This is a genomic window from Dyella lutea (assembly GCF_024158035.1).
Lineage (GTDB): Bacteria > Pseudomonadota > Gammaproteobacteria > Xanthomonadales > Rhodanobacteraceae > Dyella_A > Dyella_A lutea.
Genome location: NZ_JAMZEK010000002.1, coordinates 671,155 through 725,028, shown reverse-complemented (window position 1 = coordinate 725,028; position 53,874 = coordinate 671,155). Strand labels below are relative to the sequence as shown.

Annotated in this window: 61 protein-coding genes and 1 pseudogene (2 of these 62 cut by a window edge); 22 read left to right on the top strand and 40 right to left on the bottom strand. The window is 68.3% G+C overall.

Annotated elements, in window-relative coordinates; genetic code table 11:
* From NC595_RS10800 to NC595_RS10780, 5 genes are all read right to left on the bottom strand, one after another.
* Positions 1-924, bottom strand: the 5' portion of a protein-coding gene (locus NC595_RS10800; protein WP_253566311.1) for an argininosuccinate synthase. The gene continues 267 nt to the left of window position 1, outside the view; 924 of the gene's 1,191 nt are visible here — the first part of the coding sequence; it begins with the start codon at positions 922-924; its stop codon lies beyond the left edge, outside the window.
* A 27-nt stretch (positions 925-951) separates the two neighbouring features.
* The gene (locus tag NC595_RS10795) at positions 952-1,425 is read right to left on the bottom strand and encodes an OsmC family protein (protein ID WP_253566310.1); all 474 of its coding nucleotides are present in this window, start codon (positions 1,423-1,425) and stop codon (positions 952-954) included.
* Positions 1,422-2,048 carry an FMN-binding negative transcriptional regulator gene (locus NC595_RS10790; protein ID WP_253566309.1) on the bottom strand — a complete coding sequence of 209 codons (627 nt, stop codon included), beginning with the start codon at positions 2,046-2,048 and terminating at the stop codon, positions 1,422-1,424. Before NC595_RS10790 ends, NC595_RS10795 begins: the two co-directional genes overlap by 4 nt.
* Before the next feature lie 11 nt (positions 2,049-2,059).
* Positions 2,060-3,067: an N-acetylornithine carbamoyltransferase gene (locus tag NC595_RS10785; RefSeq protein WP_253566308.1), complete on the bottom strand. Its 1,008-nt coding sequence runs from the start codon at positions 3,065-3,067 to the stop codon at positions 2,060-2,062.
* Between the two features lie 398 nt (positions 3,068-3,465).
* On the bottom strand, positions 3,466-4,002 hold the full coding sequence (locus tag NC595_RS10780; RefSeq protein ID WP_253566307.1) for a glycine zipper 2TM domain-containing protein: 537 nt from the start codon (positions 4,000-4,002) through the stop codon (positions 3,466-3,468).
* A gap of 182 nt (positions 4,003-4,184) precedes the next feature.
* Between NC595_RS10780 and cysS the strand changes: the two genes are divergently transcribed.
* Positions 4,185-5,552, top strand: coding sequence for a cysteine--tRNA ligase (gene cysS, locus NC595_RS10775; protein WP_253566306.1), 1,368 nt, complete (start codon positions 4,185-4,187; stop codon positions 5,550-5,552).
* Between the two features lie 124 nt (positions 5,553-5,676).
* Complete coding sequence (locus NC595_RS10770; protein WP_253566305.1) at positions 5,677-6,117, top strand: SufE family protein; 441 nt, start codon at positions 5,677-5,679, stop codon at positions 6,115-6,117.
* A 73-nt stretch (positions 6,118-6,190) separates the two neighbouring features.
* Here the strand turns inward: NC595_RS10770 and arsH are convergent, their stop codons facing one another.
* From arsH to dksA, 6 genes and pseudogenes are all read right to left on the bottom strand, one after another.
* Entirely contained in the window at positions 6,191-6,886 is a 696-nt protein-coding gene (gene arsH, locus NC595_RS10765; protein WP_425493116.1) for an arsenical resistance protein ArsH, read from the bottom strand.
* 29 nt (positions 6,887-6,915) lie between these two features.
* Positions 6,916-7,980 (bottom strand): ACR3 family arsenite efflux transporter, encoded by a 1,065-nt coding sequence (arsB, locus tag NC595_RS10760; protein ID WP_253566304.1) that lies wholly within the window; start codon positions 7,978-7,980, stop codon positions 6,916-6,918.
* A 28-nt stretch (positions 7,981-8,008) separates the two neighbouring features.
* Positions 8,009-8,431, bottom strand: coding sequence for an arsenate reductase (glutaredoxin) (gene arsC, locus NC595_RS10755; protein ID WP_253566819.1), 423 nt, complete (start codon positions 8,429-8,431; stop codon positions 8,009-8,011).
* 108 nt (positions 8,432-8,539) lie between these two features.
* A pseudogene (locus tag NC595_RS10750) lies at positions 8,540-8,950 on the bottom strand (arsenate reductase ArsC); the annotation flags it as partial.
* The gene (locus NC595_RS10745) at positions 8,947-9,297 is read right to left on the bottom strand and encodes an ArsR/SmtB family transcription factor (RefSeq protein WP_253566303.1); all 351 of its coding nucleotides are present in this window, start codon (positions 9,295-9,297) and stop codon (positions 8,947-8,949) included. The pseudogene NC595_RS10750 and the gene NC595_RS10745, both read right to left, overlap by 4 nt.
* A gap of 97 nt (positions 9,298-9,394) precedes the next feature.
* On the bottom strand, positions 9,395-10,540 hold the full coding sequence (gene dksA, locus NC595_RS10740) for an RNA polymerase-binding protein DksA (RefSeq protein ID WP_253566302.1): 1,146 nt from the start codon (positions 10,538-10,540) through the stop codon (positions 9,395-9,397).
* A 124-nt stretch (positions 10,541-10,664) separates the two neighbouring features.
* Here dksA and yidD point away from each other — a divergent pair, with 124 nt between their 5' ends.
* Together yidD and NC595_RS10730 are read left to right on the top strand one after the other, a co-directional pair.
* Positions 10,665-10,943, top strand: a complete 279-nt coding sequence (yidD, locus tag NC595_RS10735) for a membrane protein insertion efficiency factor YidD (RefSeq protein WP_253566301.1) — start codon at positions 10,665-10,667, stop codon at positions 10,941-10,943.
* An 86-nt stretch (positions 10,944-11,029) separates the two neighbouring features.
* On the top strand, positions 11,030-11,551 hold the full coding sequence (locus NC595_RS10730) for a DUF4339 domain-containing protein (protein ID WP_253566300.1): 522 nt from the start codon (positions 11,030-11,032) through the stop codon (positions 11,549-11,551).
* A 20-nt stretch (positions 11,552-11,571) separates the two neighbouring features.
* Here the strand turns inward: NC595_RS10730 and folE2 are convergent, their stop codons facing one another.
* From folE2 to efp, 7 genes are all read right to left on the bottom strand, one after another.
* Complete coding sequence (gene folE2, locus NC595_RS10725) at positions 11,572-12,525, bottom strand: GTP cyclohydrolase FolE2 (protein ID WP_253566299.1); 954 nt, start codon at positions 12,523-12,525, stop codon at positions 11,572-11,574.
* A gap of 119 nt (positions 12,526-12,644) precedes the next feature.
* Entirely contained in the window at positions 12,645-13,493 is an 849-nt protein-coding gene (locus NC595_RS10720; protein ID WP_253566298.1) for a squalene/phytoene synthase family protein, read from the bottom strand.
* Positions 13,490-14,167 (bottom strand): phosphoglycolate phosphatase, encoded by a 678-nt coding sequence (gene gph / locus NC595_RS10715; RefSeq protein WP_253566297.1) that lies wholly within the window; start codon positions 14,165-14,167, stop codon positions 13,490-13,492. Before gph ends, NC595_RS10720 begins: the two co-directional genes overlap by 4 nt.
* Positions 14,164-14,874: a bifunctional 2-polyprenyl-6-hydroxyphenol methylase/3-demethylubiquinol 3-O-methyltransferase UbiG gene (ubiG, locus tag NC595_RS10710; RefSeq protein ID WP_253566296.1), complete on the bottom strand. Its 711-nt coding sequence runs from the start codon at positions 14,872-14,874 to the stop codon at positions 14,164-14,166. The genes gph and ubiG overlap by 4 nt, the downstream gene beginning before the upstream one ends.
* Before the next feature lie 22 nt (positions 14,875-14,896).
* Positions 14,897-15,160 carry a YciI family protein gene (locus NC595_RS10705; RefSeq protein WP_253566295.1) on the bottom strand — a complete coding sequence of 88 codons (264 nt, stop codon included), beginning with the start codon at positions 15,158-15,160 and terminating at the stop codon, positions 14,897-14,899.
* Complete coding sequence (locus NC595_RS10700; protein WP_253566294.1) at positions 15,157-16,488, bottom strand: TRZ/ATZ family hydrolase; 1,332 nt, start codon at positions 16,486-16,488, stop codon at positions 15,157-15,159. Before NC595_RS10700 ends, NC595_RS10705 begins: the two co-directional genes overlap by 4 nt.
* A 137-nt stretch (positions 16,489-16,625) precedes the next feature.
* Positions 16,626-17,195, bottom strand: a complete 570-nt coding sequence (gene efp / locus NC595_RS10695; protein ID WP_253566293.1) for an elongation factor P — start codon at positions 17,193-17,195, stop codon at positions 16,626-16,628.
* 85 nt (positions 17,196-17,280) lie between these two features.
* Here efp and epmB point away from each other — a divergent pair, with 85 nt between their 5' ends.
* Entirely contained in the window at positions 17,281-18,288 is a 1,008-nt protein-coding gene (gene epmB, locus NC595_RS10690) for an EF-P beta-lysylation protein EpmB (RefSeq protein WP_253566292.1), read from the top strand.
* Positions 18,289-18,424: 136 nt separating this feature from the next.
* Complete coding sequence (locus NC595_RS10685; protein ID WP_253566291.1) at positions 18,425-20,470, top strand: GGDEF/EAL domain-containing response regulator; 2,046 nt, start codon at positions 18,425-18,427, stop codon at positions 20,468-20,470.
* A 90-nt stretch (positions 20,471-20,560) separates the two neighbouring features.
* Here NC595_RS10685 and rplS read toward each other — a convergent pair whose 3' ends face one another.
* From rplS to ffh, 5 genes are all read right to left on the bottom strand, one after another.
* On the bottom strand, positions 20,561-20,944 hold the full coding sequence (gene rplS, locus NC595_RS10680) for a 50S ribosomal protein L19 (protein ID WP_063671932.1): 384 nt from the start codon (positions 20,942-20,944) through the stop codon (positions 20,561-20,563).
* Positions 20,945-20,962: 18 nt separating this feature from the next.
* On the bottom strand, positions 20,963-21,736 hold the full coding sequence (trmD, locus tag NC595_RS10675; RefSeq protein WP_253566290.1) for a tRNA (guanosine(37)-N1)-methyltransferase TrmD: 774 nt from the start codon (positions 21,734-21,736) through the stop codon (positions 20,963-20,965).
* Positions 21,737-21,773: 37 nt separating this feature from the next.
* Positions 21,774-22,289 carry a ribosome maturation factor RimM gene (gene rimM / locus NC595_RS10670; protein ID WP_253566289.1) on the bottom strand — a complete coding sequence of 172 codons (516 nt, stop codon included), beginning with the start codon at positions 22,287-22,289 and terminating at the stop codon, positions 21,774-21,776.
* A gap of 2 nt (positions 22,290-22,291) precedes the next feature.
* Positions 22,292-22,546 carry a 30S ribosomal protein S16 gene (rpsP, locus tag NC595_RS10665; protein ID WP_017462793.1) on the bottom strand — a complete coding sequence of 85 codons (255 nt, stop codon included), beginning with the start codon at positions 22,544-22,546 and terminating at the stop codon, positions 22,292-22,294.
* A gap of 287 nt (positions 22,547-22,833) precedes the next feature.
* Positions 22,834-24,216, bottom strand: a complete 1,383-nt coding sequence (ffh, locus tag NC595_RS10660) for a signal recognition particle protein (protein ID WP_253566288.1) — start codon at positions 24,214-24,216, stop codon at positions 22,834-22,836.
* Positions 24,217-24,330: 114 nt separating this feature from the next.
* Between ffh and NC595_RS10655 the strand changes: the two genes are divergently transcribed.
* Entirely contained in the window at positions 24,331-25,131 is an 801-nt protein-coding gene (locus NC595_RS10655; protein WP_253566287.1) for a cytochrome C assembly family protein, read from the top strand.
* A gap of 15 nt (positions 25,132-25,146) precedes the next feature.
* Complete coding sequence (purU, locus tag NC595_RS10650; protein WP_253566286.1) at positions 25,147-26,010, top strand: formyltetrahydrofolate deformylase; 864 nt, start codon at positions 25,147-25,149, stop codon at positions 26,008-26,010.
* A gap of 87 nt (positions 26,011-26,097) precedes the next feature.
* Here the strand turns inward: purU and radA are convergent, their stop codons facing one another.
* The 7 genes from radA to NC595_RS10615 form a co-directional block, all read right to left on the bottom strand.
* Positions 26,098-27,477, bottom strand: a complete 1,380-nt coding sequence (radA, locus tag NC595_RS10645) for a DNA repair protein RadA (protein ID WP_253566285.1) — start codon at positions 27,475-27,477, stop codon at positions 26,098-26,100.
* A gap of 101 nt (positions 27,478-27,578) precedes the next feature.
* A complete protein-coding gene (gene alr, locus NC595_RS10640; RefSeq protein ID WP_253566284.1) occupies positions 27,579-28,667 on the bottom strand; it encodes an alanine racemase in 1,089 nt (362 codons plus the stop codon).
* A gap of 159 nt (positions 28,668-28,826) precedes the next feature.
* On the bottom strand, positions 28,827-30,224 hold the full coding sequence (locus NC595_RS10635) for a replicative DNA helicase (protein ID WP_253566283.1): 1,398 nt from the start codon (positions 30,222-30,224) through the stop codon (positions 28,827-28,829).
* A gap of 234 nt (positions 30,225-30,458) precedes the next feature.
* Entirely contained in the window at positions 30,459-30,908 is a 450-nt protein-coding gene (gene rplI / locus NC595_RS10630; protein ID WP_253566282.1) for a 50S ribosomal protein L9, read from the bottom strand.
* A 106-nt stretch (positions 30,909-31,014) separates the two neighbouring features.
* Entirely contained in the window at positions 31,015-31,245 is a 231-nt protein-coding gene (gene rpsR, locus NC595_RS10625) for a 30S ribosomal protein S18 (RefSeq protein ID WP_017462785.1), read from the bottom strand.
* A gap of 17 nt (positions 31,246-31,262) precedes the next feature.
* Positions 31,263-31,685: a 30S ribosomal protein S6 gene (gene rpsF / locus NC595_RS10620; RefSeq protein WP_063671958.1), complete on the bottom strand. Its 423-nt coding sequence runs from the start codon at positions 31,683-31,685 to the stop codon at positions 31,263-31,265.
* 181 nt (positions 31,686-31,866) lie between these two features.
* Positions 31,867-32,193, bottom strand: a complete 327-nt coding sequence (locus NC595_RS10615) for a HesB/IscA family protein (RefSeq protein WP_253566281.1) — start codon at positions 32,191-32,193, stop codon at positions 31,867-31,869.
* Positions 32,194-32,357: 164 nt separating this feature from the next.
* Here NC595_RS10615 and asnS point away from each other — a divergent pair, with 164 nt between their 5' ends.
* From asnS to can, 6 genes are all read left to right on the top strand, one after another.
* Positions 32,358-33,773 (top strand): asparagine--tRNA ligase, encoded by a 1,416-nt coding sequence (gene asnS / locus NC595_RS10610; RefSeq protein ID WP_253566280.1) that lies wholly within the window; start codon positions 32,358-32,360, stop codon positions 33,771-33,773.
* A 20-nt stretch (positions 33,774-33,793) separates the two neighbouring features.
* Positions 33,794-34,588: a MalM family protein gene (locus NC595_RS10605; RefSeq protein ID WP_253566279.1), complete on the top strand. Its 795-nt coding sequence runs from the start codon at positions 33,794-33,796 to the stop codon at positions 34,586-34,588.
* Positions 34,588-34,911, top strand: coding sequence for a hypothetical protein (locus NC595_RS10600; protein WP_253566278.1), 324 nt, complete (start codon positions 34,588-34,590; stop codon positions 34,909-34,911). The genes NC595_RS10605 and NC595_RS10600 overlap by 1 nt, the downstream gene beginning before the upstream one ends.
* Before the next feature lie 19 nt (positions 34,912-34,930).
* The gene (locus NC595_RS10595; RefSeq protein ID WP_253566277.1) at positions 34,931-35,719 is read left to right on the top strand and encodes an SDR family oxidoreductase; all 789 of its coding nucleotides are present in this window, start codon (positions 34,931-34,933) and stop codon (positions 35,717-35,719) included.
* A gap of 4 nt (positions 35,720-35,723) precedes the next feature.
* On the top strand, positions 35,724-36,515 hold the full coding sequence (gene nei, locus NC595_RS10590; protein WP_253566276.1) for an endonuclease VIII: 792 nt from the start codon (positions 35,724-35,726) through the stop codon (positions 36,513-36,515).
* Between the two features lie 79 nt (positions 36,516-36,594).
* Complete coding sequence (gene can / locus NC595_RS10585) at positions 36,595-37,266, top strand: carbonate dehydratase (RefSeq protein ID WP_253566275.1); 672 nt, start codon at positions 36,595-36,597, stop codon at positions 37,264-37,266.
* 10 nt (positions 37,267-37,276) lie between these two features.
* On the opposite strand, the gene hutG is transcribed toward can, so the two are convergent.
* Positions 37,277-38,065: an N-formylglutamate deformylase gene (hutG, locus tag NC595_RS10580; protein ID WP_253566274.1), complete on the bottom strand. Its 789-nt coding sequence runs from the start codon at positions 38,063-38,065 to the stop codon at positions 37,277-37,279.
* Positions 38,066-38,247: 182 nt separating this feature from the next.
* Here hutG and NC595_RS10575 point away from each other — a divergent pair, with 182 nt between their 5' ends.
* From NC595_RS10575 to NC595_RS10565, 3 genes are read left to right on the top strand one after another with little or no spacing between them, the layout of a single operon-like run.
* Positions 38,248-38,631, top strand: a complete 384-nt coding sequence (locus NC595_RS10575; RefSeq protein ID WP_253566273.1) for a BlaI/MecI/CopY family transcriptional regulator — start codon at positions 38,248-38,250, stop codon at positions 38,629-38,631.
* A gap of 1 nt (position 38,632) precedes the next feature.
* Positions 38,633-39,877 (top strand): M56 family metallopeptidase, encoded by a 1,245-nt coding sequence (locus NC595_RS10570; protein ID WP_253566272.1) that lies wholly within the window; start codon positions 38,633-38,635, stop codon positions 39,875-39,877.
* Between the two features lie 58 nt (positions 39,878-39,935).
* On the top strand, positions 39,936-40,505 hold the full coding sequence (locus tag NC595_RS10565) for a C40 family peptidase (protein ID WP_253566271.1): 570 nt from the start codon (positions 39,936-39,938) through the stop codon (positions 40,503-40,505).
* Between the two features lie 74 nt (positions 40,506-40,579).
* Here the strand turns inward: NC595_RS10565 and NC595_RS10560 are convergent, their stop codons facing one another.
* On the bottom strand, positions 40,580-41,065 hold the full coding sequence (locus NC595_RS10560; RefSeq protein WP_253566270.1) for an FKBP-type peptidyl-prolyl cis-trans isomerase: 486 nt from the start codon (positions 41,063-41,065) through the stop codon (positions 40,580-40,582).
* A 38-nt stretch (positions 41,066-41,103) separates the two neighbouring features.
* Positions 41,104-42,336: an MFS transporter gene (locus tag NC595_RS10555; protein ID WP_253566269.1), complete on the bottom strand. Its 1,233-nt coding sequence runs from the start codon at positions 42,334-42,336 to the stop codon at positions 41,104-41,106.
* A 194-nt stretch (positions 42,337-42,530) separates the two neighbouring features.
* On the opposite strand from NC595_RS10555, the gene NC595_RS10550 reads away from it, so the two are divergent.
* A complete protein-coding gene (locus NC595_RS10550; RefSeq protein ID WP_253566268.1) occupies positions 42,531-43,529 on the top strand; it encodes a M4 family metallopeptidase in 999 nt (332 codons plus the stop codon).
* An 87-nt stretch (positions 43,530-43,616) separates the two neighbouring features.
* Here NC595_RS10550 and NC595_RS10545 read toward each other — a convergent pair whose 3' ends face one another.
* A complete protein-coding gene (locus NC595_RS10545; protein WP_253566267.1) occupies positions 43,617-43,919 on the bottom strand; it encodes an EF-hand domain-containing protein in 303 nt (100 codons plus the stop codon).
* A 377-nt stretch (positions 43,920-44,296) separates the two neighbouring features.
* On the opposite strand from NC595_RS10545, the gene NC595_RS10540 reads away from it, so the two are divergent.
* Positions 44,297-45,631, top strand: a complete 1,335-nt coding sequence (locus NC595_RS10540; protein WP_253566266.1) for a DEAD/DEAH box helicase — start codon at positions 44,297-44,299, stop codon at positions 45,629-45,631.
* Between the two features lie 45 nt (positions 45,632-45,676).
* On the opposite strand, the gene NC595_RS10535 is transcribed toward NC595_RS10540, so the two are convergent.
* The 3 genes from NC595_RS10535 to NC595_RS10525 all read right to left on the bottom strand — a co-directional run bounded on the left by NC595_RS10535 (position 45,677) and on the right by NC595_RS10525 (position 47,891).
* On the bottom strand, positions 45,677-46,228 hold the full coding sequence (locus NC595_RS10535) for a GNAT family N-acetyltransferase (RefSeq protein ID WP_253566265.1): 552 nt from the start codon (positions 46,226-46,228) through the stop codon (positions 45,677-45,679).
* Positions 46,225-47,073, bottom strand: a complete 849-nt coding sequence (fghA, locus tag NC595_RS10530; RefSeq protein ID WP_253566264.1) for an S-formylglutathione hydrolase — start codon at positions 47,071-47,073, stop codon at positions 46,225-46,227. Before fghA ends, NC595_RS10535 begins: the two co-directional genes overlap by 4 nt.
* Before the next feature lie 68 nt (positions 47,074-47,141).
* A complete protein-coding gene (locus NC595_RS10525; RefSeq protein ID WP_253566263.1) occupies positions 47,142-47,891 on the bottom strand; it encodes an SDR family NAD(P)-dependent oxidoreductase in 750 nt (249 codons plus the stop codon).
* 113 nt (positions 47,892-48,004) lie between these two features.
* Here NC595_RS10525 and NC595_RS10520 point away from each other — a divergent pair, with 113 nt between their 5' ends.
* From NC595_RS10520 to NC595_RS10510, 3 genes are all read left to right on the top strand, one after another.
* Positions 48,005-49,834 carry a DEAD/DEAH box helicase gene (locus tag NC595_RS10520; RefSeq protein ID WP_253566262.1) on the top strand — a complete coding sequence of 610 codons (1,830 nt, stop codon included), beginning with the start codon at positions 48,005-48,007 and terminating at the stop codon, positions 49,832-49,834.
* A 130-nt stretch (positions 49,835-49,964) separates the two neighbouring features.
* Positions 49,965-51,530: a tetratricopeptide repeat-containing sulfotransferase family protein gene (locus NC595_RS10515; protein WP_253566261.1), complete on the top strand. Its 1,566-nt coding sequence runs from the start codon at positions 49,965-49,967 to the stop codon at positions 51,528-51,530.
* Positions 51,531-51,610: 80 nt separating this feature from the next.
* Entirely contained in the window at positions 51,611-52,402 is a 792-nt protein-coding gene (locus tag NC595_RS10510) for a dioxygenase family protein (RefSeq protein WP_253566818.1), read from the top strand.
* On the opposite strand, the gene NC595_RS10505 is transcribed toward NC595_RS10510, so the two are convergent.
* The 3 genes from NC595_RS10505 to ypfJ all read right to left on the bottom strand — a co-directional run.
* Positions 52,403-52,936 (bottom strand): hypothetical protein, encoded by a 534-nt coding sequence (locus NC595_RS10505; RefSeq protein ID WP_253566260.1) that lies wholly within the window; start codon positions 52,934-52,936, stop codon positions 52,403-52,405.
* A gap of 111 nt (positions 52,937-53,047) precedes the next feature.
* Positions 53,048-53,434, bottom strand: a complete 387-nt coding sequence (locus NC595_RS10500) for a YkgJ family cysteine cluster protein (RefSeq protein ID WP_253566259.1) — start codon at positions 53,432-53,434, stop codon at positions 53,048-53,050.
* 138 nt (positions 53,435-53,572) lie between these two features.
* Positions 53,573-53,874: the 3' portion of a KPN_02809 family neutral zinc metallopeptidase gene (ypfJ, locus tag NC595_RS10495; RefSeq protein WP_253566258.1), read on the bottom strand. 580 nt of this gene lie beyond the right edge of the window; only the last 302 of its 882 coding nucleotides appear in the window; its start codon lies beyond the right edge, outside the window — the gene reads right to left on this strand; it ends in the stop codon at positions 53,573-53,575.

The window sequence follows — 53,874 nt, the reverse complement described above, 5'->3', positions numbered from 1 at the left end:
GACCCACTTGCGCGCCACCTCGGGCTTGAAGCGGTTCTGCTGCTTGGTCAGCACGGCCTCTTCCAGCGCGCGGTGCGCGGCGAGCAGCGAGACCAGGCCCGGCGCTTCGTACACGATGCGGCCCTTCAGGCCGATGGTGGTGTCGCCGGTGTACATGCCGCGGCCCACGCCGTACGGCGCGAACAGCGCATTGAGCTTCGCCAGGATCTGCGCACCCGGCAGCTTCTCGCCGTTGAGCGACACCGCCTCGCCCTTTTCGAAGCCGAGCGTGACCTGCAGTTTTTCGGACGGCCATTCGGCGCGCGGCTTGCACCAGCCGCGGGCACCCTCGCCCGGCGCCTTCCAGTGGTCGATCTCGCCGCCGGACAAGGTCACGCCCAGCAGGTTCTCATTGATGGTGTAGCTCTTCTGCTTGGCGCGCACCTCGAAGCCGCGCTCTTCCAGGTAGGCCTGCTCGTAGGCGCGGGTCTGGGTGTGCTCCTTCTGGATCTCGCGGATCGGCGCGACGATCTGGTAGTCGCCCAGCGCCTTCACCGCCAGGTCGAAGCGCACCTGGTCGTTGCCCATGCCGGTGCAGCCATGGGCGATCGCCCTGGTGCCCAGTTCCTTGGCGCGCGCGATGGCCGCATCGACGATCAGATAGCGGTCGGAGACCAGCAGCGGGTACTGGCCCTGGTAGCCCTCGCCGGCCCACACGAAGGGCTTTACGAAGCCGTTCCAGATCACCGGGCCGCCGTCCACGGTGACGTGGCTGGCGACGCCGAGCTCTTTCGCGCGCGCCTCGATGTAGGCACGCTCCTCGGCATCCACGCCGCCGGTGTCGGCGAACACCGTATGCACGGCCCAGCCGCGCTCGATCAGGTACGGGACGCAGAAGCTGGTGTCGAGGCCGCCGGAGAAGGCGAGGACGATGTCTTTGCTCATGGCTTGCAGATCCTGGAAGGAAAAGGTTTAGACGGAAGCGACGACGATGCGCGGCTCGCAGCGCACCGGAAAATTCACGGAGTTGGCGATGAAGCAGGCGTGGTGGGCCGCCTCGTGCGCGGCCTCGGCTCTGGCTGGGTCGCTGGTGGCAGTGATGGTGACGACGGGACGCAGCACCACTTCGGTGAAGTGTCCGCCGTTGCCCTCGGTGACCATCGTGCCCTCGGCGGCGTCGCGGTAGTCGGTGACGACCACGCCGGCGACGGTCGCCATGTGCAGGTAGGACAACATATGGCAGGTGGACAGCGCGGCCACCAGCATGTCCTCCGGGTTGTGCCGGGTGGCGTCGCCGCGAAAAGTGGGATCCGACGAGCCGGCGAGCTCCGGCTTGCCGGGCACGCGGATCACGTGGTTGCGGCTGTAGTTGCGGTAGCCGTCGGTGCCGGTGCCGCGGTTGCCGGTCCAGACCACGTCGACGCGATAGCGGTGCGGGCGGTTCATGCGCGGCCTTCCTCCTGTTTTTGCATCAGTGCGGCGAGTGCCAGGTCGTCGCCCTGCCCGCGTCGGGTCAGGCCGCCGATCACGCCGGCGCGGTTGGCGTCCGGATGGTTCTGGCTGAGCTTGAACTTGCCCTCGATGCGCTCGATGGCGATCTCGATGCCGACGATGGCGCCGAGCAGCTTCTGCACGTGATCGGCCGGGGCATCGGCGACCTTCCACGGCGAAGGTTCGCTGACCTCATGACGATCGGTCAGCGCATCGAGCAGGTCGCGCAGCCAGTCGGTGTCGTGGACGATGCGCAGGCGCCCGTGCACGTGCGCCACGGCGTAGTTCCACGTAGGCACCTCGCGGCCGCCGTTGGCGTGCTTGCTCGGGTACCAGTTCGGGCTCACGTAGCCCTGCGGACCGTGGAAGATCGCCAGCACCGCGGCGCCATCCATCGCGGCCAGTTCGTTGCCGCCGGCGACGTGACCGCGCAGCACATCGCCCTGCCGCACGAACGGAAGGTGGTTCACCGCCATGCCAGCGGCTGCGTTCGCCACCAGCGTGGCGAACGGATGCGCATCGATCAGCCCGTAAAGGGCGTGCTCGCGCGTCTCGACGAAATGCCTGGGCTGATACATGCCGGCGCGACTCAGCCTTGCCCGATCAGCGAGGCCATCACCGCCTTCTGCACGTGCAGGCGGTTCTCGGCCTCGTCGATGGCGATGCAGTACGGCGCATCCATCACCGCGTCGGTGGCCTTGACGTTGCGGCGCAGCGGCAGGCAGTGGCTGAACAGGCCATGGTCGGTCAGCGCCATCTTCGCCTCGTCGACGATGAAGTGCTTGTTGGCCTCGCGGATCGGCTTCTCCTGCTCCCAGCGGCCGAAGTACGGCAGCGCGCCCCAGCTCTTGGCATAGACCACGTGGGCGCCCGAGTAGGCCTCCTCGATGTCGTGGCTGACCTTCAGCGAGCCGCCGTTGGCCTGCGCGTTCTCGAAGCCGGCCTGCATGTAGCGCTCGTCCAGCACATAGTCGGGCGTGGGGCACAGCAGGGTCACGTCCATGCCCATCTTGGTGGCGATCAGCAGCGCCGAGTTGGCCACCGCCGTGTTCAGCGGCTTGGGGTGATAGGTCCAGGTCAGCACGTACTTCTTGTTCTGCAAGCTGCCCAGGTGCTCCTTCATCGCCAGCGCGTGGGCCAGCTCCTGGCAGGGATGAGTGATCGTCTCCATGTTGATCACCGGCACCGTGGCGTACTGGGCGAAGGCCTTGATGACCGTGTCCTGGCGGTCCACCTGCCAGTCCTGGAACTTCGGAAAGGCGCGCACCGCGATCAGGTCCACGTAACGGCTCAGCACGCGCGCCACCTCGGCGATGTGCTCCTCGGTGTCGCCGTCCATCACGCTGCCGACCTCGAACTCGATCGGCCACGCGTCCTTGCCCGGCGCCAGCACGATGGCGTGGCCACCGAGGTGAAACGCACCCAGCTCGAAGCTGGTGCGGGTGCGCATCGAGGGATTGAAGAACAGCAGCGCCACCGACTTGCCGGCCAGCTGCTGGCTGCGCGGCGAACGCTTGAACGCGGCGGCGTGTTCCAGCAGCGCGTCGATCTCGGCGCGGCTGTAGTCCTGGGTGGTGAGGAAATGCCGAAGGGTCATGGTGGAATCGCTCTTGATGAATAGTCCGACCAAGGATGGCCGGTCTCGCCGTTCGCGGACGGATCCGCGTGAAGTAAACCGAAAACGAAAAAACCCGGCACGAGGGCCGGGTTTTTCAGTCGTTGCACTTGGAACAGCAGCGCGCGACAGCCTACCCGGCCGAATGTCGGACCAGCGGTCGGCGCGCACGCGACGTCATGCCAGCAGCCATGCGAGCGCTGGTAAGAACGTTGGCGGTATAGACGGCTGTAGACATGGACGGCTCGGGCGGGTGAAGCATCATCATGGCGGCAATTTCGCTGCCGTGCAACAAAAAGATGGAGCCCGGGAGACGCCGGCGTCGGAAACGCGACCGCCGCCCTCGGGCGGCGGCCGGGGGGAGACGCTTCGGACCGGGCTCAGTCGGCCGGCTCGACGCTGACGCGCACCCGCAGGCGCTCGCCGGGGTCGTAGCTCAGGCGCGATACGTAGACCTCGCCGCGATAGCGGTATTCCACGTCATAGCTGGTGATGCGGCGCTGTTCGCTGACCTGGCTGACCTCGCGACAACGGGTCTCCGTGGTCTGGTATTCCGAACCGCTGCCTGCCGCCCGGTGGCCGATGGCGCCGCCAGCCACGGCGCCGGCCACGGTCGCCGCCTTGCGGCCATCGCCCTTGCCGATGGTGTTGCCGAGCACGCCACCCACGATGGCACCGAGCACGGTGCCTGCGGTGGTGTTGCCGCCCTCGCGGCGGACCACCGGCTGGTCGTAGCACTGCTGCTGCGGCGCCTCGGTGCGCACGACCGAGTAGTTGGGGTCCACGCGCAGCACGTCCGCCCAGCCGTAATGCGTGTTGTCGTCGCCCCCCTGCGGCGGCGGCCCGTAGCGATCCTGGGCATGCGCGGCACCGAACATCAGGGTCAGTGCCAGGGCGGGGAGCAACATCTTGTTCATACGAACTCCGGAGGGAGAGGTTCTCTGGGCCCAGTGACAGGCCGTTGCATTCGAACAAATTCACACTGAATCGACGCTTAGAACCCCGGCCCGCGCCCGGCCCGGCTTAGCGCTTGTTAAGATGCCCGGCCGATCACCGTCCGGCGACCCTGCCGGACGCCCGCCCCGTGGATGCACCGCCGATGCCGATTTCGCTCTACAACAGCCTGAGCCGCCAGGTCGAACCGTTCGCGCCGCTCGATCCCGAGCGGGTGACGATGTACCTTTGCGGCCCGACCGTGTACAGCTACGTGCACATCGGCAACGCCCGCGGCCCGGTGGTGTTCGACGTGCTGGTACGGCTGCTGCGCCGGCATTACCCGAACGTGGTGTACGCCCGCAACATCACCGACGTGGACGACAAGATCAACGCCGCCGCGCTTGAGCAGGGCGTGCCGATCAGCGCGATCACCGACCGCTTCGCCGCCGCCTACCGTGAGGACATGGCCACCCTCGGCATCGCCCCGCCGGACATCGAGCCGTACGCCACCGCACATATCGGCGAGATCGTCGCGATGATCCAGACGCTGATCGCCAGCGGCCACGCCTACGAGGCCGAGGGCCACGTGCTGTTCGATGTCGCCTCCTATGCCGCCTATGGCGCGCTGTCCGGCCGCGATACCGAGGAGATGATCGCCGGCGCCCGCGTCGAAGTGGCTCCGTACAAGAAGAACCCGGTCGACTTCGTGCTGTGGAAGCCGTCAACGCCGGAGCTGCCGGGCTGGGACAGCCCCTGGGGCCGCGGCCGCCCGGGCTGGCACATCGAGTGCTCGGCGATGAGCGCGGCCCACCTGGGCGAGACCATCGACATCCACGCCGGCGGCGTCGACCTGCAGTTCCCGCACCACGAGAACGAGATCGCCCAGTCCACCTGCGCCCACGGCGGCAAGGTCTTCGCCCGCTGGTGGCTGCACAACGGCATGCTCACCTTCGGCGGCCGCAAGATGTCCAAGTCGCTGGGCAACGTGCTGCACGTTCACCAGCTGCTGCAGCAGCACCCGCCGGAAGCGCTGCGCCTGCTGCTGATGCGCGGCCACTACCGCCAGCCGCTGGACTGGTCCGACCAGGCAATCGCCCAGGCGGTCAGCACGCTGGACGGCTGGTATCGCGTGCTGCGCGATCTCGGCGATGTGGCCGTGGAAGGCGACCTGCCCGTGCCCTCTACCGTCGAGGCTGCGCTATGCGACGACCTCAACACGCCGCAGGCGCTGGCCGAGCTCGCCACGCTGGCCGACGCCGCCCGCCAGACGGGCACGCCGGAGGCCAAGGCCGCCCTGCTCGGCGGTGGCGCCCTGCTCGGCCTGTTGCAGCAGGATCCTGAAGCCTGGTTCCGCCATGGCACCGATACGGTCGATGCCGGCCGGGTCGAGGCCTTGCTGGAAGAACGCCGTGCCGCCCGCGCCGCCAGGGACTTCGCCCGTGCCGATGCGATCCGCGCCGAACTGACCGCGATGGGCGTGGTGATCGAGGACGGCGCCCAGGGCACGCGTTGGAGCGTCGCCAAGACGTGATTCATGTAGGAGCGCACCCTGTGCGCGATGGCTTTTCTTCACGCCGCGAAAGAGCATTCGTGCACAGGGTGCGCTCCTACGGCGGTGGGTCGCTTCGCGCCGGCGTGGGGGCGATAATGGCGGGATGACAGAAACGACCGCCACCGCTCACGACGCCCAGCAGCAGATCGCCGAGGAATTCGGCTTCTTCAGCGACTGGACCGAGCGTTACCAGTACCTGATCGACCTCGGCAAACAGCTGCCGGCGTTCCCCGAGGCATCCAAGACCGACGACTGGCGCGTGCATGGCTGCCAGTCGATGGTCTGGCTGGTGCCGAGCGGCGATGCGGCGAAAATGCACTTCGACGCAGCTAGCGATTCGGCGATCGTCTCCGGCCTGCTCGCATTGCTGCTGCGGGTGTATTCGGACCGCTCCGCGGCGGACATCGTGGCCACCGAACCGGAGTTCATCCAGGCAATCGGCCTGGCCAAGCACCTGTCGCCCACGCGCTCCAACGGCCTGGCCGCCACGCTCGCCAAGATCAAGAGCTACGCCGCAGCCGCACTGGGCTGCCCCACCCTGTAGGAGCCCGCTCGCGGGCGATGCCTTTTGCTCTGGATCGCCACCAAAGCCAGAAGCATCGCCCGCGAGCGGGCTCCTACAGCCTGGCGAGGACGGTTTCGGACACGGGCCGGTCAGTCTCCCGGCGTTCCGAGTAACGGTCGACCAATTGAGCCGCATGGGGCCGAAGCAGCACGGTGAAGCGCACCAGCTCCTCCATCACGTCGACGATGCGGTCGTAGTAGGCCGACGGCTTCATCCGCCCGGCCTCGTCGAACTCCTGCCAGGCCTTGGCCACGCTGGACTGGTTGGGGATGGTGAACATGCGCATCCAGCGCCCGAGCAGGCGCAGCGTGTTGACCGCGTTGAACGACTGCGAGCCACCGGACACCTGCATCACCGCCAGCGTGCGGCCCTGGGTCGGACGTATCGCGCCGATCGACAACGGCAGGTGGTCGATCTGCGCCTTCATCACGCCGGTGATCTGGCCATGCCGCTCGGGACTGCACCACACCTGCCCTTCGGACCACAGCGAGAGCTCGCGCAGTTCGCACACGGCCGGGTGGTCGTCGGCGCCGGGCTGGTCGGGCCACGGCAGGTCGGAGGGATCGAAGATGCGCGTTTCGGCACCGAAGAACCGCAGCAGCCGCGCCGCCTCTTCCACCGCCAGGCGCGAATACGATCGCTCGCGCAGCGAGCCGTACAGCAGCAGGATGCGCGGCGGCGGCTGGTCCGCGCCCAGCCCCAGCGCGGGGCGACGATGCGCGAATTCCGGATGCAGCGCGGGCAGCAGATCGGGATCGGTCAAGCTGCGCAGCCGGCTCACGCTTGCGTCTCCGCCGTCACCGGAAAACGTGACTGCATCGCCCGCGCCGCGTGGACCAGCGCCAGCAGCACCGGCACCTCCACCAGCGGACCGATCACCGCGGCAAACGCCACCTTCGACGCCAGCCCGAACGCGGCGATCGCTACTGCGATAGCCAGCTCGAAGTTGTTGCCGGCGGCGGTGAACGCTACCGCCGTGGTGCGCGGGTAGTTGGCACCGACGAAGCGGGCCATCGCAAAGCTCACCGCGAACATCACCACGAAGTACACCACCAGCGGCAGCGCCACGCGCAGCACGTCCAGCGGCAGGGCGAGCAGCTCGCCGCCCTTGAGGCTGAACATCGCCACGATGGTGAACAGCAGCGCCACCAGCGTGATCGGCCCGATCCGCGGCAGGAAGCGCCCGGCGTACCATGCCTCCCCCTTGGCGCGGATCAGCACGCGCCGGCCCAGCCAGCCCGCGGCGAACGGGATGCCGAGATACACCAGCACCGCGCCGGCGATGGTGGAAAACGCCACCGGCACGACCTGCCCCGCGAGCCCGAACACCGGCGGCAGCACGCTCAGGAAGAACCACGCATACGCGCCGAAGGTGAGCAACTGGAAGATCGCGTTGAACGCCACCAGCCCGGCCACGTACTGGTTGTCGCCGCCGGCCAGCTGGTTCCACACCAGCACCATCGCGATGCAGCGCGCCAGGCCGATCAGGATCAGCCCGGTCATGTATTCGGGCTGGTCGCGCAGGAAGATCACCGCCAGCGCGAACATCAGCAGCGGCCCGATCACCCAGTTCTGCAGCAGCGACAGCCACAGCAGGCGGCGGTCGGCGAACACCCGGTGCAGCTCCTCGTAGCGCACCTTGGCCAGCGGCGGATACATCATCAGCACCAGGCCGATGGCGATCGGGATGTTGGTGCTACCCACGCTCATGCGGTCAAGCGCCGCCGGCAGCTGCGGGAACACCGAGCCGAGCAGCACGCCCAGTGCCATCGCGGCGAAGATCCACACGGTGAGGTAGCGGTCGAGAAACGAGAGGCGAAGGCGCGGGGCGGCGGCGGTCATCGGTGAATCCGGAAAGAGTGAAAAGCCATCAGCCGACGCGACGGCCCTGCGCATCGAGCACCGCCTCGCCGTCCTCCTTGACGAAGGCGCCGCGCGGACGCATCGGCAGCAGGTCGAGCACGCGCTCGGACGGCCTGCACAGCGCCACGCCCAGCGGCGAGACCACCAGCGGGCGGTTGAGCAGGATGGGATGGGCCTCCATCGCGTCGAGCAGTGCGTCGTCCAACAGCGTGGTGTCGTCCAGCCCCAGCTCGGCGTACGGCGTGCCCTTCTCGCGGATCAGCGCGCGCAGCGGCTCGCCGGTGCGTGCGGCCAGTTGGGCCAGCAAGGCGCGGCTGGGCGGGGTCTTCAGGTACTCGATGACGTGCGGCTCGAACCCGCAGTGGCGGATCAGCGCCAGCGTGTTGCGCGAGGTGCCGCAGGCGGGGTTGTGGTAAATCGCCACGTCCAGCGGTGCCGTGGCCGGGCTGGCGCCTTCGGCGCGGCCGATCTGCTGAAGCTGGGCGCGCAACGACTCGCGCTCCAGCCCGGCCAGCGGCAGGGCCGTAAACGCGCGGATCCGGTTCGCCAGCAAGCGGAACGCCGTGTGGAACGCCTGCTCGCGCTGCTCCGGCGTTCCGGTGGCGGCGGCCGGATCCTCGATACCCCAGTGGGCGGTCATCGGGTGGCCCGGCCAGATCGGGCAGACCTCGCCAGCGGCGTTGTCGCAGACGGTAAAGACGAAATCCATGACGGGTGCATCGGCGGCGGCGAACTCGTCCACGTTCTTCGAGCGCAGGCCGTCGACCGGATAACCCGCTTCGCCCAACACCTTGAGCGCCAGCGGGTGTACCTCGCCCTTGGGCTGGCTGCCCGCCGAGAACGCGCGGAAGCGCCCCGCACCGAGCTGGTTGAGCAGGCTCTCGGCCAGGATCGAGCGCGCCGAGTTGCCGGTACACAGGAAAAGAACGTTGAAGATGCGATCGGTCATCGGGAAGCCTTGGCAGGAGGGCAGCAGGCCAGCTCGGCCAGCAGCGGTTGGCACAGTTCGGGATGCGCGCTGCAGCAGTCGCGCGCGAGGTACACCATCAGCGCGCGCAGGGCGTCCAGCCGGGCGCGGTAGACGATCGAGCGGCCCTGCCGCTCGCCCTCGACCAGGCCGGCGCGCGCCAGCACGGCGAGGTGCGCGGAGAGGGTGTTCTGCGGCACATCCAGCGCCGCGGCCACATCGCCGGCCGGCAGGCCGTGCGGCTCGTGGCTCACCAGCAGGCGGAACACCGCCAGCCGGGTCGACTGGGCCAGCGCGGCAAGCGTATCGAGTGCGATCGACTCATCCATATTTCTAGAATCATGGATATTTGAACCGGACGCAAGCGCCGAAACGACGAAGCCCCGCCGGAGCGGGGCTTCGTGCCGATGCCGGAGTGACGGCGGATCAATCGCCCATCTGCTTCTGCAGGTGCTCGCGGCGCTCCTGCGCATCGAGCGAGAGGGTGGCGATCGGGCGGGCGTCGAGACGATCGACGCCGATTTCCTCGTCGGTCTCCTCGCAGTAGCCGTAGCGACCTTCCTCGATCCGGCGCAGCGCCTTGTCGATCTTGGAGATCAGCTTGCGGTAGCGGTCACGGGTGCGCAGTTCGAGCGAGTTCTCGGTCTCGCGCGTGGCGCGCTCGGCTTCATCGCCGACATCACGAACCTCGTCACGCAGGTTCTCCATCGTCTGGCGCGACTCCTCCACGAGCTGGTCACGCCAGTCGCGAAGCTTGTTGCGGAAGTACGCCAGCTGCCGCGGGCTCATGTACTCCTCGTCGGCGGAGGGGCGATAGCCCTTGGGCAGATCGATCGTGACGCTGGCGGGCAGCGCGTAGCGCCCGTCTTCCTTCGTCACGCCATGGTCGGTATTGGCTGCAGCTTTATTCATTGAGGACGGCTGGGACTTCTGTTTCTTGGGAGGAGAATGACTGATGGTAGCCGTTGCCACCTTCGGAGTCGCGATCGCGGTGGCGCTGGCCACCTTGCCCGCGGGCGCCGGCGCCACCTTCGGCGCTACCGGAGCCGGCTTGGCGACCACGGGTGCCGGCTTGGCCGGAGCGGCCTTGACCGGCGCCACCTTGGCCGCCGCCTTCTTGGCAGCTATCGGCTTGGCGGCTGCCTGCTTGACGGCCTTCTTCGCCGCCGTGGCCGGCTTCACCACCTTTTTTGCCGAGACTTTCTTGGCCAGGGCAGGCTTCGCAACTACCTTCCTGGCCGGTGCCTCTTTCGCCACGACCTTCTTCGCGGCCGCTTTCTTCACCACGACGTTCCTGGCGGGCACCTTCTTCTCAGGCGCCTTCTTCGCCGGAGCCGCCTTCTTGGCGGTCACGGGCTTTGCCGCAGCCTTTTTCGCTAACGGCTTCTTCTGCGCAGGCTTCTTGGCTGCGACCTTGGCTTTTCCGGCAACGGGCTTGGCGACGGTCCGGGACGCGCCACGCGATGTGGCCGCGACGGGCTTCGCTTTCCCTGTCTTGGTGGACTTCGCCGTGGCCGCAGGCTTGTTCTTCTGCGCCTTGGTGGCGGTCGAACTACGCGTGGTTTTCGCCATTTCCCTTCACCGTTTTGGCCGTGGCGGCCGGGTGTTATAGCCCATGTGCCTTACACCAGCAAGCGAGCTTTCTGGAATACTGGACCATTACAGACCACCAGCCGCTTCGGCCGCGTGAAGTGCCTTGACCCGATTCCTGCTTCTTTTGCTCCGCCTGTACAAACGCTGGCTAAGCCCCCTGCTGGGACAACGCTGTCGCTTCTACCCCAGTTGCTCGGATTATGCACGGATTGCCCTGGCGCGCTTCGGACCGCTGCGGGGCAGCATCCTCGCCGCATGGCGCATCGCCCGTTGCCAGCCGCTGTGCTGCGGTGGCGAGGACCCGGTACCGGAGACGTTCGAACTGCGCCGATGCCGCCACCGCGTCACCACCGGCACCGACGACTCCCGCCCGGTTCGCTGAGTGAACGTCCGGACCAGCAAGATGCACGAGTCATCCGTCACGCCCACGCCCCCGTCGCCCCGGCAAGCACCGGGGCCGTGTTGCTGATGTCACCGACCTCGTGGCACTACCAGGACGGCCAGCGCGCGGTGGGGCCGGTCGACGAGAAGGTCATCCGGCGGCGCCTGAGCGAGGGCCGGATGCAGGCCGGCACCCTCGTGTGGTGCGAGGGCATGTCCGGTTGGGCGCCTGTCGAACAGACCTTGTTTGCCGCCGATGTGCCCCTGCGAATCGCACCGGCCTCCGTTCCAGTGAGCCCTGCCGTGGCCTGGCTGATCGCCTGCCTGCCACTTGCGCTGTCGCTGCTGTCGCAAGTGCCGGGCTCGGGACTGATCGGCATGGTGGCCTACATCGCGCTGGCGCTGCATGACCGCCGACAACTGCAACGCGCGGGTCGCCCGTTGCCTCATGCCGGGTGGTGGCTGATCCTGCTCGGTGGCGTGGGTGCGCCGGTCTACCTGTCCCTGCGCGCAGGCATGCTCGGCGACCGGCGCGACTACGTGCTGGTCAGCCTGCTCGCGATCGCGTTGTTCTTCGTGTTCGCGCTGTGGGGCGACACACCGGCCTGAGCCCTGCTGCGATCGCAGGTTCAGAGCGGGCCGCTGCCGAAGCCCCCGGGCACGCCCTTGCTGGCGTAGGCCACCGCATCGTGCGGATGCAGGCTCTCCTGATGCTCTACGCGCACGTGGAAGTCGGCCAGGCGCTCATCGGACTCGAGTGCTCGCTGGATACGGCGGGCGGCATCCTCGCAGAACATCAGGTTGCCGCCGTTGGCGAGCGCGAAAGCCTGTTCGTCCTCGCGCTTCACCGCTGTCTGCACCGGCGTGCCGAGCGCGCCTTCCACACGATCAAGCGTACCGAGCAGATCGAACGACACGCCATCGTTCAGCCGCACCAGCAGCCGCGCGACGCTGCGCTGGGCGTGGGGGGTGGCGACGATACCCTGCTCGCTACCGAGCCAGGCCATCACGGCCGCATGGTCGATCGGCTGGTCGGCGGCGAAATCCTGGGTGAAGCGCTCCTGGATCAGCTGCCGCGACAGGGCTGCCGAGGCCGGACAGGTCGAGGAATAGACCACCTCGGTACCCAGCTCCAGCCCGAAACCGTCCGGCCCGAGGCTGGCCTCGACCGACACCGGGTAGCTGCGCCAACCGCTGTTGCCACTGCGCAGCGCAGCCCGACGCACCAGCGCATCGAAGCGGATGCTCAGGCGCGCGTGGTCGGAGAGATCCTTGTGCGACTCGAGGAAGGCCTGCAACAGGGCTTCCAGCCCCTTCGCGCCGAGCGGCTCGCTACCGCCGAGATGGCGATCGACCAGCAGATACAGGCGCGACATGTGGATGCCGCGTTGGTCCGGCCGGGTCAGGTTGACGAAGGCACCGACCTGGGCGCTGGCACGCTGCACCTCGCCGTCACCGGCATCGAAGCGGACCGGCACCTCGATGCCATCCATGCCGACCCAGTCGAGCGCACCGGCCAGGTGCGGCTGGGCCTGATGGGCGACATCGGGCATCAGGCGGGCGGTGTTTTCGTGACTGTGCATGGGGAGACATCCTGGAACGGGCTGCGAGCGCACTCGCGTGGAACTGCCAATGTAGGGGCGGGATCGCCCGTCGCAACAGTTGCGACGGGGAAACGCTGCGTCCTGCGGCCGGTGCCGACTCAGCCTTCGCTGCGGCGCCAGCGGCGTGCGGCACGCCACGCCGCCAGGGTCAGCCCGAAGCCGCTGCCAGGCAGGCCGCGCTGCAGTGTTGCCAGCGGGTCGCCGGCACGCGCCGCCGCCTTCGCCAACCGGATCGACTCGCGAGCCTCCAGCGTGCGGAACATGCCGAGCGGGCCGGCAAGCGCCATCGCCTCGCGCCACGCCGCCGCGAGATCGCCAAGCTGGGCGCGCAGTGCCTCGGCGCGCGCCTCGCCTGTCGCGCGCAGATCGGCGCGCGACAGGCCGAAACGGGCCAGCCGCGCCATCGGCAGCGGCAACCGGTCGCGTTCGGCATCGTCCTGCAGGCGACGCAGGGCGTGGCACAGGTGCGCCAGCACGGCCACGCGACCCGCTCGCCGCGGATCGGCATCGATACCGAACCACCATGCGGTCTCCAGTGCGGCCAAAGCGCCGTGCAGCGGCTCGGCGGCAACCAGCTGCGCGCCGAAATCGGCCGCGGTACCGGCCTCCAGCTGCGCGATCGCCGCGCGCACCGGAGCCAGCCACAGTTCGGCCGGCAACGCCTGCGCGCGCTCGTCGTCGAACAGCACCTGGGTCAGCGGATGACGCCCGCCGCCCTGCGCCGCCCCTGCCAACTCCTCGGCCCACCAGTTGAGCTTGACCGCCGCCACCTGCGGCTCGCGGATGCCGTACGCGGCGGCCAGCAGCTCCTGCTCGAGCGCGGCCAGCGCGATGTGCCCGGCATGACGATGCGGATCGACGAACACCAGCGCCACGCGCTGCTGCGGCTGCACCGCCAGCCACTTGTCGACATAGCTCTGCAGAGGGCCGTGCGGCGCCTCGCTCATGCGGAGACCTCCAGCGCCAGCAGGCGGAGAAGCTGCGCGGGATGATCGATCACCGCGTCGGCCTGCCACGTGTCCGGATCGCCGCCGTCGAGGTAGCCCCAACGGACGGCTACGGTGTAGAGCCCGGCAGCGGCCCCGGCCTGCACGTCGCGGCGATCGTCGCCGACGAACAGGCTGCGCGACGGGTCGATCCCCGCGGTATCGCAGGCCAGCCGCACCGGCGCTGGATCGGGCTTCTTCACCGGCAGCGTGTCGCCCGAGACCACCGCGGAGGCACGCGCGGCCCAGCCGATGCGGGCCAACAGCGGATCGGTCAGGAAGCCCGGCTTGTTGGTCACCACGCCCCAGCGGATGCCCCGTCGCTCCAGCGCGGCCAGCAGCGCCTCGACGCCGTCGAACGCATGGGTGTCTTCGGCGACCGCCTGCTCGTAAAGCGCGAGGTAGCGCGGCACCAGCGCCTCGACCGCAGCCTCGCCGCGATCGCCGAACGCGCAGCGCAGGATCGCCCGCGAGCCGCGCGAGACCACCTCGCGCACGGGCGCGAAGTCCGGCGGTGCGACCCCCTCTTCGGCGCACTGGCGGGCCAATGCGGCGTAAAGATCCGGCGCACTGTCCAGCAAGGTACCGTCGAGGTCGAACAGCACGCCCTCGACGCGGTCGGGCAGGGTCTTCATGCCGGCTTGCGTGCGCACAGCAGGTAGTTCACGGCGGTGATGCGGCTGAGCCACGCCTTGCGGGTCAGCGGGTTGTAGCCGAGCCCGGAAACGTCCTCCAGTTCCAGCCCGGCGTGGCGAAGCAGCCGCGCCAGCTCGGACGGCTTGAGGAACTGCGCGTAGTGGTGGGTGCCGCGCGGCAGCATGCGCATCAGGTATTCCGCCCCGAGGATCGCCGCGCCAAAGGCGACCGGGGTGCGGTTGAGCGTGGACATGAACAGCCTGCCGCCGGGCTTGAGCATCGTCGCCAGGTCGTTGACCAGCGCCTCCGGGTCCGGCACGTGCTCGATCATCTCCATGCAGCACACCGCGTCGAAGCAGGCCGGCTCGGCCGCCGCCAGCTCCGCCGAGGACTGCACACGGTAGTCGACCGCGAGGTTCGATTCGTACAGGTGCAGCCGGGCGATCTCGATCACCTTCTCGCCGAGGTCGATGCCGGTGACCTGCGCACCGGCCGTCGCCAGGGCTTCGCTGAGCAGGCCGCCGCCGCAGCCGACGTCGGCCACCTTCGCGCCCTTAAGGACGACGCGATCGGCGACGTAGGCCGCGCGCACCGGGTTGAGGTCGTGCAGCGGTCGCGATTCGCCGTCCGGATCCCACCAGCGGTCGGCCAGCTTGTCGAAGCGGGCGATCTCCTCGGGGCTGACGTTGGCGTGCATGGTCGGCATGGTGAAGACTCCCGGCGTGCGCTCAGCGCGCCTGCCACTCGTGGATGGTGATGTCCCAGCCGCCGCTGGTGCTGGCCGGGTCGCGGTCGACGATCGCCTGCGCGGCGGCGAGATCGTCGGCATGGATCAGGTAGGCGCCGCCGCTCTTGTCGGCGAACGGCCCCGAGCGCTCCAGCACGCCCTGCGCGCGCAGCGCCTCGAGGAACGCCCGGTGGGCCTCGATCGCCGCCGGATCGACCACCGGACGGCGCTTGAGCAGGACGAGATACACCGGCTTGTGGCTCATACCGCGGCGATCCGCTCGCGCCACTGGCGGGTACGGGCCAGCATGGCTTCCAGATCCATCCCGACCAGCTCGCGCCCGGCCAGCTTGCGGCGGCCGGCGATCCACACGTCGGTGACCTGATGGCGACCGGTGGCGTAGACCAGCTGCGAGGCGACGTGGAACAGCGGCTGGGTCTCCAGGTCGCTCAGCCGCACCGCGGCGAGGTCGGCCTGCTTGCCCGGCTCGATCGAACCGATCAGCTCCTCCAGCCCCATCGCGCGGGCGGCGTTGAGCGTGCCGGCCCGCAGTGCCGAGGCGGCATCGAATGCAGCGGCGTCCTGCGCCACCGCCTTGGCCAGGATCGCCGCGGTGCGCATCTCGCCGAACATGTCCAGGTCGTTGTTCGAGGCGCAGCCGTCGGTGGCGATCGCCAGGTTCACGCCGGCGCGGCGGAACTTCTCCGCCGGGCAGAAGCCCGAGGCCAGCTTGAGGTTGGATTCCGGACAGTGCACCACCGAGACGCCAGCCTCCGCGCAGGCGGCAATCTCGCCATCGGTCGCCTGGGTCATGTGCACGGCGATCAGGCGATCGTTGACCAGCCCCAGCTTCTGCATGCGCTGGAACGGACGCAGGCCGCTCTTCTTCTTTTCCTCCTCCACCTCGTGCGCGGTCTCGTGCAGGTGCAGGTGGACCGGGATGTCGAGCTGGTCGGCCAGCACGCGGATGCGCTCGAAGCTGGCGTCGGACACGGTGTATGGCGCATGCGGCGCGAACGCGGTACCGACCAGTGGATCGCCAAGGAAGCTGTCGTGCACCTCGGCGGCGCGCTCGAAGTACTCGTCCTGGGTCTTCGCCCAGGCGGTGGGGAATTCGATCACCGGCAGGCCGACCAGGGCGCGGAAGCCCAGCTTGCGGTAGGTGGCGCCGATCGCATCGGGGAAGAAGTAGTTCTCGTTGGCGCAGGTGGTGCCGCCGCGCAGCATCTCGGCCACCGCCAGCTCCACGCCGTCGCGCACGAACTCCGGGCCGATCACCTTCGCCTCGGCCGGCCAGATGTGCTCCTGCAGCCAGGTCATCAGCGGCAGGTCGTCGGCCAGGCCGCGCAGCAGGGTCATGGGGTTGTGCGTGTGGCTGTTGATCAGGCCGGGAATCAAGGCGTGCTCGCCCAGCTCCACCCGCTCGCGCGGCGCGTAGGTGACGCGCGCCTCGGCGATCGGCAGCAGCGCCACGATGCGGTCGGCATCCACCACCACGGCATGGCGTTCAAGCACGACGGCATGCGGCTCCACCGGCACCACCCAACGGGCCTCGATCACCAGGTCGACGGGTTGCGGGGGCGTGACACTCATCTTCACCTCACTGTGCGGGATGGGCAGGCGGTCATGGCCTGCGCGATTGATGCAAAACGGTTCGATGCAAAAACGAGAAAGGGCGGTACCTCGCGGCCCCCGCCCCTCTCGTCGATCACCTGGCGGGATCGAACGGCTTACTTGCCGACGCGGCTGACGTACTCGCCGGTGCGGGTATCGACCTTGATCACCTCGTCCGTACCTACGAACAGCGGCACGCGGACCACCGCGCCGGTCTCCAGGGTGGCCGGCTTGCCGCCGCCGCCGGAGGTGTCGCCACGGACGCCCGGATCGGTCTCGGTGATCTTCAGCTCGACGAAGTTCGGCGGCTGCACGGCGATGACCTCGCCATTGAACAGGGTCACCACGCACTCCTCCTCGCCCTTCAGCCACTTGGCGGCGTCACCCACGCCGACCTTGTTGGCCTGGTGCTGCTCGAAGGTTTCCTGCTGCATGAAGTGCCAGTACTCGCCGTCGGAGTAGAGGAACTGCATGTCGGTGTCGACCACGTCGGCGACCTCGAACGAGTCGGACGACTTCATCGTCTGCTCGGTGGTGCGCCCGGTCTTCAGATTGCGGATGAAGATGCGGGTGAACGCCTGGCCCTTGCCGGGCTTGATGAAGTCGGCGTCGGTGATGACCCACGGGTCGTTGTTGTGGAGGATCTTCATCCCCTTCTTGACGTCGTTCAGACCAGCGGTGGCCATGCAGTGCGCTCCAATCGAAGAATCCGCCCGTATGAGCGGCTAAAATGATCAATCACCCGGGCTTACGCCCGATACAGGGCCATACATGATAACCGCAAGCCCCGGCACCCGCATAACCCCGGCCGGCGACTGGCGCCAGCAGTGGCGCGATGCCGTCACCGACCCGCGCGAGCTGCTCGCCCTGCTGGGGATGGAGCATATGGCTGACCGGCTGCCGGAGGCGGACGCCGGGTTCGCCCTGCGCGTACCCAGGGCATTCGTGGCACGCATGCGTCCAGGGGACGCCGATGACCCGCTGCTGCTCCAGGTGCTGCCGCAACTGGCAGAGCTGGATTGGGTGGAGGGCTACGCTACCGACGCGGTCGGCGACCTGGCCGCCCGCGAGGCGCAGGGCGTACTGCACAAATATCAGGGCCGCGCCCTGCTGATCGCCAGCGGCAGTTGCGCGATCAACTGCCGCTACTGCTTCCGGCGGCACTTTCCCTACGGCGAGGAAATGGCGGCCGCGGGTCAATGGCGCCAGGCGCTGGACCATCTCCGGCGCGACCCGGGGATCACCGAGCTGATTCTCTCCGGCGGAGATCCGCTGGCACTGTCCACCCGCAAGCTGATCGAGCTGACGGACGGCCTGGCGGACCTTCCCCAGGTCAACCGCCTGCGCCTGCACACACGCCTGCCGGTGGTGCTGCCCGACCGGATCGACGGGCCCCTGGTCGGCTGGCTGTCCACCCTGCCGCTCCAGAAGGTGGTCGTGCTGCATGCCAACCACGCCCGCGAGGTCGACCGCGGCGTGGCCGAGGCCTGCCGCCGTCTGCGCGAGGCGGGCTGCACCCTGCTCAACCAGGCCGTGCTGCTGCGCGGGATCAACGATCATTCCGCGGCGCTGGCCGAGCTCTCCGAAGCACTGTTCGCCATCGGCGTGCTCCCCTACTACCTGCACCAGCTCGACCGGGTGCAGGGAGCCGCCCATTTCGAAGTGGACGACGCAAGGGCGCTCGCCCTGATGGACGATCTGCGCGGTCGCCTTCCCGGTTATCTGGTGCCGCGACTGGTTCGCGAGGTGCCCGGCGCACCCTCAAAGCTGCCGTTGTGAGCACCCGGTCGCCACACCATGGCCCCTCCCCGCTGGCGGCCATCGCGGGAATCCGTTACAACCGTTGGGAGTGCGCCAGGATTGGCGCGCGTCGGTCGCAGCCGGCCGGCGCATCCCAGAACCGACCGATGTGTCCATGAAAAAAGATTCCGTGATCAAGATCCTGTTCGTCGAGGCCTCGGTGGAGGACGCCGAACAGATCATCAGCCTGCTCCGCAACGGCGGCATCGCCGTGCGACCGGCACGAGCGACGAACCCGGAGGAAATCCAGGCTGCACTGGACGAACTGGTCCCGGACATCGTGCTGTACGACCCGGCACCGGCAAAGTTGCCGCTGCGCGACGTGGCGCAGCAACTGGAGGCACACGGCCGCGACCTGTCGCTGGTCGTGCTGGTGGCCCAGGTCGACAACCAGACGGTCGCCGATCTGTTCAACACCGGTGTACGCGGCATTGCCATCCGCAGCCAGCCCCGGCAGATGATGACCGTCCTGCAGCGCGAGCACGAGGCGCTGCAGACGCGCCGCCAGGTGCGCCTGCTGGAGGCCGCGCTCCGGGAATCCGAGCGTCGCGCCGACGCCCTGCTCGACTCGTCGACAGATCCCATCGCCTTCGTCCACGACGGCATGCATGTGCGCGCCAACAAGGCGTACCTGGAAACCTTCGGCTACGACGATTTCGACGACCTGCTCTGCCTGCCGGTACTCGACCTGATCAGCAGTGCCGACGCCGAACCCTTCAAGAACCTGCTGCGCAGCCACGCCCGCAACGAAAAGGCCGCCGCGCATATCGATCTTCAGGCACGCCGCTCCGACGGCAGCAACTTCCAGGCGACGGTCGAGTTCGCTCACGCCACGTTCGAGGGCGAGCCCTGCCTGCAGATCGTGTTCCGACGCCAGCAGATCGATCCGCAGCTGATCCAGCAGCTGCATCGCGACCCGGTCACCGGCCTGTACAACCGCGCACGCACACTGGAGAGCATCGACGACGCGGTCACCGCCGCCGCCAAGGGCACCAAGGGGCAGAGCCTGCTGCTGATCGAGCCGGACAACTGGCAGTCGCTGCTCGACAGCGTGGGGATGGGCAAGGCCGACGAGCTGATGGCGGCCTTCGCCAACCGCGTCAGCGCCGGCGTCGGCGACGACGACGTGGCCGGCTTGCTCTCCGAGCACACCATCGGCGTGATCCTGCGCAACCGCAATGACGAGTCGGTCAAGCAGTGGATCAGCGACCTGCAGGAGCGCATCGCCAGCGAGATCTTCGACCTCGGCTCGCAGTCGATCGCCGTCTCCGCCAGCGTCGGCGGAAGCCTGCTCGGCGAGAAGAACGCGAACGCCGAGCTGCTGCTCAACCAGGCCGGCCAGGCGCTGCGCAACGCACTCAGCCAGGGCGGCGGCAAGGTCGAGCTGCACGATCCGGCCGCCCGCGAAAAGGCCGACGCCGAGCGCGATCGCTACTGGCTGCAGTTGCTCCAGCACGCCCTCGCCAACAACGGCTTCGTGCTCTACCACCAGCACACCATCAGCCTGCAGGACGCCGAGGGCGAGTATTCGGAAATCCTGTTGCGCATGAACGGACCACAGGGCGAGGTCCTGCCCGGCTTCTTCATGCCGATCGCGGAAAAGCACGGCCTGACCACTTCGATCGACCGCTGGGTCCTGGCCAAGGCCATCGAGACGCTGCGCGCCCGCGATGGCCAGGGCATCAAGACCACGTTCTTCGTGAAACTCACCGCCGACTCCATCCAGGACGGCACCCTGCTGGCCTGGCTTGGCGAACAGCTGCGCAGGGCCGGCCTCAAGAACGGCCAGATCGTGCTGGAGATGACCGAGAGCAAGGTGGTGACGCTGCTGCGCCCGGCACAGGAATTCGTTACCGGCTGGAAGAAACTGGGGGGTCGCTTCGCACTGGAGCAGTTCGGCTCCGGGCTCAACTCGTTCCAGTTGCTCAACCACGTCGACGCGGATTACCTGAAGATCGACCGGTCCTACATGGCACAGCTGCCGCAGCACCCGGAAAACCAGAAAAAGATCGCCGAGATCTGCCACCACGCGCGCGAGCTGAAGCGATTCACCGTGGCCGAGTGGGTGGAGGACGCCAGCAGCACGTCGCTGTTGTTCGCCTGCGGCGTGGACTTCGTACAGGGCAACTTCCTGCAGGAACCGCAACGCCTGGTCGACTGAGGCCCACCGTCCCCGACGCCTTTCGCGAGACACGAAAAAGCCGCGGAGGCAGGCCTCCGCGGCTTTTCGACTCGCCCTGCGTGAGCGGACTTACTCGGCGGACTTCGCAGCCTTCGCAGCGGCAGCCGCAGCGATGTCTTCCTTGATGCGCGCAGCCTTGCCCTCGAGATTGCGCAGATAGTACAGCTTGGCGCCACGCACCTTGCCCTTGCGCTTGACCTGCACCGACTCGATGGTCGGGCTGTGCGCCTGGAACACGCGCTCCACGCCGGTGCCGTGCGAGATCTTGCGCACGGTGAAGGCCGAATGCAGGCCGCGGCTGCGCTTGGCGATGACGACGCCCTCGAACGCCTGCACGCGCTCGCGGTTACCTTCCTTCACCTTGACGTTGACCACCACCGTGTCGCCGGGGCCGAATTCCGGCAGCTGGCGGGTGATCTGCTCGGATTCGAACTGTTCGATGATCTTGTTCATGGCAACACCTGTGTCGATTCAATTACCGCGGTCTGCGACGGCCGCTTCGTGGTGCCGCAGATAGTCGCGGCGGAATTCTTCCAACAGCACGGCGGACTCTGCATCCAGCTTCCGTCGCGCCAGCAGATCGGGACGTCGCAACCAGGTTCGTCCCAGCGACTGCTTGAGGCGCCAACGGCGGATGGCCGCGTGATCGCCGGACAACAGTACCGCCGGCACGTCACCCAGTGCGTCATGCACCGGTTTCGTGTAGTGCGGACAATCCAGCAGGCCGTCCGAGAACGAATCCTGCTGCGCCGACTGCGCGTCGTTCAACGCGCCGTCCTGCAAGCGACCCACCGCGTCGATGACCACCGCGGCGCCCAGCTCGCCGCCAGACAGCACATAATCGCCGATGGAAAGCTCCTCGTCGACCTCGTGCGCCAGCAGACGCTCGTCCACTCCTTCATAACGTCCGCAGAGCAGGGCGATCCGCGGCATTTTCGCCAGCGACACCACCCGGTCCTGCGTCAGCCGCGCTCCCTGCGGACTGAGATAAATCACATGCACCGGCTCCGGTGCCGCCTCCCGCACCGCCCTGAGGGCCGCACGCAAGGGCTCTATCAGCATCACCATACCGGGTCCGCCGCCGCAGGTGCGGCCGTCAACGGTGCGGTAATTGTCGGTGGCGAAGTCGCGCGGGTTCCAGGTTTCCACCTGCAGCAGCTCACGCTGCTGCGCGCGTCCCACGACACCGACCGCGGCGCACTGGCGCATGAAGTCGGGAAACAGCGTGACGACGTCGATGCGCATCAGGATCCTCCGGTCGGCGGCCAGCGTGGCGCGGGCTTCAGAACTCGGGATCCCAGTCCACCACCATGCGCCCGGCTTCCATATCCACCAAACGCACGTAATTGCCCTGGATGAAGGGAACCAGCCGCTCGCGCTCGCCGTCCCTCACCACCACCACGTCGTTGGCCCCGGTCGCGAACAGGTGACTGACCCGTCCGAGCGCCACGCCTTCGGTGGTGACGACCTCAAGCCCTTCGAGGTCGACCCAGTAGTACTCGTCCTTGCCGGGTGGCGGCAGCAGCTCGCGGGCAACATGGATGTCCTTGCCCACCAGCGCCGCAGCCTGTTCGCGGGTGTCCACATCAGGCAGGTGGCAGATCAGCCCCTTGCCCTGCGGACGCCCCTTGATACCCGACACCTCGACCACTTCGCCCGGCGCCGTGGAGAGCTGCCAGGGCTGGTAGTCGAAAATCCGCGTGCGGGGCTCGGACCAGGATTCGATCTTGAGCCAGCCCTGCACCCCGTACAGCCCGACGATGCGTCCCATCAGGACGCGCCGACCGGCTTCAGCCATGCTCAGGCAGCCTGCTGCTTGCCGGCTTCCTTGACCAGGGCGGCGACCTTGTCGGTCAGCTGGGCACCCTTACCCACCCACTCGTTGACGCGCTCGACATTGAGCTCGAGGCGCTTGTCCTTGCCGGACGCGACCGGGTTGTAGAAGCCCACGTTCTCGATGCTGCGGCCGTCGCGCTTGCTGCGCTGGTCGGTCACGACGATGTGGTAGAACGGACGGCCCTTGGCGCCACCGCGCGAAAGACGAATCTTGACCATAGTAAAAGCTCCAGAGATGCCGGAATCGCCGGCCGCACGCACGAGACCGTGCGCGGTAAACGCGGCATTTTAGTGGATTTTCGGTAAAAGGGAAGCCCTTGGACGGCTGTGCGCACCGCGGATCCCGTCACAATGAAGCGAACTTCCATCCCCGCGAAAGCGGGGACCCGTTTTGACTTCGGTGCCAAGAGCAAGTTGGATCCCCGCTTTCGCGGGGATGACGGCCTGCTTCGGCCGACTGGCACCGAATGACGTTCGGCTTCGGATAGCGCAGGACAGGATCCGGATCAGCGCATCGGTGGCAGGCCACCGCCCATGCCGCCCATGCCCTTCATGGCGCCGCGCATCTGCCGCAGCAGACCCTTGCTGCCGCCCTTGGCCAGCTTGGACATCATCTTTTCCATCTGCATGTATTGCTTCAGCAGGCGGTTGACGTCGGCCGGCTGGGTGCCGGAGCCCCGGGCCACGCGGGCGCGCCGCGAGCCGTTCAGCAGATCGGGATGGCGGCGCTCCTTCTTGGTCATCGACTGGATGATCGCGACCATCTTCTTCAGCTCGCCGTCGTTGGCCTTGGACTTCACGCTGTCCGGGACGCTGGCCATACCCGGCAGCTTGTCCATCAGGCCGGCCAGGCCGCCCATGTTGGACATCTGCTCGAGCTGGTCCTTCATGTCGTTCAGATCGAAGCGCTTGCCCTTCATCACCTTGGTGGCGAGCTTCTGCGCCTTTTCATGGTCGACCTTGCGCTCGACCTCCTCGACCAGCGACAGCACGTCGCCCATGCCGAGGATGCGCTGGGCCACGCGGTCCGGATGGAACGGCTCGAGCGCATCGGACTTCTCGCCAGCACCCAGGAACTTGATCGGCCGGCCGGTGACGTAGCGCACCGACAGCGCGGCACCGCCGCGGGCATCGCCATCGGTCTTGGTCAGCACCACGCCAGTCAGCGGCAGCGCCTCGGCGAAAGCCTTGGCCGTATTGGCCGCGTCCTGGCCGGTCATCGCGTCGACCACGAACAGCGTCTCGACCGGGGTGATCGCAGCGTGCAGCGCCTTGATCTCGTCCATCATCGCCTGGTCGACGCTGAGGCGGCCGGCGGTATCCACCAGCAACACGTCGATGACCTCGCGCCGGGCGGCCGCGATCGCCGCCTTGGCGATATCGATCGGGTTCTGGCCGGCCTCGGAGGGGAAGAAGCTCACGCCGACCTGCCCGGCCAGCGTGCGCAACTGCTCGATCGCCGCCGGACGATAGACGTCGCAGCTGACCACCATCACCCGCTTCTTCTTGCGCTCGGTCAGGAAGCGGGCGAGCTTGCCCACCGTAGTGGTCTTGCCCGCGCCCTGCAGGCCGGCCATCAGCACCACCGCCGGCGGGGTCTGGGCGAGGTTGAGCTCGGTGTTGACCGTGCCCATCACCGCGGTCAGCTCGTCGCTCACCACCTTCACCAGCGCTTGGCCCGGCGACAGGCTCTTGAGCACCTCCTGGCCGACCGCGCGCACCTTCACGCGCTCGATCAGCGCCTGCACCACCGGCAGCGCCACGTCGGCCTCGAGCAGGGCGATGCGTACCTCGCGCAGCGACTCGCGGATGTTCTCCTCGGTCAGGCGACCGCGACCGCGCAGGCGGTTGACGGTGGCGGAGAGGCGTTGACTGAGCGACTCGAACATGCGCGGCAAACCCGGGTGGAAAGCGTCTGATTATAGCCAACCGCCCTGCATCCGGCAGGATCGTCCGCCGCACCCCTGCCCGAGCCGCGGATGGCTGTGCGACACTGACCGGCCATGATCCTTTCCGCGCTCAACCTGCTGGCCGTCGCCCTCTACCTGATCGCTACGGCCGCGCTCGCCTGGCCGCTGCTCGGCGAGGGCCGGCCACCTGGCGGACGCATGCCGCTGGTGGTGGCCGCCGCCGCCGTCCTGCTGCACGGCACGGCGCTGCTGAGCATGCACCGCGGCGCGCTGGACCTGCACTTCTTCGCCGCACTGTCGCTGGTCGCCTGCGTGGTATCGGCGCTGACCCTGCTGGTGAACCTGACCCGGCCGGTGGCGATACTGGGCGTGGCGGTGTTTCCCCTGTCGGCCCTGCTGGTGGCCATCGACGGCTTCGTCGCGCCGCCGACCGTACCTACGCCGATGGACTGGCAGATCAAGCTGCACGTGACCATCGCCCTGCTCGCTTTCAGCGTGCTGTCGATCGCCGCGGTGCTGGCGATCGGCCTGGCGGTGCAGGAGCGCGGTCTGCGCCACCGCCAGTTCGGTCCCTGGCTGCGTGCGCTGCCACCGCTGACGCTGACCGAATCGCTGCTGTTCCAGCTGATCGGCGCCGGCTTCGCCCTGCTCACCCTGACTCTGGTCACCGGCACGCTGTTCGTCGACAACCTGTTCGGCCAGCACCTGGTACACAAGACGGTGCTGTCGATCCTCGCCTGGCTGGTGTTCGGCGCGCTGCTGTTCGGCCGCTGGCGCTACGGCTGGCGCGGCCGTCGCGCGGTGAACCTCACGCTGTCGGGCACCGCGTTGCTGGTGCTGGCGTTCTTCGGCACCAAGGCCGTGCTCGAACTGGTTCTTCATCGCAGCTTGTAGCGGAGTGGACGGGAGATGGAAGCCGCGCAGTTCGTCCTGACCCTCTCCTGCGCCGACCGCCCCGGCATCGTGGGCGCCGTCTCCAGCCACCTGGCCGCCCAGGGCAGCAACATCCTTGAGGCGCAGCAGTTCGGCGACGCCCAGACCGGGCAGTTCTTCATGCGGCTGGTGTTCCGCCCGTGCACGCTGGACGTGGAAGCGGACGACCTGCGCGCCGGCTTCAAGGTGGTCGCCCAGCGGTTCGGTATGCAGTGGACGCTGCGCCCGCGCGACCGGCGGCGCCGCGTGCTGCTGATGGTGTCAAGATTCGACCACTGCCTCGCCGACCTGCTCTACCGTTGGCGCATCGGCGAACTGCCGATGGACATCGTCGGCATCGTGACCAATCACCCGCGCGAGACCTATCGCCACCTGGACCTCGACGGGATCCCGTTCCACTACCTGCCGGTCGACCGCGCCAGCAAGGCGGCACAGGAAGCGCAGGTGTGGGCGGTGATCGAGCGGTCTGGAGCTGAGCTGGTGGTGCTCGCCCGCTACATGCAGGTGCTCTCGGACGATCTGGCGGGCAAGCTCGCCGGCCGCTGCATCAACATCCACCACTCGTTCCTGCCCGGCTTCAAGGGCGCCCGGCCATACCACCAGGCGCACCGCCGCGGGGTCAAGCTGATCGGAGCCACCGCACACTTCGTCACCGCCGAACTGGACGAAGGGCCGATCATCGAGCAGGACATCGAACGGGTCAGCCACAGCGACACCCCGGAAGACCTGATCCGCATCGGCCGCGACATCGAGCGCAGAGTACTGGCACGCACCCTGCGGCTGGTGCTGGACGACCGTGTACTGGTCGACGGCCACAAGACGGTGGTGTTCGCCCCGTAGGAGCGCACCCTGTGCGCGAGAGCTGATCCAGCTTCGCGCCCTCCCCGCTTCGTCGGCTTTTGGCGCACAAGGTGCGCTCCTGCGCCCTCAGCGGCAGGCGTCGATCGCCTCGGCCAGCCGCTCCACGCCGACCACCTCCATCTCGCCCACCTTGCCCTTCTTCGGCGCGTTGGCCTTCGGCACGATGGCGCGACGGAAGCCGTGATGCGCGGCCTCCTTCAGGCGTTCCTCGCCGTTGGGCACCGGCCGGATTTCGCCGGACAGGCCGACTTCGCCGAAAGTGATGGTCTTGTCAGGCAGCGGCCGGTCGCGCAGCGACGACAGCACCGCGAGCAGCACGGGCAGATCGGCGGCGGTCTCCTGCACGCGGATGCCGCCGACCACGTTGACGAACACATCCTGGTCATACGCGGCCACGCCGCCGTGCCGGTGCAGCACCGCCAGCAGCATCGCCAGCCGGTTCTGCTCCAGGCCCAGCGCGACGCGCCGCGGATTGCCCAGCGAGCTCTGGTCGACCAGCGCCTGCACTTCCACCAGCAGCGGCCGGGTGCCCTCGCGGGTGACCATCACCGCGCTGCCCGAGGTGGGGCCAGAGTGCGTGGACAGGAAGATCGCCGACGGGTTAGGCACCTCGCGCAGACCCTTCTCGCTCATCGCGAACACGCCCAGCTCGTTGACCGCGCCGAAGCGGTTCTTGAACGCACGCAGCACGCGGAATCGACTACCCGACTCACCCTCGAAATACAGCACCGCGTCGACCATGTGCTCGAGCACGCGCGGGCCGGCGATGCCGCCCTCCTTAGTGACGTGGCCGACCAGGAACACCGACGTGCCGGTCTCCTTGGCGAAGCGGGTGAGCTTGGCGGCCGATTCGCGCACCTGGCTCACCGAGCCCGGCGCGGCGGTGAGCAGCTCGGTCCAGATGGTCTGGATCGAATCGATCACCAGCACACGCGGACGGCTGGCCGAGACCTGCTCCAGGATGCGTTCAATGCAGGTTTCGGCCAGCCCGTGCAGCGGCGCCAGCGGCAGGCCCAGCCGCTGCGCGCGGGCTGCGACCTGGGACAGCGACTCCTCGCCCGTGACGTAGACGCTGGGCAGCTGTGCGCCCAGCGTGCCGAGCATCTGCAACAGCAGCGTGGATTTGCCGATGCCCGGATCGCCGCCGATCAGCACCACCGAACCGTCCACCAGCCCGCCACCGAGCACGCGATCCAGCTCGCCGATACCGGTGAAGCTGCGCGCCTCGGTGGTCAGCGCCACCGCGGTGAGCGGGGTGACCACGGGCGAGCCGGCCGCCTTGCCCGCGTAGCCGACGCTGCGCTGCGCTGCCACCGACTTGGCCGCCGGCTGCAGCACGATTTCCGACAGCGTGTTCCACACCCCGCACTCGACACACTGGCCTTGCCACTTGGAGTGCTCGGCACCGCAATCGGTGCAGACGTAGGCGGTCTTGGCCTTAGCCATGCGTGGTTCCGGAGGATGAAAAGCGAAGCGGCGAGCTTAACGTGGGCGCATCGCAGGTCGCGAGACGCAGGCGACGCGTCGCGCTGTCGGCGCGATGGCCGCTAGCCCTCGTCCTCGACGAACAGCACGCGCCGGGTCATGCCGCAGGTCAGGTCGTAGCTGATGGTGCCGGCCTGCGCCGCAACAACCTCCACCGGCAACTGCGCCCCCCACAGGGTCACGCGGTCGCCCACTTTCGCGGCCGGCGCGTCGCGCAGGTCCAGCGTGATCAGGTCCATCGAGACACGGCCGATCAGCGGGACGCGCCGATCGTTCACCAGCACTGGCGTGCCCGCCACCGCGCTGCGCGGGTAGCCGTCGCCGTAGCCGATGGCCGCCACGCCCACCGGCATGTCCTCGGGGCAGGTCCAGGTGCCGTTGTAGCCGATGCGCTCGCCGGCACGGATGCGGTTGATCGCGATGAGACGGGTGGACAAGGTCATCGCCGCGCGAAAACCGAAATCGCTGCCGCTTTTGCCGTCGACCACCGAGAGGCCGTACAGCAGACCGCCGGTGCGCACCCAGTCGGCGCGCGCCCGCGGCCAGCCCAGCACGGCGGCCGAGTTGGCCAGCGAGCGCGGCCCGTCGAGCCCGGCAGTCACCTCGTTGAAGCGCTCGATCTGCGCCCGCGTCACCGCGCCGTCGAACACTTCCGACTCGGCGAAATGGGTGAGCAGGCCGATCTGCGGATCGACGCCCGGCATCGCGGCCAGCCGCGCATGCACGGCCGCCACCTGCTCGGGCGCGAAGCCCAGACGGTGCATGCCGCTGTCGATCTTTATCCATACCCGCAGCCGACCGCGGCGCGGCGAGGCCTCGGCCAGCCAGGCGAGCTGGGTTTCATGGTGGATCGCCGCCTCCAGCCCGAGCCGCTGCATCTCGGCGATGTCGCCCGGCTGGTCGGGGCCGGACAACACGGCAATGCGCTGACGGTGCCCCGCTGCACGCAGGCGCAGGCCGTCGCCCAGCGCCGCCACCGCAAAGGCTTCGGCCTGTTCGTCCAGCGCGCGCGCCACCCGCTCCAGACCGTGGCCGTAGGCGTCGGCCTTGACCACGGCCATCACCCGCGCCGGCGCGGCCGTGCGCTGGATCAGCGCCAGGTTGTGGCGCAGGGCGCCCAGGTGGATGGTGGCAACGGTGGTGCGGCTCATGCAGGCACGTATGCAGAAATCGGGAGCGGAATGTCAGGAGAACAGAGCAGCGGCCTCCCCCTCACCCCGACCCTCTCCCCCGGGCCGGGCTCGAGGGAGAGGGAGCGTGGGACATGACGGCGCGCCCCACCCGGACGCCCGATGCTTGCTGGCTTGCCGTCAATCGAACGCCCCGACGAACGAGTCCGGCGCGTAGTTCTCGAACTTGGTGTAGTGGCCGAGGAAGGTCAGCTTCACCGTGTCGGTGGGGCCGTTACGCTGCTTGCCGATGATGATCTCGGCCAGGCCTTTGTCGGGCGACTCCTTGTTGTAGTACTCGTCGCGGTAGATGAACATGATCACGTCCGCGTCCTGCTCGATGGCGCCCGACTCGCGCAGGTCGGACATCATCGGACGCTTGTCGGCTCGCTGTTCCAACGAGCGGTTCAACTGGGAAAGGGCGATCACCGGCACGTTCAACTCCTTGGCGAGGCCCTTGAGTGAACGCGAGATTTCTGAAATCTCGGTGGCGCGGTTCTCCTTGTTCCCGGGCACCTGCATCAGCTGCAGGTAGTCGATCACGATCAGGCCCAGGCCGCCGTGCTCGCGATGCAGGCGACGCGCGCGCGAACGCAGCTCCACCGGCGACAGGCCCGGCGTGTCGTCGATGAAGATCTTCGCCTCGGAGAGGATCGCGATGGCGTTGGTGACGCGGGGCCAGTCCTCCTCCTCCAGATCGCCATTGCGCAGGTGCTGGGCATGGATGCGGCCGATCGAGGAGATCAGGCGCAGCGCCAGCTGCGAGGAAGACATTTCCATCGAGAAGATCACCACCGCCTTCTTGCCGCGCAACGCGGCGGCCTCGGCGATGTTCACCGAGAACGCGGTCTTGCCCATCGAGGGACGCGCCGCGACGATGATCAGGTCCGACGGCTGCAGGCCCGAGGTGAGCTCGTCCAGGTCGTTGAAGCCGGTGGAGATGCCGGTGAGCTGGCCGCGGTTCTGGTAGCGCTCGTGCAGCAGGCGGAAGGCGTCCTTCACCGCCTCGCGCATGGACACCGAATCCTTCTTGCCGCGCGAGCCGGACTCGGCGATCTTGAACACGCGCTGCTCGGCGCTTTCCAGCACTTCCTGCACGCTCTTGCCGTCCGGCAAGTAGCCGTCCTCGCTGATCGCCACGCCGGCATCGATCAGCTGCCGCAGGATCGATTTCTCGCGCACGATGTCCGCGTAGGCGCCGATGTTGGCCGCGCTAGGCGTGGTGTTGGCCAGCTCGGCCAGGTAGCTGGCGCCACCTACCATCTCGGCCAGGCCATTGGCCTCGAACCAGTCGCCCAGGGTCACCGCGTCGCAGGGCATGCCCTTGTTCGCCAGCTCGGTGATGGCGCGCCAGATCAGGCGGTGGTCCTTGCGGTAGAAGTCGCCCTCGGAAAGCCGGTCGGCCACCTTGTCCAGCGCGTCGGGCGCCAGCATCAGACCGCCCAGTACCGCCTGCTCGGCGTCGATGGAGTGCGGCGGCACGCGCAGCGACTCGATGCTGGGCGCACGCTGGCCTTTGCGCTCGGGAACGAAGGACATGGAGCGATACCTCACAAGGGAACGGCCGCGCGGGTGACGCGCGCAGGCGAAGGGTACTGACGAACCAGCATACGCGGGCGCGTCGCGCGGAACGAGACAACAAGTCTGTGGCCAGCCTGTGGATAAGCTGTGGCCAGCCGTGGATAACCCGGCCCGGCAACGCCCGCCATCCGGCGGCCGCCAACGAAAACGGGCGCCTCGCGGCGCCCGTTTGCAAACCCGGGAGGGGTGGGCTTACTTCTCGCCGACCACGATCACCTTGACGGTGGTCTGGATGTCGGCGTGGAGCGACACCACGACCTCGTACTCGCCGGTGTTGCGAATCGGGCCTTCGCCCTGGATCACTTCGTTCTTGTGCACGTCATGGCCGGCGGCCTGCAGGGCTTCGGCGATTTCGCGCGGACCGACCGAGCCGTACAGCTTGCCCTCGGGACTGGCGTTGGCTTCGATGGTCACCTCGGCGCCTTCCAGCTTGGCCTTGCGGCCTTCGGCGCCCGACAGCTGCGAGGCAGCCTTGGCTTCGTACTCGGCACGGCGCTTCTCGAAAGCTTCGAGGTTGGCGGCGGTGACCGGCACGGCCTTGCCCTGGGGCAGCAGGTAGTTGCGGCCGTAACCCGGCTTGACGCTGACCTTGTCGCCAAGGTTGCCGAGGTTGCGGACTTTCTCGAGAAGAATCAGTTCCATGGTTTTTTCCTTTCGTTAGCACCGGTGTGGCCCGGCGCAGCCGTGGACGGTTGTCCGAAGAGTGAGCGCCCGCGCGCCGGACCGGAGCCCGACACGCGGGATACGACTAGACGTCGTGGTTGTCGGTGTACGGCAGCAGGGCCAGGAAACGGGCGCGCTTGATCGCGGTCGCCAGCTGACGCTGGTAGCGCGCCTTGGTACCGGTGATGCGGCTCGGCACGATCTTGCCGTTCTCGGTGACGTACTGGCGCAGCGTGTTGAGATCCTTGTAGTCGATCTCCTTCACCTTCTCGGCGGTGAAGCGGCAGAACTTGCGGCGGCGGAAGAACTTGGACATGGCTTGTGTGCTCCTGATCAGTCGTCGCTGTCGCGATCGTTGTCGCGGCTGCCGCGGCGGTCGTCGCCGTCGTTGTCGTCGTCACGGCGACGCGAACCCTTGGCGTCGTCCTTTTCCTTCGACTTCAGGATGAAGGACGGCTCGGTGTCGGCCTCGTCGCGGCGGATGCACAGGTGGCGCAGCACGGCGTCGTTGAAGCGGAAGCCCGACTCGAGCTCGTTCAGCGCGTTCTGGGTGACCTCGATGTTCAGCAGCACGTAGTGCGCCTTGGCCAGGTCGACGATCGGGTAGGCCAGCTGGCGGCGGCCCCAATCCTCCAGGCGATGGATCTTGCCGCCGTCGGCCTCGATCAGCGCCTTGTAGCGCTCGATCATCGCCGGCACCTGCTCGCTCTGGTCAGGGTGGACCAGGAACACAACTTCGTAATGACGCAGGGTCATTGTTGGGTAACTCCTTGTGGATGCGGCCTTTTTCAGGCCTGGCAGCCTCCCGTCGATGCGGTGAGGCAAGGTTCCGCCCGGAGCCTTTGTGCTCTGGACAGAAGCGGAATTGTACGGTGCGCCCGGCGGCGACCGCAAGCGATTGATTCAAGGGGAAACGGCGGCAAGCCGCCGGGGCCGCTCAGCCGACCGTGAAGCTCTCGCCGCAGCCACATTCGCCCGTGGCGTTGGGGTTGTGGAACACGAAGCTGGCGTTGAGCCCCTGGCGCTGGAAGTCGATCACGGTGCCGTCGACCAGCGGCAGGCTCTTGGCGTCGACCACCACCGACAGACCGTCGATCTCGATCACCTGGTCGTCAGCGGCCACCGCGTCGGCCAGATCGACCACGTAGGCGAAGCCGGAGCAGCCGGTGCGCTTGACGCCGAAGCGCACGCCCGGCGCCGTGGGCTTCTGGTCGAGAAAGTGGCGCATGCGCTGGCTGGCAGCGGGGGTGATGGAAATCGTCATGGCGTGCAACCGTTTACGTGGCGACCGGCAAAGGCTCGCGGGTCCGTTGGAACCTACATTATCATGCAGGTTTGGCCGGTTCCGATCCCGTCGGCATCCCGCCCGGCCATCTCTTCCCACAGTTCATGCGTCCAGATGCGGCGCGGCAGCAGGAGTTTCAATCCATGGCGTTGGTCAGCGCGACGGTGTGCAGCGTGAAGCAGGCCCTTTCCGGCCAGGTCGAGGCCGGCCGGAAGGTGGCCGTGCGAGGCTGGGTGCGGACCATCCGCGAGTCCAAGGGCGGGCTGTCCTTCGTCAACCTCACCGACGGCTCCTGCTTCGACCCGATCCAGGCGGTGGTCACCGACCAGGTCGCCAACTACGAGACCGACGTGAAGCGCCTGACTACCGGTGCCGGACTGATCGTCACCGGCACCCTGGTGCCGTCGCAGGGCAAGGGCCAGCGCTTCGAGATCCAGGCCGAGACGGTGGAGGTCACCGGCTTCGTCGACGACCCGCTGACCTACCCGATCCAGCCGAAGCCGCACACCATGGAATTCCTGCGCGAGGTCGCCCACCTGCGGCCGCGCACCAACCTGTTCGGCGCGGTGACCCGCGTGCGCCACACGATGATGACGGCGATCCACCGCTGGCTCACCGAACAGGGCTTCTTCTGGATCAACACGCCGATCATCACCACCTCCGACGCCGAGGGCGCCGGCGACATGTTCCGGCTGTCCACCCTGGACCTGGCCAACCTGCCGCGTCTGCCCGACGGCAAGATCGATTTCCGCAAGGATTTCTTCGGCCGCGAGGCCTTCCTCACCGTATCCGGCCAGCTCAACGTCGAGGCGTACTGCCTGGCGATGAGCAAGGTCTACACCTTCGGCCCGACCTTCCGCGCGGAGAACTCCAACACGCCGCGCCACCTGGCCGAGTTCTGGATGGTCGAGCCGGAGATCGCCTTCGCCGACCTCGCTGCCGACGCCGATTGCGCCGAGGGTTTCCTCAAGGCGATCTTCAAGGCGGTGTTGGAAGAGCGCGCCGACGACATGGCGTTCTTCGCCGAGCGCGTGCTGCCGGAGGCCGTCTCGCGCCTGGAAAACTTCATCGCCCAGCCGTTCGAGCGCATCGACTACACCGACGCCATCGAGATCCTGAAGAAGGCCGACCAGAAGTTCGAGTTCCCGGTCGCCTGGGGTGTGGACCTGCAGACCGAGCACGAGCGGTACCTCGCCGAGAAACATATCGGCCGTCCCGTGGTCGTGATGAACTACCCCGAGGCGATCAAGGCCTTCTACATGCGCCTGAACGACGACGAGAGGACCGTGGCGGCGATGGACGTGCTGGCACCCGGTATCGGCGAGATCATCGGCGGCAGCCAGCGCGAGGAACGGCTGGACTACCTCGACGCGCGCATGGCCAAGTTCGGCCTGGATGCCGAGACGTACAGCTGGTACCGCGACCTGCGCCGCTACGGCACCGTGCCGCACGCCGGCTTCGGCCTGGGCTTCGAGCGCCTGCTGGTCTACGTCTGCGGCCTGTCCAACATCCGCGATGCCATCCCCTACCCCCGTGTGGCCGGTTCGGCCGAGTTCTGACCTTTCGCGAGTCTCCAAGCATGCGCGTGCTGCTGAAAATCCCTGCCCTGCTCGTCGCCCTCGGCCTGTGCCTGGCCCTTGGCGCGTGCCACAGCGCCAAGGTATTCGTGCCGCCAAACCTGCGCCCGCCGACCGACACCGGCGACGCGCTGAAGCTGGCCCAGCAGCACCTGCAGGACGCCACGCCCTGCTGCACCAGCTTCGCGGACTTTTCGTACGGCACCCTGCTGCCCTGGCGGCCGAAGAAATTCCAGCTTGGCCCGAACAGCCCGGTGGCCAATCTCAACGGTGTGCGCAGCCATTTTCTCGCATTCAAGCTGCCGCCGGACCTGAAGATGCCCTACCGCGTGGCGATCAAGTCGGAATTGAACGGTCGCTGGCTGCATTCGGCCTACCTGTTCGCCCCGACCACGGTCGTGCTCGACGAGGCGTTCCAACCGATCGACGGCAAGGACATCCCGCTGTGCGAATACATGGGCTGGAGCAAATCCACCACCGGCGCATTCGGCAGCACCACCATCGACAACCCGAAGGCCCGCTACCTGGTGATCTATTCCTCGTCCGACCAGCAGTCCGGCAACACCTACTGGGAGCAGTCGCCCGCGGCCTTCTCGGCCGAGGCACCGGTCAACATGACGTCTAAGGGGAGCTTCAAGATCCCGCACGGGCCGGATGGCACGATCTGGGTCGGGCTGATGAACGATGGCTACAAGACCGCCGTCGATCAGGCCGTCTGTGGCGAGGCGCCCAAGGGCGACGGTCTGCTCAAGACGCTGAGCACGCTGCCCAGCCACTGGACTGGGAGCGCCCCCTGATGCCGCTGGGCCTCCTCTACTTGGGTCTGCTGCTGGCCGGTGTGGCCAGCTTCCTGCTGCACTATGTGGCACTGGGCCGGCTAGCCAGCCGCCTGCGCCAACAGCATCCGGACAAATGGAAAATCATCGCGCAAGACGAGCGGGGGCTCGCGGTCAGCACGCCGATGCGCTGGATGCGCCTGCAGAATGCGCTGCGCTCGCCGGTGATGCCCGCACTGGAGGATCCCGTGCTCAACCGCTGGCGGCGGCTGTGGCGGATTCTTCCCCTGCTGGCCTGGGCTTTTCTGATCGCCGCTTTCGCACTGCGCTGGATCACTCGCTGACCGCACCCGGAGGCATCCGATGCATCTGAGCCTGGAAGGACGACACGCACTGGTGTGCGGAGCCTCGCAGGGTATCGGGCGTGCCACGGCGGTCGAACTGGCCCAACTGGGAGCGCGCGTGAGTCTGCTGGCACGCTCGGCGGACACGCTCGAAGCCCTGGCGCAATCGCTACCGTGCCAGCACGGCCAGCAGCACGACTGGCGCGCCGTGGACATGGCCGACACCGCGGCGCTGGCGGAAGCGGCCGCGGCACTGGTGGTGACCGGCCCGGTGCACATCCTGGTCAACAACACCGGCGGCCCGCCCGGTGGCAGCGCGCATCAAGCGGATCGCGCCGCGTACGAGGCCGCCTTCCGGCAGCATGTGCTGGCCGCGCAGACGCTGTTGCAGGCGGTGCTGCCCGGCATGCGCGCGGAAGGCTACGGTCGCCTGGTCAACGTGATCTCCACGTCGGTGAAAGAGCCGATCCCCGGCCTGGGCGTGTCCAACACCATCCGCGCGGCCATGGCCGGCTGGGCCAAGACGCTGGCCGGCGAACTCGCCGCCGAAGGCATCACCGTGAACAACGTGCTGCCCGGCTATACCCGCACGGCACGTCTGGAGAGCCTGCTTGCGGCGAAGGCCGCTGCATCGGGGCGTCCGCTCGAGGAGATCGCCGACGAACTGGCCGCGTCGGTGCCGGCACGCCGCTTCGGCGAGGCATCGGAGGTGGCTGCCATGGTCGCTTTTCTTTGCACGCCTGCCGCTGCCTACATCAACGGCACCAGCATCCCGGTCGATGGCGGCCGCACCCGCGCGCTGAACTGACGCCATGCCGGAAGGCCCCGAGATCCGACGCGCCGCCGATGCCCTGGCCAAGGCCGTGGCCGGCGAACCGCTCGTGCGGGCCTGGTTTGCCCCTCCGGCGCTGAAGCGCCACGAGAAAACACTGGCCGGCCGCCGCATCGAGGCCATCACGCCGCACGGCAAAGCCCTGCTCACCCGTTTCGACAATGGCCTCACGCTTTACTCGCACAACCAGCTCTATGGCATCTGGCGCGTGGCCGCTGCCGGAGAGCGACCAACCACCGGGCGCAGCCTGAAAGTGGCGCTGGAGACGTCGCGCAAGGCGATCCTGCTGTACAGCGCCACTGACATCGAGATGTGGCCGACCGCACAGGTGCATGAGCATCCGTTACTGCAGCGGCTCGGACCTGACGCGCTCGATGCCTCGCTCGAGGCAGGCACGGTCGAGGCGAGGCTGCGCGATCCGCGCTTCGCCCGGCGCCGGCTCGGCACACTGCTGCTGGACCAGGCCTTCATCGCCGGACTGGGCAATTACCTGCGGGTGGAGATCCTGTGGGAGGCCGGACTGGACCACAACCGCCGCCCCTGTGACCTGGACGACACCGAGCGTGCCCTGCTGGCCGAGGCGATCCTCGACCTGCCCCGCCGCTCGTACCGCACCCGCGGCCGTCGCGGCGCCGGGCACCTGCAGGACACCCCGTTCCGCTTCCGCGCATACGAGCGCGCTGGCGAGGCCTGCGAGCGCTGCCTTACGCCGATCGAGAAATCGATGGTGGCCAGCCGACCGTTCTACGCCTGTCCGCACTGCCAGCGCTGAGCACACGTCCGGCTCGGGTTACCATGGCGGCCCATGCGCAGGGCGTCCCGCCTTTCGGCGCGCCCGCCCAGGAATATCCATGAGTCACAATCCGCTGCAGGACCTGATCGACAGCAACCGCCGCTGGTCGGCCAACGTCCGCGAGGAAGACCCCGCCTTTTTCGAACGGCTGGCCGGGCAGCAGTCGCCCAAGTACCTGTGGATCGGCTGTTCCGATTCGCGCGTGCCGGCCACCCAGATCGTCGACCTGCCGCCGGGCGAGATCTTCGTTCAGCGCAACGTGGCCAACGTGGTCTCGCACACCGACCTGAACTGCCTGAGCACGATCCAGTTCGCCGTCGACGTGCTGAAGGTCGAGCACATCATCGTGGTTGGCCACTATGGCTGCGGTGGCGTTCAGGCGGTGCTGGACCAGCGCCGGATGGGGCTGGTCGACAACTGGTTGCGCCACGTCGGCGATGTCGCCCAAAAGCACAACGAGATGCTGACCGGACTTCAGAACATGATCGACCGCAACGTGCGCCTGTGCGAGCTCAATGCGCTCGAGCAGGTGGTGAACGTGTGCCACACCACGATGGTGATGGACGCCTGGGAGCGTGGCCAGAACCTGACCGTGCACGCCTGGTGCTACAGCCTCACCAACGGCCACATGAACGACCTGGGCGTGCACATCCGCAGCCACGAGTCGCTCTGGCCCACCTACCACGACGCGCTGGAGCGCCTGACGCAGCGGGTCGGCGAGCCGGCCTGAGCGCCATCGCTCAGACCTCGATGCAGATGCACAGCAGATCGCCGATCAGCGCCTGCACCGGCACGGCCAGCTCCGGTCGGTAGTCCAGCGTCTCCTCGTCCATGTAGTTGCACTGCGCCAGCTCCAGTTGGACCGCCTGCACCCCCTCGTCCGGCCGGCCGTATTGCCGGGTGATGTAACCGCCCTTGAAACGCCCGTTCACAACGTGGGTGTAGGTGTCCTGGGCCGCCAGTCGGTCGGCGAGGCGCTGCTGCAGCGCCTCACCGCAACTCGCCCCGTCGGCGGTACCCAGGTTGAAGTCCGGCAGGCGCCCGTCGAACAGCATCGGCACCACGCTGCGGATCGAGTGGCCCTCCCACAGCACGACACGACCATGTTCGGCCCTCAGCCGCGCGAGCTCGTCCTGCAGCGCCTGGTGATAGGGACGCCAGAACACATCGACCCGCCGGCCGATCTCGTCGGCATCGGGTTCGCTGCCATCCGGATAGAGCGATGTGCCGTCGAAGCCGATGGTCGATACCAGCCCGGTCTCCCGCCGCCCCGGATACAGCGCGTGACCGTCGGCCGGGCGGTTGAGGTCCACCACGTAGCGCGACATCGTCGGGCGCAGCAGGCTCGCGCCCAACGCCTTGGCCAGCGGCGCATAGAGCTGGCCGACGTGCCAGTCGGTGTCAACCGAGCGCCGGGCCGGGGGATGCATGCGTGCGGCGATGTCGTCGGGAATCGTGCTGCCGTCGTGCGGCAGGCTGATCAGCAGCGGCGCGGTACCGCGCTCGAGGGTGAAGGTCGGGATATCCATCGTGTCAGTGTAACCGCCACCCTTGCCGCTCCCGAGCCTGGGCCGCAGCAACTCGAACGCACGGCTCCCCGCCGGTCCCTGCGGCCCCCGCCCCGTGGATCCGGGGAAAGAACGCTTGCGTCCATCAAATTACAGATGTAATTTCACTTCGAATTACATTCGTAATCCTTGAGGGCGAGTCGATGAACCCAGCGATCCCGAACATCACCGACGCCGAAAGCCAGGTCATGGCCGTGCTGTGGGAGCAGGCCCCGCGCAGCTCGGAAGAGATCGTCGCCGCGCTGGCCGATACCGGCTGGCACGAGAAGACCATCCGCACCCTGCTGAACCGGCTGCTCGGCAAGCAGGCGGTGGCTGCCGACCGCCACGGGCGTCGCTATCTGTACCGGCCACTGCTGAGCCGCGAGCAGTGGCAGTCGCAGGAGAGCCGCAGCCTGCTCGACCGCGTGTTCGGCGGGCGCGTAGCACCCCTGCTGGCGCATTTCAGCCGCCACGAAAAGCTCAGCGACAAGGACATCGCCGAACTGCGTGCGCTGATCGACGCCATCGAGCGCAAGGTGCGCTGAGATGGCCACGGTCCTACTCGACGTCACCCTGGGACTGGCCATCGCGCTCGTCCTGCGCCGGCCGGTACGGCGCCTGCTGGGCGCCGGTCCGGCCTTCACGCTGTGGCTGTGGCCGCTGCTGCTCGCACTCGTGTCGTGGCTGCCGATGCAGGCGATGCCGGCGTACGCGCTTGCGCCGGTGCTGGCGCGTGCCCGCGCGAGCGCTGCCGCCGCACTCGCGACAACGCCCCGCACGCACGACGCCTGGCTGCTGCTGTGGTCCGCCGGGGCTGCCCTCACGCTGCTGCGGCTGGTCATCGCCTATGCCCGGCTGCGTCGCGCGGCCCAGCCGGCACCGCCGTCGCTGCGGGCGCGGGTGGCCGAGGTGGCCCCGGGACTGGATCTACGCCGGCTACGCCTGCACCCGCAGGGGCCGGCCGTGCTGTGGGCACCACGCAGCCTGGTGTTGCTGCCGGCCGAGTTCACCCGCGACAGCGACCCGGCGCGCATGCGGATGGTGCTCACCCACGAATGCACCCACCTGCGCCGGCTCGATCCGCTGTGGACGCTGCTGGCGGAGATCGCCGTGGCCCTGCTGTGGTTCCACCCGCTGGCGTGGCTGGCTCTGCCCCGCTTCCGCCTCGACCAGGAGCTGGCTTGCGACGAGCGCACCCTGCGCTCGGACGATACCGATGCCACCGCTTACGCACGCACCCTGCTTTCCAGTACCGGCATGGACGTTGCGCCGGTGCTGACCCCCTGGCTCGCCGAGCCGCAGCTGAAGGAACGACTGACCATGATCCGACGCCATCGCACCCGCACCCCGCTTCGCATTGCCGGCACGCTCGGCCTGGCCTTGGCCGGCACCGGTCTCGCCCTGGCGGCACGCACCATGCCCCCGGCCCGGGCACCGGCAGGCGCCTCTCAGGACCTGGCCTTCAACGCCCGCGTGCAGCCGCACTATCCCAAAGCCTCCATCGCGAACAAGGAGCAAGGCACCGTGATGCTCAAGATCCTGGTCAACCCGGACGGCTCGGTGAAACAGGTCGACTACGACCCCAAGGCGAGCAGCACCACGTCCGGCAACCTGATCGCCGCCGCCAGCGAGGCGGCCATGCAATGGCACTTCAACCCGGCCATGCGCGGCGGCCACGCCATCGAGAGCTACGCGCAGGTTCCGGTCAACTTCGCGCTGGATGAATTACCCACGCCGACCAGCAAGGCCGAAGCCGAGAAAAAGGCTTCGGAATATGCAAAAAAGCACTGATTTGAAAGTGTTTTGATGCCTTTGGTAGGCTCACGCCATCCAGGTAAGGGCCTACCGCATGATGCCACTCACCACCGCCTCGCCAAATCACCCCGCACGGCCATCCGGTCGCTGGGCGCTCGGCGCGCTCGCATGCCTTGCACTGGCCGCCTGCTCCAGCGCGCCGCACCGCCGCGAGCCGACCTTCAAGGCATCGCACTCCGACCTCGCCGACCTGCCCGCACGCGCACCCTCGGCGGCCACCGCGCAGGTCGCCAACGATGTGCTGTTCCGCGCGATGGCGCTGGTCGGCACGCCCTACAAATGGGGCGGCAACACGCCGGAATCCGGCTTCGACTGCAGCGGCCTGGTCGACTACATCTATCGCCACGCCGCCGACATCCTGCTGCCGCACAGTTCGCGCGAGATGGCGGCGATGGACGGGCGCAAGATCAGGCACATGACCGACCTGGCCAGCGGCGACCTGGTGTTCTTCGGCAGCCGCGGCGACGTCAGCCATGTCGGCGTCTACGTCGGCAAGGGCCGCTTCGTGCATGCGCCGAACAGCGGCGGTACGGTGCGGCTGGACGATATCGACGGCCCCTATTGGCGCGACCACTTCGAGTTCGGCAAGCGGCTGCTGGACTGACCCGGTCGCCACCCTCGCCGCAAAGAGAAACGGCGCCCCCGGGGCGCCGTTCTTGTCTCGCGGAATAGCCGGCCTCAGTGGGCCGCACCGCCCGGCGGATGCGCATGACCGTGCTGGATCTCTTCCTCGGTCGCCTCGCGCACTTCGTTCACGGTGACATCGAAGGTGAGGGTCTTGCCGGCCATCGGGTGGTTCAGATCCACGTCCACCGTGGTCATGCCGACCTTCTGCACCACCACCACGCGGTGGCCGCCCTGCTTGAGCGCCAGCGTCGTGGCCATGCCCGGCTTGAGCTTGTTCGCCTGCTGGAAGTACTTCTTCGGCACGCGCTGGGTCTGGCCTTCCTGGCGTTCGCCATAGGCTTCCGCCGCCGGCACCTCGACCTGGAACGACTCGCCCGCCTCGCGCTCCTCCAGCGCCTTCTCCAGCCCCGGGATCAGCTGGCCGTGGCCGAGCAGAACCCACAGCGGCTCGTTGCCGTCCAGCGAGCTTTCCACCTTCTCGCCGTCCACCGTGAGGGTGTAGTGCAGCGAGATCACCTTGTCCTTGCCAGCCTTCATGTCGGTCTCTTTCGGGTCGTGCAAAGCGGGCGATTGTATCAGGCCTGTCCCCCGCCGAAGCGCACGCCCCGCACCTCCGGCCCAAGCCAGGCCAGCAGCGCCAGCAGCACCGCCACCGCGGCCATCCAAGGCGCCATCACCACGGCGTAGTTGCCACCGTTCGCCTCGGCCAGCCACGCCTGCGCATAGGCGGTGCTGGCGGCCAGCAGATTGCCGAGCTGGTAGGCGAAGCCGGGCAGCGTGCCGCGCACGTCGTCCGGCGACATCTCGTTGAGGTAGGACGGCACCACGCCCCACGCGCCCTGCACCATCACCTGGATCAGGAAGGCACCCAGCCCCAGCAGCACCAGTGAACCACCGAAGGCCCACAGCGGGATGCACGGCAGCGCCAGCAGCGCCGCCACCACCATCGCCCGCCGTCGCCCGACCCGCTCCGACCAGGCGCCGAAGAACAGGCCGCCGACGATCGCCCCGGCATTGAGCAGCATGGTCAGCAGGGTCACCTCGCCGGTGCCCAGGTGCAGCTGCGACTTGAGGAAGGTCGGGTACATGTCCTGCGAGCCGTGGCTGAACATGTTGAACGCCGCCATCAGCAGCATCATGTACACCAGCCGCTTCCAGTGCCCGCGCATCGCATGCAGCGCATGGCGGGACTCCCCGGCCTGGCGGCGCGCCTCCCACACCGGCGACTCCGGCACCTTGGCGCGCAGGTACAGCACCAGCAACGCAGGCAGCGCGCCAACGACGAACATGGCGCGCCAGCCGAAGCCGAACACCCCGAACACCAGCCAGTAAGCCAGTGCCCCCAGGAAGTAGCCGCAGGGATAGCCGCTCTGCAGCAGACCGGACACCGCGCCGCGCGACGACGCCGGGATCGACTCCATCACCAGCGACGCGCCGATGCCCCACTCGCCGCCCATCGCGATACCGAACAGGAAGCGCAGCACCAGCAACACGGTGAGCGAAGGCGCGAAGGCACAGGCCAGCTCCAGCACCGAGAACAGGAGTACGTCGACCATCAGCACGGGCCGCCGACCGAAGCGGTCGGCCAGGCGGCCAAACAGCAGTGCCCCGATGGGCCGCGCCGCGAGCGTGAGCAGGATGCTCAAGGCGACCGATTTCGGCTCGGTCCCGAACTCGCTGGCGATATTGCCGATCACGAAGACCAGCAGGAAAAAGTCAAAGGCGTCGAGGGTCCAGCCCAGGAAGCTGGCCAGCACCGTGTGCCGCTGGCGGCTGTCGAGCTGGCGAAACGCGGCGACGAGGGACATGCGGCAGCAGCTCCGGCCTGATGCAGCCACTGAGGCTAGCACGGCCATGCCCGGAGCCCACCCGACCTGCGCGCGTTCGGAATTTCCGGCTGACTCGCAATTACTGGCAGGCGCAGGTTCATGCTGCCGCTGCCAGGTGAGGGGACCACCCGGCGGACCGGGCCCACCGTGGCACCCGTGCGGGTAAGGCCACCTTGTCCACTGCGCTGATCGATGCCGACACCGGCGAAGTGCTCCAGAGCTGGGAAGGCCTGACCACCAAGGGCAAGCCCGGTGGCGGTGGCACGACGCCAACGATGGCGACCGGCCCGGAGGGCAACCATGAAGACCGGACAGTATTTTTTGGCAACGACCATGCCGCCCTGAGCGCGCAGCAGTCCGGCAGCACCTGCACCATGCAGAACGCCGACATCGCCACCTGCAACATGAGCCAGCGTCGCACGGGCGGCTCGCTGTGGACCTTCACCTACCCGACCAGCGGTGGTGACGGCATCAACGGCACCCATTCGCCGACCAACGACGCGCACCCTTTCAGCGGCGGCGTGCACGACAGGTACGACAACTGGTTCGGCGCTCCGCCACTGGCCTTCCAGCTGCGCATGAACGTGCATTACAGCCGCAACTACGAGAACGCGTTCTGGAACGGCTCGTCGATGAACTTCGGCGACGGCGCCAGCTATTTCTTCCCGCTGGTGTCGCTGGACGTGACCAGTCACGAGATCAGTCACGGCCTCACCGAGCAGCACTCCAACCTCGCCTATTCCGGCCAGTCGAGCGGCATGAACGAGGCGTTCTCGGATATGGCAGGCGAGGCGGCCGAATACTACGACCGCGGCAGCAACGACTGGCTGGTCGGCGCAGAGATCATCAAGAACGGCACCGCGCTGCGCTGGATGTGCACGCCGACCCAGGACGGCCGCTCGATCGACAACGCCGCCAACTACACATCCAGCCTGGACGTGCACTACTCCAGTGGCGTCTACAACAAGGCGTTCTGCACGCTGGCGAGGAAGTCGACCTGGACCACGCGCAAGGCGTTCGAGGTATTCGAACGGGCCAACGCGCTGTACTGGACATCGAACGCCACGTTCAACTCCGGCGCCTGCGGTGTCGAGAGCGCAGCGGGCGATCTGGGCTACTCCAGCGGTGATGTCGCGGCGGCATTCACCGCCGTTGGAGTGACCTGCCAGTAGCGCAAGGCTCCCGGACTGAAGAAGCCGGCCTCTCCGGGCCGGCTTCCTCCACTCCCCCGCGTGACCTGGCAGGTCCGGAATCCCCGATCAGACGCCACCGGAAATGATGTTGGAAACGTAGCGCTGGTATTCCTCCTTCGACAGCGAGCCGTTGCCGTCCAGGTCCGCCTCGTGGAAGTGCGCGCGAAGCTGCTTGAGGGCAGGTTCATCCTTCGGAATCTCGCTTCGGACCAGCTTGCCGTCGTGATTCTTGTCGAGGTCCCCAAACGAGGGGGCATTCGTGGCGCCAGGGTTCCGCACTCCCGGCTGTACCGTCGGCGCCGCCACCGCAGGGATCGTCCACATCGCATACCACAGGGCCACCAACAGGCCTGACTTGGCGTAGGTCATTGCTGCCTCCTTTTCACGTCACTGTGGAAATATCTTCAGAGGAACTGCCCGCATCCCGATCCGGGAGCCCCGCCATTCTGGCCCAACCGCCGCTCCGCTGCCCCGACATGGCCGCGCCGCGGCAGGAAAGGCTCCCGCACCGCCCGCCATCGCCCTGGCACGAGCATCACCCGGCGCATTGGGCTACACTACGCCGGCTCGTAGACGCCCCCGACTCCCTAGCGGAGATCGTGGCGAGGGTCGAACCCTTGCCAATTTCCCCACCCCGGTAGCGCGCGCGACACCCGGCCAGCCCACCTTCCCCGGTGCGCAGCCGCTGATTTTCATTGCCTGGCGCGCGGTATCAGGGAGCGCGAAGGGCCACCTCAGGAGTTTCCATGTCCTTCGAATCGCTGGGCCTTGCGCCCGCGTTGCTGCGTGCGCTGACCGACCAGGGCTACGCCGAACCCACGCCGGTGCAGGCCGGCTCCATTCCGCTGGTGATTGCCGGCCACGACCTGCTGGCCGCCGCCCAGACCGGCACCGGCAAGACCGCCGCTTTCGCCCTGCCGGTGATCCACAAGCTGATCGGCGCCGGCGCCACCCAGACCCGCCGCCCGCGCGTGCTGGTGCTCACCCCGACCCGCGAACTGGCCGCCCAGGTTAACGACAACTTCCGCGACTACGCCAAGTACGTGCGCGTGACCACCACCACCATCTTCGGTGGCGTCGGCATGGGTCCGCAGATCAACGCGCTGCGCCGCGGCGTGGACGTGGTGATCGCCACCCCGGGCCGGCTGATCGACCACATGCAGCAGCGCACGATCGACCTCGGCGGCATCGACATGCTGGTGCTGGACGAGGCCGACCGCATGCTCGACATGGGCTTCCTGCCAGCGCTCAAGCGCGTGCTCTCGGCCCTGCCGAAGCAGCGCCAGACGCTGTTGTTCTCGGCCACCTTCGCCCCGGCGATCAAGGCGCTGGCCATGCAGTTCATGCGCGAGCCGAAGGAAGTCTCGGTGACCCCGCCGAACACCGTGGCGCCGCTGGTCAGCCACCACGTGCACCCGGTGGACGCGGCGCGCAAGCGCGATCTGCTGCTGCACGTGCTGGCCGGCGACAGCCGTCGCCAGACCCTCGTGTTCAGCCGCACCAAGCACGGCGCCGACAAGCTGGTGAAGTTCCTGGAGGTGTCCGGCGTGCGCGCCGCGGCGATCCACGGCAACAAGAGCCAGAATGCCCGCACCCGCGCCCTGAGCGACTTCAAGAGTGGCCGGATCACCGTGCTGGTGGCCACCGACATCGCCGCCCGCGGCATCGACATCGACCAGCTGCCGATGGTGATCAACTTCGACCTGCCGATGGTCGCCGAGGACTACGTGCACCGCATCGGCCGCACCGGCCGCGCCGGTTCCACCGGCCTGGCGGTATCGCTGGTCAGCCACGACGAGTCGGGCCTGCTGCGCGACATCCTCCGGCTGGTCAAGCAGGAGATCGCGATCGATCCGGTCGCCGGTTTCGAACCGTCGGCGCCGCTGCGGCTGGACGCCGGCGCGCCCAAGCCGGCGCAGGGCGGACAGCGGCAGGGCCGTCCGGGCAACCGGCCTTCGGGCCAGGGCAAGGCCAGCCCGAGCCATCGCCCGCACGGCCACGTGCAGGCCGGAGCCGCCGGCGAACACGCCGCGGGCAACCGCTCGCGCCGTCGGCGCGGGCGTCCGGCGGCCAAGGCCTGAGATCGTTCCATCGCGTGGCGGCACGGCAACGTGCCGCCACGCCGTTCAATCCGGTGCGATCTTCGCCGTGAGTACGTGGTCTTCCCACACGCCGGCGATCTGCAGGTAGCGCCGCGCCAGTCCCTCCCGCTCGAACCCCAGCGAGGCTAGCAGCCGGCCGCTGCGCTCGTTGCGCGGCAGGTAGTTGGCCATTACCCGATGCAGGCCCAGCGCGTCGAAGGCCCAGTCCAGTGCCGGCGCCAGCGCTTCACGCATCAATCCACGGCCCTCCTGCGCTGCCGCCAGGCCGTAGCCCAGCAGGCAGGCCAAGAAGGGACCTCGCACCACGTTCGAGAAGGTGAAGCTGCCGAGCACTTCGCGCTCGTCCGGATCGAACATCAGGATCGGATAGGCGCGATCCTGCGCCACGCCGAGCATCCACTCCTCCAGCGTCCGCCGACTGTGGGCGGGCGTGTAATAGGCCTCGTCGCGCAGGGGCTCCCACGGTGCCAGATGGTCGCGATTGGCCGTGCGATAGCGCCACAGCGCTCCGGCGTCGTCGGGCTTGGCGAGACGACAGGACAAGCGCGCCGTGCGCCAGGCGATTCCACCGCTCACGCCAGCTCGAGCGCCTGCGCATGGTGGCGCAGGTGGTCCTCGACGAAGGTACTGATGAACCAGTAGCTGTGGTCGTAGCCGGGATGCCGACGCAGCAGCAGCGCCTGCCCCGCTTCCGCGCAGGCCTGGTCGAACAGCTCCGGCCTGAGCTGGCCCTCGAGGAATTTGTCCGCCTCGCCCTGGTCGATGAGGATCGTGCCGGGGAAGGTCTGCCGCGCGACCAGCTCGCAGGCGTCGTAGTCGGCCCAGGCTGCACGGTCCTCGCCCAGATAGCGCGGCAGCGCCTTGCGCCCCCACGGCACCTGGCTGGGCGCCACGATCGGCGCGAAAGCCGACACCGAGCGATAGCGATCCGGATGGCGCAGCGCGATGGTCAGCGCGCCGTGGCCACCCATCGAGTGGCCGAAGATGCTGCTGCGGGAGGGGTCGACCGGAAAATGCCGCGCGACCAGCGCCGGCAGCTCTTCGACCACGTAGCTGTACATGCGAAACCGGCCGGCATACGGCGCCTGCGTGGCATCGACGTAGAAGCCGGCCCCTTCGCCGAACTCCCAGTCACCGGTGGCACTCTCGATGCCGGTGTCGCGCGGACTGGTGTCCGGCATCACCAGCACCATGCCGTACTGCGCGGCGAGCCGCTGCGCACCGGCCTTGATGGTGGCGGTCTCCTCGGTGCAGGTGAGTCCGGCCAGGTAGTACAGCACCGGCCTTCGGCCCTGCACCACCTGCGGCGGCTGGTAGATGGCGAAGCGCATCGGCCCACCGCACGCGGTCGACTCGTGCCGGTAGAAGCCCTGTACGCCGCCAAAGCACGCCTGCTCGGAAAGGGTCTCGAAGCTGCTCATCCTTGCCTCCTGGAGCTTGGCCAAAGGCCGATCATACCCCTGCCTCCCAAGCGAGCCGGCCGCCAAGCTCAACGCTCCTGGTCGGTGGGTCGCATCAGCAATTCGTTGATGTTCACGTGCGGCGGCCGGGTGACGCAGAACGCGATGGCCTCGGCCACGTCGCGCGACTGCAGCTGGCGCATGCTGTCGGCCCATGCGTTCAGCGCATCCCTGGTCGCAGCGTGACCGATATGGTCGCGCAGCTCGGTTTCCACCACGCCCGGTTCGATCACGGTGACGCGGATGCCGTGCCTGTAGACCTCGCGGCGCAGGGCCTCGGAAAACGCCACCACGCCGAACTTGGTCGCCGAGTAGGCGGCCGCGTTGGGGTTGGCGATGCGCCCGGCGGTGGAGGAGACGTTGACGATGTGACCGTCGCCGCGCGCGGTCATGCCGGCCAGCGCCGCCTGGGTCGAAGCGATCAGGCTGAGCACGTTGAGTTCCAGCATCCGGCGCCAGCGGCCAAGATCGGCCTCGGCCACCGGCTCCAGGTACATCACGCCGGCGTTGTTGACCAGGACGTCCAGACGTCCGTAGTGCATCTCGGTCTCGCGCACCACGCGCTGTGCCTCGGTTTCATCGAGCAGGTCGGCCTCCAGCACCAGCGGCTCGGCACCCAGCCCGGCGAGGGTTTCCGCCAGCTTTTCCAACCGGTCGCGGCGGCGCGCGGTCACCGCGACCCGCGCACCCTCCTCGGCCACCGCGATTGCCGTCGCTTCGCCGATGCCCGAGGACGCCCCGGTCACCAGCGCCACCTTGCCCACCAGACGCTTCGCCATGCCTGAATCTCCTGTGCCTTGAACGTATTGCGGCGCGGGCCGGCGGCCCGCGGACTGCTACAATAGCCGTCATTCTCCCGCACGCCGACCGGCGTGCCACCCCGAGGTTCCCCATGTCATCCCCGTCTTCCGACTCCGCCCCGGCAGCCGCCGGCTTCACCGCGCTTGGCCTCGCACCGGACCTGCTGCGCGCCCTCGCCGATGTCGGCTACGAGTCGCCCTCGCCGATCCAGGCCGCCACCATCCCGCCGCTGATGGACGGCCGCGACGTGCTCGGCCAGGCGCAGACCGGCACCGGCAAGACCGCCGCATTCGCGCTGCCGATCCTCTCGCGTATCGAGCTCAAGCCCGGCAAGCCGCAGGCGCTGGTGCTGGCGCCGACGCGCGAGCTGGCGATTCAGGTCGCCGAGGCATTCCAGCGCTATGCCACCTATCTGCCCGGCCTGCAGGTACTGCCGATCTACGGCGGCCAGAGCTACGGTCCGCAGCTGCAGGCGCTGCGCCGCGGCGTGCAGATCGTGGTGGGCACGCCCGGCCGCGTGATCGACCATCTGGACAAGGGCACGCTGGACCTCTCGCAACTGAAGTACCTGGTGCTCGACGAGGCCGACGAGATGCTGCGCATGGGCTTCATCGACGACGTCACCAAGGTGCTCGAGGCGACCCCGCCGACCCGCCAGGTGGCGCTGTTCTCGGCCACCATGCCCACGGTGATCCGCAAGATCGCGCAGCAGCACCTGAAGGACCCGGTGGAAGTCACCATCAAGTCCTCCACCACCACCGCGGCCAACATCCGCCAGCGCTACTGGTTCGTCTCCGGCCTGCACAAGCTGGACGCGATGACGCGGATCCTGGAGGCCGAGCCGTTCGACGCGATGATCATCTTCGCGCGCACCAAGCAGGCCACCGAGGAGCTGGCCGAGAAGCTGTCCGCGCGCGGCTTCGCCGCGGCCGCCATCAACGGCGACATCGCCCAGCCGCAGCGCGAGCGGGTGATCCAGCAGCTCAAGGACGGCAAGCTCGACATCCTGGTCGCCACCGACGTGGCGGCACGCGGACTCGACGTGGAGCGCATCAGCCACGTCATGAACTACGACATCCCGTACGACACCGAGAGCTACGTGCACCGCATCGGCCGCACCGGCCGCGCAGGCCGCAACGGCGAGGCGATCCTCTTCGTCACCCCTCGCGAGAAGGGCATGCTGCGCGCGATCGAGCGCGCCACGCGCCAGCCGATCGAGGAGATGAAGCTGCCCACCGTCGAGGCGGTGAACGATGTGCGCATCGGCAAGTTCAAGCAGCGCATCAGCGATACCCTGGCGCAGGGCGGGCTGGAGTTCTTCCAGCAGCTGATCGAACAGTACGAGACCGAACACAACGTGCCGGCGATCGAGATCGCCGCCGCCCTGGCGCGGATCGCCCAGGGCGACCAGCCGCTGCTGCTGAGCCCGCCGCCCAAGCGCGAGTTCGAGCCGCGCGAGCGACCGGTCCGTGCCGAGCGCGAGCAACGCGATGCGCGCGACAGCCGTGGCCGGGAGGGTGCACCGCGCGAGGGCTTTCGTCCCGTCGTGCGCGCTCACCTCACCGAGCCGGGCAAGCGGACCTACCGCATAGAGATCGGCCACGAGCACGGCGTGAAGCCGGGCAACATCGTCGGCGCCATCGCCAACGAGGCCGGGCTGGAGAGCAGCCACATCGGCCGGCTGAGCATCCGCGGCGACTACAGCCTGGTCGACCTGCCCGACGGCATGCCCAAGGAGACCTTCGAACACCTGAAGAAGGTCTGGGTGGTGCAGCGCCAGCTGCGTATCCACGAATGGGACGGCCAGGACGACGGCGCCGCCGACCGTCCGCCGCCGCGCCGCAGCGGCCCGCGCCCGGGCGGCTTCAAGGGCAAGCCCCGGCCGGGCGGCCACGGCAAGCCGCCGCGCCGGCAATCCTGAGCTCCCGACACCGCGCCACGGCGCGGTGTTTTTTTGGTGAGAGGGACTCGCCGACAACGACACGCGGCACGTAACATCGTGCGATGACCTGCTCTCGCCCTACCGCATGAACGCCGCCCCGGATCCGCGCATGCACGGCCTCTCGGCCTGCGAGCGCGAACAGCTGCACGCCGCCGCCCGGGCGATCCGCGACGGCCAGTTCGACGCCGCCGAGCGCCTGCTCGACCAGCTGCATCGCCTGGTGCCCCGGCAGGCCGAGGTGCTGCGGCTCAAGGGCATCGCCGCAACCCGCCGCGGCCGCTTCGACGAGGCCACCGCCGTCCTGCGCCGGGCGCTGGCGCTGGCCCCCGACGACGCGCTGGTGATGAACGACCTGGCCAGCGCGCTCGCCCAGCGCGGTGACACGGACGAAGCGCTGACCACCTGGCGCCAGGCCTGTGTCGTGGCGCCCGACTACCCGATGGCCTGGTTCAACCTGGGCCGCAACCTGCAGCAGCTCGGCAACAGCGAGGACGCCGTACGCGCGCTGGAACGAGCCGCCACGCTGGCGCCGGACCTGCTGCCGGCGCACATCCTGTCCGGCGACGCGCTGGTGCACCTGGGCCGCTTCGGGGACGCCGCCGCGCATTACCGCGCCGCGCTCGCCGTGCACCCGGCCTGCGGCGACGCCTGGCGCGGGCTGGGCAACATCAAGACACAGCCACTCTCCACCGGGGACGTCGCGGCACTGCAGGCGCAGCTGGCGCGGCCGGACCTCGTCGACAGCGACCGCATCGCGATGGGCTTCGCGCTGGGCAAGGCGCTGGAGGACCACGGACGCCATCCCGAGGCGTTCGCCGCGCTGGCCGAGGCCAACGCCCGCATGCGCCGGCTCGCGCCGTGGCAGGCAGCGGGCTTCAGCGCATACGTGGCGCAGCTGGTCGAGACCACGCGACACCTGCCCGCGCCCGCCGATCCGGCGCTGGGCGACGAGGTGATCTTCATCGTCGGGCTGCCGCGTTCGGGCTCCACGCTGTTCGAGCAGATCCTCGCCGCGCATCCGCAGGTGGCGGGCGCCAGCGAGCTGGACGATCTCGACGCGGTGATCGCCGAGGAGTCGAACCGGCGCCGTCAGCCCTTGCCGGCATGGCTACCGGCGGCGGGCGCAGAGGACTGGGCGCGGCTGGGCCGGCGCTATCTCGAACGCACCGCGCGCTGGCGCACGCGTCGCCCGCGGCACACCGACAAGCTGCCGGAGAACTGGCTGCACACCGCCCTGCTGGCCGCGATGCTGCCGGGTGCGCGCATCGTCGACGCGCGGCGCGACGCACTGGAAGCGGGCTGGTCGTGCTTCAAGCAGCAGTTCTACCGGCTGCCGCACTTCGCCTGCGACCTGGCCGACATCGCCGCCTACATCCAGGATTACGAACGGGCGATGGCTGCGTGGCGGGCGGCCCGGCCGCAGCGCGTGCGCGTGCAGCGCTACGAGGCGCTGCTGGAACGGCCGGAGGACGAAATCCGCGCCCTGCTCGACTTCTGCGGCCTGCCGTTCGACCCGGCCTGCCTAGACTTCCACCGGGCCATGCGCAGCGTGCGCACGCCCAGCGCTTCGCAGGTGCGCCAGCCGCTGCGCCGGGACACGGCGCGCGCTACCCATTACGGCATGCTGCTGGATCCGCTGCGCCGGGGGCTGGCCGCGATCGCCACCGAGCGCTGAGCCCGGCGTTCGCGCGGGGCAACAGTCTGTGCGCGTGGCCAGCCGCGCACGCGCCGCGATCCGCCCCCATCATGAAGGTTATGAACGACCTGCCCAGCCTCTACATCTCGCACGGCTCGCCGATGACTGCGTTGCGGCCGGGCCTGACCGGCACCCGATTGTCCGAACTCGCCGCGGCGCTCCCGCGTCCGCGCGCGATCGTCGTGGCCAGCGCCCACTATCTGGCGCGGCAGCCCCTCGTCGGCGGCGCAGCGCAACCAACGACCGTGCACGATTTCGGCGGTTTCCCCCCCGCGCTCTACGAACTGCGCTACCCCGCACCGGGCGACCCCGGGCTGGCCGCGCGCATCGCGGAACGGCTCGACCAGGCAGGACTGGCGGCGCATGTCGATCCGCAACGCGGGCTCGATCACGGCATCTGGGTACCGCTGCGGCTGATGTACCCCGAAGCCGACATTCCGGTGGTACCGCTGTCGATCCAGCCGATGCTCGGGCCGGCGCACCAGTACGCCGTGGGGCGCGCACTGGCCGGTCTTCGCGAAGAGGGCGTGCTGCTGATCGGTTCCGGCTCGATCACCCACAACCTGCACGATTTCGGCGCCGGCTACGACGCCAACCACCAGGCACCGTACGTGCAGCCCTTCGTCGGCTGGATCGGACAGCAACTGGCGCGGGGCGATACCGCCGCCCTGCTCGACTATCGCCGCCAGGCGCCGTTCGCCGAACGCGCCCACCCCACCGACGAACACCTGCTGCCGCTGTTCGTGGCGCTGGGTGCCGCCGGCGAAAGGGCAGCCGCGCAGCGACTGGATGCCGGCGTGGACCTGGGCTTCCTCGCCATGGACATCTACCGTTTCGATACGGCAGACTGATCAGCCGGCCGCGGCCTGGTCGTCCACGCTGACCCGCGCACGGCCACTGTGGCAGGTGAAGCGGAACACGTAGTCCAGGCTGAACGGCTCGGTCCGGCTGTCCACCACATGGCTCTCGCCGTTGGCGTCGGCTGACCAGTGGTCGATCTGCAGCGGATCGAACCGCCATCGCAATGCCGCCTCCCGGGTCGCGGCGAGGAAAGGCCGCAGACCCGGCGCCGCGGCATCGGCGTCGCCGGGACGTACCTCGGTGACCTTGCCGGAGGTATCGACGATCAGCTTCGCGATGACGTCCACCACCGGCACGCAGGCCTGCAGCCGCGATGCGGGATAGGCCGGCGTCACCCGCGCCAGTGGCTTGCCGCCGCTGGATACCTCACCAAGCGCCAGCTGGTAATGCACCGTATCCGGCTGCTCGACCGCATGCCAGGACGCGTCGCCCCGGTTGGCGGGGTGCATGTCCGGGCGCGCAGGCGCGTGCGCGCAGGCACCGAGCGCCGTCGCAACGAAGGCCACTGCCAGCTGCCGTCCCACCCCTCTCACCCCTTTGCGAACCATTGATGCCTCCAAAGGATTACGACCGTAATCCAAATGGAAATTACGAACGTAATCCTTGTTGCGCAAGGGCGGCACTCGGCGCGCCGATCAGGCGCTGCGAGGCAGCGGCGGCAGGCCGGCTCCGGAGGGATCGATCCAGTCCTGCGGGGATAACGGCGCCAGCCCATGGGCGAGACGGGCCTTGTCGCATTGCGGGCTGATCTCTCCGAACTCCCACGACGGGGCCACCTCGCGGCAGACCGAGGGACGCTGCGGGTAGATGCCGCAACTGGCCTGCACACCGACCTCACCCTGCAAGGCCACGCAGCGCACCGGCCTCGCCTCGGTGCCACGCATGGCCAGGCGGTGCGGATCGAGCTTGATGGTGAGCGCCTCGGGCACGGTGCCACCGAGGAACGACTCGGCCTCGGACCAGTGGAAGGCGACCCGGAAATAAGCGCAGCAAGCGCCGCAGGCGAGGCAGGGATGGACCATCGGATGGACCGCGGGAGAGCGCACCCCTCGGCGCGCAGCCGGCGGATTCTATCCAGACTGCCGGCCGCCGGAACATGCTCCGTCGATGCGTCGCGATGCCTCCTTTAGCCGGCGTTGCCGAACGTCGTGCCGTGGCCGTCAGATCGGCCCGGCAAAGGTGTTGCAACTGGCCATGTCGCCACTCTGGAAACCGGTCCTGAACCACTTCACGCGCTGCGCCGAGGTGCCGTGGGTGAACGAGTCGGGCACCACCGTGCCGCGGGCCTCGCGCTGCAGGGTATCGTCGCCGATCTGGCTGGCGGCATTCAGTGCCGACTCCACGTCACCGTCCTGCAGCCAGTTCAGCCGCTGCTGGCTGCGGTTCGCCCAGACGCCGGCGAAACAGTCCGCCTGCAGTTCCTGGCGCACCGACAGACCGGTCGCCCCCTGCATCGCCGCGC

Bases quoted from the DNA above. Each gene is read 5' to 3' on its own strand.
- NC595_RS10795 (WP_253566310.1), bottom strand. From the start codon at position 1,425: ATGAACCGCCCGCACCGCTATCGCGTCGACGTGGTCTGGACCGGCAAC.
- NC595_RS10790 (WP_253566309.1), bottom strand. From the start codon at position 2,048: ATGTATCAGCCCAGGCATTTCGTCGAGACGCGCGAGCACGCCCTTTAC.
- NC595_RS10785 (WP_253566308.1), bottom strand. From the start codon at position 3,067: ATGACCCTTCGGCATTTCCTCACCACCCAGGACTACAGCCGCGCCGAG.
- NC595_RS10780 (WP_253566307.1), bottom strand. From the start codon at position 4,002: ATGAACAAGATGTTGCTCCCCGCCCTGGCACTGACCCTGATGTTCGGT.
- cysS (WP_253566306.1), top strand. From the start codon at position 4,185: ATGCCGATTTCGCTCTACAACAGCCTGAGCCGCCAGGTCGAACCGTTC.
- NC595_RS10770 (WP_253566305.1), top strand. From the start codon at position 5,677: ATGACAGAAACGACCGCCACCGCTCACGACGCCCAGCAGCAGATCGCC.
- arsB (WP_253566304.1), bottom strand. From the start codon at position 7,980: ATGACCGCCGCCGCCCCGCGCCTTCGCCTCTCGTTTCTCGACCGCTAC.
- NC595_RS10745 (WP_253566303.1), bottom strand. From the start codon at position 9,297: ATGGATGAGTCGATCGCACTCGATACGCTTGCCGCGCTGGCCCAGTCG.
- dksA (WP_253566302.1), bottom strand. From the start codon at position 10,540: ATGGCGAAAACCACGCGTAGTTCGACCGCCACCAAGGCGCAGAAGAAC.
- NC595_RS10730 (WP_253566300.1), top strand. From the start codon at position 11,030: ATGTCACCGACCTCGTGGCACTACCAGGACGGCCAGCGCGCGGTGGGG.
- folE2 (WP_253566299.1), bottom strand. From the start codon at position 12,525: ATGCACAGTCACGAAAACACCGCCCGCCTGATGCCCGATGTCGCCCAT.
- NC595_RS10720 (WP_253566298.1), bottom strand. From the start codon at position 13,493: ATGAGCGAGGCGCCGCACGGCCCTCTGCAGAGCTATGTCGACAAGTGG.
- gph (WP_253566297.1), bottom strand. From the start codon at position 14,167: ATGAAGACCCTGCCCGACCGCGTCGAGGGCGTGCTGTTCGACCTCGAC.
- ubiG (WP_253566296.1), bottom strand. From the start codon at position 14,874: ATGCCGACCATGCACGCCAACGTCAGCCCCGAGGAGATCGCCCGCTTC.
- NC595_RS10705 (WP_253566295.1), bottom strand. From the start codon at position 15,160: ATGAGCCACAAGCCGGTGTATCTCGTCCTGCTCAAGCGCCGTCCGGTG.
- NC595_RS10700 (WP_253566294.1), bottom strand. From the start codon at position 16,488: ATGAGTGTCACGCCCCCGCAACCCGTCGACCTGGTGATCGAGGCCCGT.
- efp (WP_253566293.1), bottom strand. From the start codon at position 17,195: ATGGCCACCGCTGGTCTGAACGACGTCAAGAAGGGGATGAAGATCCTC.
- epmB (WP_253566292.1), top strand. From the start codon at position 17,281: ATGATAACCGCAAGCCCCGGCACCCGCATAACCCCGGCCGGCGACTGG.
- NC595_RS10685 (WP_253566291.1), top strand. From the start codon at position 18,425: ATGAAAAAAGATTCCGTGATCAAGATCCTGTTCGTCGAGGCCTCGGTG.
- rplS (WP_063671932.1), bottom strand. From the start codon at position 20,944: ATGAACAAGATCATCGAACAGTTCGAATCCGAGCAGATCACCCGCCAG.
- trmD (WP_253566290.1), bottom strand. From the start codon at position 21,736: ATGCGCATCGACGTCGTCACGCTGTTTCCCGACTTCATGCGCCAGTGC.
- rimM (WP_253566289.1), bottom strand. From the start codon at position 22,289: ATGGCTGAAGCCGGTCGGCGCGTCCTGATGGGACGCATCGTCGGGCTG.
- rpsP (WP_017462793.1), bottom strand. From the start codon at position 22,546: ATGGTCAAGATTCGTCTTTCGCGCGGTGGCGCCAAGGGCCGTCCGTTC.
- ffh (WP_253566288.1), bottom strand. From the start codon at position 24,216: ATGTTCGAGTCGCTCAGTCAACGCCTCTCCGCCACCGTCAACCGCCTG.
- NC595_RS10655 (WP_253566287.1), top strand. From the start codon at position 24,331: ATGATCCTTTCCGCGCTCAACCTGCTGGCCGTCGCCCTCTACCTGATC.
- purU (WP_253566286.1), top strand. From the start codon at position 25,147: ATGGAAGCCGCGCAGTTCGTCCTGACCCTCTCCTGCGCCGACCGCCCC.
- radA (WP_253566285.1), bottom strand. From the start codon at position 27,477: ATGGCTAAGGCCAAGACCGCCTACGTCTGCACCGATTGCGGTGCCGAG.
- alr (WP_253566284.1), bottom strand. From the start codon at position 28,667: ATGAGCCGCACCACCGTTGCCACCATCCACCTGGGCGCCCTGCGCCAC.
- NC595_RS10635 (WP_253566283.1), bottom strand. From the start codon at position 30,224: ATGTCCTTCGTTCCCGAGCGCAAAGGCCAGCGTGCGCCCAGCATCGAG.
- rplI (WP_253566282.1), bottom strand. From the start codon at position 30,908: ATGGAACTGATTCTTCTCGAGAAAGTCCGCAACCTCGGCAACCTTGGC.
- rpsR (WP_017462785.1), bottom strand. From the start codon at position 31,245: ATGTCCAAGTTCTTCCGCCGCCGCAAGTTCTGCCGCTTCACCGCCGAG.
- rpsF (WP_063671958.1), bottom strand. From the start codon at position 31,685: ATGACCCTGCGTCATTACGAAGTTGTGTTCCTGGTCCACCCTGACCAG.
- NC595_RS10615 (WP_253566281.1), bottom strand. From the start codon at position 32,193: ATGACGATTTCCATCACCCCCGCTGCCAGCCAGCGCATGCGCCACTTT.
- asnS (WP_253566280.1), top strand. From the start codon at position 32,358: ATGGCGTTGGTCAGCGCGACGGTGTGCAGCGTGAAGCAGGCCCTTTCC.
- NC595_RS10605 (WP_253566279.1), top strand. From the start codon at position 33,794: ATGCGCGTGCTGCTGAAAATCCCTGCCCTGCTCGTCGCCCTCGGCCTG.
- NC595_RS10600 (WP_253566278.1), top strand. From the start codon at position 34,588: ATGCCGCTGGGCCTCCTCTACTTGGGTCTGCTGCTGGCCGGTGTGGCC.
- NC595_RS10595 (WP_253566277.1), top strand. From the start codon at position 34,931: ATGCATCTGAGCCTGGAAGGACGACACGCACTGGTGTGCGGAGCCTCG.
- nei (WP_253566276.1), top strand. From the start codon at position 35,724: ATGCCGGAAGGCCCCGAGATCCGACGCGCCGCCGATGCCCTGGCCAAG.
- can (WP_253566275.1), top strand. From the start codon at position 36,595: ATGAGTCACAATCCGCTGCAGGACCTGATCGACAGCAACCGCCGCTGG.
- hutG (WP_253566274.1), bottom strand. From the start codon at position 38,065: ATGGATATCCCGACCTTCACCCTCGAGCGCGGTACCGCGCCGCTGCTG.
- NC595_RS10575 (WP_253566273.1), top strand. From the start codon at position 38,248: ATGAACCCAGCGATCCCGAACATCACCGACGCCGAAAGCCAGGTCATG.
- NC595_RS10570 (WP_253566272.1), top strand. From the start codon at position 38,633: ATGGCCACGGTCCTACTCGACGTCACCCTGGGACTGGCCATCGCGCTC.
- NC595_RS10565 (WP_253566271.1), top strand. From the start codon at position 39,936: ATGATGCCACTCACCACCGCCTCGCCAAATCACCCCGCACGGCCATCC.
- NC595_RS10560 (WP_253566270.1), bottom strand. From the start codon at position 41,065: ATGAAGGCTGGCAAGGACAAGGTGATCTCGCTGCACTACACCCTCACG.
- NC595_RS10555 (WP_253566269.1), bottom strand. From the start codon at position 42,336: ATGTCCCTCGTCGCCGCGTTTCGCCAGCTCGACAGCCGCCAGCGGCAC.
- NC595_RS10545 (WP_253566267.1), bottom strand. From the start codon at position 43,919: ATGACCTACGCCAAGTCAGGCCTGTTGGTGGCCCTGTGGTATGCGATG.
- NC595_RS10540 (WP_253566266.1), top strand. From the start codon at position 44,297: ATGTCCTTCGAATCGCTGGGCCTTGCGCCCGCGTTGCTGCGTGCGCTG.
- fghA (WP_253566264.1), bottom strand. From the start codon at position 47,073: ATGAGCAGCTTCGAGACCCTTTCCGAGCAGGCGTGCTTTGGCGGCGTA.
- NC595_RS10525 (WP_253566263.1), bottom strand. From the start codon at position 47,891: ATGGCGAAGCGTCTGGTGGGCAAGGTGGCGCTGGTGACCGGGGCGTCC.
- NC595_RS10520 (WP_253566262.1), top strand. From the start codon at position 48,005: ATGTCATCCCCGTCTTCCGACTCCGCCCCGGCAGCCGCCGGCTTCACC.
- NC595_RS10515 (WP_253566261.1), top strand. From the start codon at position 49,965: ATGCACGGCCTCTCGGCCTGCGAGCGCGAACAGCTGCACGCCGCCGCC.
- NC595_RS10510 (WP_253566818.1), top strand. From the start codon at position 51,611: ATGAACGACCTGCCCAGCCTCTACATCTCGCACGGCTCGCCGATGACT.
- NC595_RS10500 (WP_253566259.1), bottom strand. From the start codon at position 53,434: ATGGTCCATCCCTGCCTCGCCTGCGGCGCTTGCTGCGCTTATTTCCGG.